At 71.1% G+C, this 55,382-nt stretch carries 55 protein-coding genes and 3 pseudogenes (1 of these 58 cut by a window edge); 29 read left to right on the top strand and 29 right to left on the bottom strand.

The genetic code is table 11. From position 1 onward, the window contains the following. Positions 1-1,200 (top strand): tetratricopeptide repeat protein (locus ACFXOM_RS24035; protein ID WP_385039190.1); only part of this gene is annotated, 1,200 nt, incomplete at its 5' end. A 330-nt stretch (positions 1,201-1,530) separates the two neighbouring features. Here ACFXOM_RS24035 and ACFXOM_RS24040 read toward each other — a convergent pair. Beyond that, on the bottom strand, positions 1,531-2,688 hold the full coding sequence (locus ACFXOM_RS24040; protein WP_385039192.1) for an FAD-dependent monooxygenase: 1,158 nt from the start codon (positions 2,686-2,688) through the stop codon (positions 1,531-1,533). 89 nt (positions 2,689-2,777) lie between these two features. Here ACFXOM_RS24040 and ACFXOM_RS24045 point away from each other — a divergent pair, with 89 nt between their 5' ends. Beyond that, positions 2,778-3,335 carry a TetR/AcrR family transcriptional regulator gene (locus ACFXOM_RS24045; RefSeq protein WP_385039195.1) on the top strand — a complete coding sequence of 186 codons (558 nt, stop codon included), beginning with the start codon at positions 2,778-2,780 and terminating at the stop codon, positions 3,333-3,335. Between the two features lie 255 nt (positions 3,336-3,590). Here the strand turns inward: ACFXOM_RS24045 and ACFXOM_RS24050 are convergent, their stop codons facing one another. After that, a complete protein-coding gene (locus ACFXOM_RS24050) occupies positions 3,591-4,073 on the bottom strand; it encodes an Lrp/AsnC family transcriptional regulator (protein WP_384934839.1) in 483 nt (160 codons plus the stop codon). A 236-nt stretch (positions 4,074-4,309) separates the two neighbouring features. Between ACFXOM_RS24050 and ACFXOM_RS24055 the strand changes: the two genes are divergently transcribed. Both ACFXOM_RS24055 and ACFXOM_RS24060 read left to right on the top strand, forming a co-directional pair. Continuing rightward, on the top strand, positions 4,310-5,818 hold the full coding sequence (locus tag ACFXOM_RS24055; protein ID WP_384934988.1) for an FUSC family protein: 1,509 nt from the start codon (positions 4,310-4,312) through the stop codon (positions 5,816-5,818). Positions 5,819-6,173: 355 nt separating this feature from the next. Further along, positions 6,174-7,334 (top strand): nitric oxide synthase oxygenase, encoded by a 1,161-nt coding sequence (locus tag ACFXOM_RS24060; RefSeq protein WP_384934842.1) that lies wholly within the window; start codon positions 6,174-6,176, stop codon positions 7,332-7,334. A gap of 301 nt (positions 7,335-7,635) precedes the next feature. On the opposite strand, the gene ACFXOM_RS24065 is transcribed toward ACFXOM_RS24060, so the two are convergent. From ACFXOM_RS24065 to ACFXOM_RS24090, 6 genes are all read right to left on the bottom strand, one after another. Next, positions 7,636-8,556: a sirohydrochlorin chelatase gene (locus tag ACFXOM_RS24065; protein ID WP_384934845.1), complete on the bottom strand. Its 921-nt coding sequence runs from the start codon at positions 8,554-8,556 to the stop codon at positions 7,636-7,638. Between the two features lie 122 nt (positions 8,557-8,678). Continuing rightward, the gene (locus ACFXOM_RS24070) at positions 8,679-9,749 is read right to left on the bottom strand and encodes an N-acetylglucosamine kinase (RefSeq protein WP_384945241.1); all 1,071 of its coding nucleotides are present in this window, start codon (positions 9,747-9,749) and stop codon (positions 8,679-8,681) included. Further along, the gene (locus tag ACFXOM_RS24075) at positions 9,746-10,423 is read right to left on the bottom strand and encodes a uracil-DNA glycosylase (RefSeq protein WP_384934851.1); all 678 of its coding nucleotides are present in this window, start codon (positions 10,421-10,423) and stop codon (positions 9,746-9,748) included. Before ACFXOM_RS24075 ends, ACFXOM_RS24070 begins: the two co-directional genes overlap by 4 nt. A gap of 650 nt (positions 10,424-11,073) precedes the next feature. Then, complete coding sequence (locus ACFXOM_RS24080) at positions 11,074-12,159, bottom strand: WD40/YVTN/BNR-like repeat-containing protein (protein WP_384945244.1); 1,086 nt, start codon at positions 12,157-12,159, stop codon at positions 11,074-11,076. A 143-nt stretch (positions 12,160-12,302) separates the two neighbouring features. Beyond that, complete coding sequence (locus tag ACFXOM_RS24085) at positions 12,303-13,382, bottom strand: NADH:flavin oxidoreductase/NADH oxidase (protein ID WP_384934857.1); 1,080 nt, start codon at positions 13,380-13,382, stop codon at positions 12,303-12,305. A gap of 175 nt (positions 13,383-13,557) precedes the next feature. Next, positions 13,558-14,058: a MarR family winged helix-turn-helix transcriptional regulator gene (locus ACFXOM_RS24090; protein ID WP_384934859.1), complete on the bottom strand. Its 501-nt coding sequence runs from the start codon at positions 14,056-14,058 to the stop codon at positions 13,558-13,560. A 100-nt stretch (positions 14,059-14,158) separates the two neighbouring features. On the opposite strand from ACFXOM_RS24090, the gene ACFXOM_RS24095 reads away from it, so the two are divergent. Next, positions 14,159-14,572, top strand: coding sequence for an organic hydroperoxide resistance protein (locus tag ACFXOM_RS24095; RefSeq protein WP_385039197.1), 414 nt, complete (start codon positions 14,159-14,161; stop codon positions 14,570-14,572). A 110-nt stretch (positions 14,573-14,682) separates the two neighbouring features. Further along, positions 14,683-15,051, top strand: coding sequence for an ArsR/SmtB family transcription factor (locus ACFXOM_RS24100; protein ID WP_385039200.1), 369 nt, complete (start codon positions 14,683-14,685; stop codon positions 15,049-15,051). 43 nt (positions 15,052-15,094) lie between these two features. On the opposite strand, the gene ACFXOM_RS24105 is transcribed toward ACFXOM_RS24100, so the two are convergent. The 8 genes from ACFXOM_RS24105 to ACFXOM_RS24140 form a co-directional block, all read right to left on the bottom strand. Then, on the bottom strand, positions 15,095-16,471 hold the full coding sequence (locus ACFXOM_RS24105; RefSeq protein WP_384934867.1) for an FAD-dependent oxidoreductase: 1,377 nt from the start codon (positions 16,469-16,471) through the stop codon (positions 15,095-15,097). A gap of 199 nt (positions 16,472-16,670) precedes the next feature. After that, a complete protein-coding gene (locus ACFXOM_RS24110) occupies positions 16,671-16,955 on the bottom strand; it encodes a DUF305 domain-containing protein (RefSeq protein ID WP_385039202.1) in 285 nt (94 codons plus the stop codon). Between the two features lie 17 nt (positions 16,956-16,972). Further along, on the bottom strand, positions 16,973-17,638 hold the full coding sequence (locus ACFXOM_RS24115; protein ID WP_385039204.1) for a TetR/AcrR family transcriptional regulator: 666 nt from the start codon (positions 17,636-17,638) through the stop codon (positions 16,973-16,975). Positions 17,639-17,886: 248 nt separating this feature from the next. Then, complete coding sequence (locus ACFXOM_RS24120; protein WP_384934873.1) at positions 17,887-18,585, bottom strand: HAD family hydrolase; 699 nt, start codon at positions 18,583-18,585, stop codon at positions 17,887-17,889. Positions 18,586-18,603: 18 nt separating this feature from the next. Beyond that, complete coding sequence (locus ACFXOM_RS24125; protein WP_384934877.1) at positions 18,604-19,284, bottom strand: phosphatase PAP2 family protein; 681 nt, start codon at positions 19,282-19,284, stop codon at positions 18,604-18,606. Positions 19,285-19,317: 33 nt separating this feature from the next. Then, on the bottom strand, positions 19,318-20,253 hold the full coding sequence (locus tag ACFXOM_RS24130) for a M56 family metallopeptidase (protein WP_384934880.1): 936 nt from the start codon (positions 20,251-20,253) through the stop codon (positions 19,318-19,320). 84 nt (positions 20,254-20,337) lie between these two features. Then, a complete protein-coding gene (locus ACFXOM_RS24135; protein ID WP_384934883.1) occupies positions 20,338-20,892 on the bottom strand; it encodes a DUF5134 domain-containing protein in 555 nt (184 codons plus the stop codon). 104 nt (positions 20,893-20,996) lie between these two features. Next, complete coding sequence (locus tag ACFXOM_RS24140; protein WP_384934885.1) at positions 20,997-21,383, bottom strand: VOC family protein; 387 nt, start codon at positions 21,381-21,383, stop codon at positions 20,997-20,999. Between the two features lie 92 nt (positions 21,384-21,475). Between ACFXOM_RS24140 and ACFXOM_RS24145 the strand changes: the two genes are divergently transcribed. After that, positions 21,476-22,033: a GNAT family N-acetyltransferase gene (locus ACFXOM_RS24145; protein WP_384934888.1), complete on the top strand. Its 558-nt coding sequence runs from the start codon at positions 21,476-21,478 to the stop codon at positions 22,031-22,033. A gap of 9 nt (positions 22,034-22,042) precedes the next feature. On the opposite strand, the gene ACFXOM_RS24150 is transcribed toward ACFXOM_RS24145, so the two are convergent. After that, positions 22,043-22,726, bottom strand: coding sequence for a glycerophosphodiester phosphodiesterase (locus ACFXOM_RS24150; protein WP_384934890.1), 684 nt, complete (start codon positions 22,724-22,726; stop codon positions 22,043-22,045). A 775-nt stretch (positions 22,727-23,501) separates the two neighbouring features. On the opposite strand from ACFXOM_RS24150, the gene ACFXOM_RS24155 reads away from it, so the two are divergent. The 4 genes from ACFXOM_RS24155 (at position 23,502) to ACFXOM_RS24170 (ending at position 27,136) form a co-directional block, all read left to right on the top strand. Next, positions 23,502-24,899 carry a DUF6421 family protein gene (locus ACFXOM_RS24155; RefSeq protein ID WP_384934893.1) on the top strand — a complete coding sequence of 466 codons (1,398 nt, stop codon included), beginning with the start codon at positions 23,502-23,504 and terminating at the stop codon, positions 24,897-24,899. Positions 24,900-24,928: 29 nt separating this feature from the next. Then, positions 24,929-25,684, top strand: coding sequence for an SDR family NAD(P)-dependent oxidoreductase (locus tag ACFXOM_RS24160; protein WP_384934991.1), 756 nt, complete (start codon positions 24,929-24,931; stop codon positions 25,682-25,684). Positions 25,685-25,698: 14 nt separating this feature from the next. Continuing rightward, a complete protein-coding gene (locus ACFXOM_RS24165; RefSeq protein WP_384934994.1) occupies positions 25,699-26,760 on the top strand; it encodes a threonine aldolase family protein in 1,062 nt (353 codons plus the stop codon). Between the two features lie 163 nt (positions 26,761-26,923). Beyond that, the gene (locus ACFXOM_RS24170) at positions 26,924-27,136 is read left to right on the top strand and encodes a hypothetical protein (RefSeq protein WP_384934896.1); all 213 of its coding nucleotides are present in this window, start codon (positions 26,924-26,926) and stop codon (positions 27,134-27,136) included. Positions 27,137-27,337: 201 nt separating this feature from the next. Here the strand turns inward: ACFXOM_RS24170 and ACFXOM_RS24175 are convergent, their stop codons facing one another. Next, positions 27,338-28,060: a lysophospholipid acyltransferase family protein gene (locus ACFXOM_RS24175; protein WP_384934899.1), complete on the bottom strand. Its 723-nt coding sequence runs from the start codon at positions 28,058-28,060 to the stop codon at positions 27,338-27,340. Between the two features lie 256 nt (positions 28,061-28,316). On the opposite strand from ACFXOM_RS24175, the gene ACFXOM_RS24180 reads away from it, so the two are divergent. The 5 genes from ACFXOM_RS24180 to ACFXOM_RS24200 all read left to right on the top strand — a co-directional run bounded on the left by ACFXOM_RS24180 (position 28,317) and on the right by ACFXOM_RS24200 (position 32,954). Further along, positions 28,317-28,697 (top strand): TlpA family protein disulfide reductase, encoded by a 381-nt coding sequence (locus tag ACFXOM_RS24180; protein ID WP_384934902.1) that lies wholly within the window; start codon positions 28,317-28,319, stop codon positions 28,695-28,697. 239 nt (positions 28,698-28,936) lie between these two features. Continuing rightward, positions 28,937-29,443, top strand: a complete 507-nt coding sequence (locus tag ACFXOM_RS24185; protein ID WP_384934906.1) for a flavin reductase family protein — start codon at positions 28,937-28,939, stop codon at positions 29,441-29,443. 215 nt (positions 29,444-29,658) lie between these two features. After that, complete coding sequence (locus ACFXOM_RS24190; RefSeq protein ID WP_384934909.1) at positions 29,659-30,444, top strand: electron transfer flavoprotein subunit beta/FixA family protein; 786 nt, start codon at positions 29,659-29,661, stop codon at positions 30,442-30,444. A 57-nt stretch (positions 30,445-30,501) separates the two neighbouring features. After that, positions 30,502-31,464: an electron transfer flavoprotein subunit alpha/FixB family protein gene (locus ACFXOM_RS24195; RefSeq protein ID WP_384934912.1), complete on the top strand. Its 963-nt coding sequence runs from the start codon at positions 30,502-30,504 to the stop codon at positions 31,462-31,464. A gap of 152 nt (positions 31,465-31,616) precedes the next feature. Continuing rightward, positions 31,617-32,954 (top strand): DUF6986 family protein, encoded by a 1,338-nt coding sequence (locus tag ACFXOM_RS24200; protein WP_385039207.1) that lies wholly within the window; start codon positions 31,617-31,619, stop codon positions 32,952-32,954. 455 nt (positions 32,955-33,409) lie between these two features. Here the strand turns inward: ACFXOM_RS24200 and ACFXOM_RS24205 are convergent, their stop codons facing one another. Next, on the bottom strand, positions 33,410-34,390 hold the full coding sequence (locus tag ACFXOM_RS24205) for a LacI family DNA-binding transcriptional regulator (protein ID WP_384945273.1): 981 nt from the start codon (positions 34,388-34,390) through the stop codon (positions 33,410-33,412). Between the two features lie 258 nt (positions 34,391-34,648). Between ACFXOM_RS24205 and ACFXOM_RS24210 the strand changes: the two genes are divergently transcribed. Continuing rightward, on the top strand, positions 34,649-35,608 hold the full coding sequence (locus tag ACFXOM_RS24210; RefSeq protein WP_384945253.1) for an ROK family protein: 960 nt from the start codon (positions 34,649-34,651) through the stop codon (positions 35,606-35,608). Positions 35,609-35,920: 312 nt separating this feature from the next. On the opposite strand, the gene ACFXOM_RS24215 is transcribed toward ACFXOM_RS24210, so the two are convergent. Beyond that, positions 35,921-36,814: a hypothetical protein gene (locus ACFXOM_RS24215; RefSeq protein ID WP_384934920.1), complete on the bottom strand. Its 894-nt coding sequence runs from the start codon at positions 36,812-36,814 to the stop codon at positions 35,921-35,923. A gap of 796 nt (positions 36,815-37,610) precedes the next feature. Between ACFXOM_RS24215 and ACFXOM_RS24220 the strand changes: the two genes are divergently transcribed. Next, on the top strand, positions 37,611-38,528 hold the full coding sequence (locus ACFXOM_RS24220) for an N-acetylmuramoyl-L-alanine amidase (RefSeq protein WP_384945275.1): 918 nt from the start codon (positions 37,611-37,613) through the stop codon (positions 38,526-38,528). 25 nt (positions 38,529-38,553) lie between these two features. Here the strand turns inward: ACFXOM_RS24220 and ACFXOM_RS24225 are convergent, their stop codons facing one another. Beyond that, positions 38,554-38,733: a hypothetical protein gene (locus tag ACFXOM_RS24225; protein WP_385039210.1), complete on the bottom strand. Its 180-nt coding sequence runs from the start codon at positions 38,731-38,733 to the stop codon at positions 38,554-38,556. Between the two features lie 144 nt (positions 38,734-38,877). Here ACFXOM_RS24225 and ACFXOM_RS24230 point away from each other — a divergent pair, with 144 nt between their 5' ends. Continuing rightward, entirely contained in the window at positions 38,878-39,135 is a 258-nt protein-coding gene (locus ACFXOM_RS24230) for a hypothetical protein (protein WP_384945256.1), read from the top strand. A 225-nt stretch (positions 39,136-39,360) separates the two neighbouring features. Here ACFXOM_RS24230 and ACFXOM_RS24235 read toward each other — a convergent pair whose 3' ends face one another. Further along, entirely contained in the window at positions 39,361-39,834 is a 474-nt protein-coding gene (locus ACFXOM_RS24235) for a hypothetical protein (protein WP_384934931.1), read from the bottom strand. 24 nt (positions 39,835-39,858) lie between these two features. Beyond that, entirely contained in the window at positions 39,859-41,343 is a 1,485-nt protein-coding gene (locus ACFXOM_RS24240) for a hypothetical protein (protein WP_384945259.1), read from the bottom strand. 259 nt (positions 41,344-41,602) lie between these two features. Here ACFXOM_RS24240 and ACFXOM_RS24245 point away from each other — a divergent pair, with 259 nt between their 5' ends. Both ACFXOM_RS24245 and ACFXOM_RS24250 read left to right on the top strand, forming a co-directional pair. Continuing rightward, positions 41,603-42,106, top strand: coding sequence for a MarR family winged helix-turn-helix transcriptional regulator (locus tag ACFXOM_RS24245; RefSeq protein WP_385039213.1), 504 nt, complete (start codon positions 41,603-41,605; stop codon positions 42,104-42,106). 145 nt (positions 42,107-42,251) lie between these two features. Continuing rightward, positions 42,252-42,500: pseudogene (locus tag ACFXOM_RS24250) on the top strand (transposase); the annotation flags it as partial. Between the two features lie 42 nt (positions 42,501-42,542). Here ACFXOM_RS24250 and ACFXOM_RS24255 read toward each other — a convergent pair. Together ACFXOM_RS24255 and ACFXOM_RS24260 are read right to left on the bottom strand one after the other, a co-directional pair. Continuing rightward, positions 42,543-43,169 carry a non-ribosomal peptide synthetase gene (locus ACFXOM_RS24255; protein ID WP_385039215.1) on the bottom strand — a complete coding sequence of 209 codons (627 nt, stop codon included), beginning with the start codon at positions 43,167-43,169 and terminating at the stop codon, positions 42,543-42,545. Then, positions 43,166-44,413, bottom strand: a complete 1,248-nt coding sequence (locus ACFXOM_RS24260) for a DNA/RNA non-specific endonuclease (protein WP_385039218.1) — start codon at positions 44,411-44,413, stop codon at positions 43,166-43,168. The genes ACFXOM_RS24255 and ACFXOM_RS24260 overlap by 4 nt, the downstream gene beginning before the upstream one ends. Before the next feature lie 135 nt (positions 44,414-44,548). On the opposite strand from ACFXOM_RS24260, the pseudogene ACFXOM_RS24265 reads away from it, so the two are divergent. Then, a pseudogene (locus tag ACFXOM_RS24265) lies at positions 44,549-44,698 on the top strand (ADP-ribosylglycohydrolase family protein); the annotation flags it as partial. 61 nt (positions 44,699-44,759) lie between these two features. Here ACFXOM_RS24265 and ACFXOM_RS24270 read toward each other — a convergent pair. After that, positions 44,760-45,107: pseudogene (locus tag ACFXOM_RS24270) on the bottom strand (IS5/IS1182 family transposase); the annotation flags it as partial. 39 nt (positions 45,108-45,146) lie between these two features. Here ACFXOM_RS24270 and ACFXOM_RS24275 point away from each other — a divergent pair. From ACFXOM_RS24275 to ACFXOM_RS24285, 3 genes are all read left to right on the top strand, one after another. Next, positions 45,147-45,845 (top strand): hypothetical protein, encoded by a 699-nt coding sequence (locus ACFXOM_RS24275; protein ID WP_385039221.1) that lies wholly within the window; start codon positions 45,147-45,149, stop codon positions 45,843-45,845. Positions 45,846-46,220: 375 nt separating this feature from the next. Beyond that, on the top strand, positions 46,221-47,273 hold the full coding sequence (locus tag ACFXOM_RS24280; protein WP_385039224.1) for a hypothetical protein: 1,053 nt from the start codon (positions 46,221-46,223) through the stop codon (positions 47,271-47,273). Beyond that, complete coding sequence (locus ACFXOM_RS24285) at positions 47,270-48,307, top strand: NUDIX domain-containing protein (RefSeq protein ID WP_384934945.1); 1,038 nt, start codon at positions 47,270-47,272, stop codon at positions 48,305-48,307. Before ACFXOM_RS24280 ends, ACFXOM_RS24285 begins: the two co-directional genes overlap by 4 nt. 84 nt (positions 48,308-48,391) lie before the next feature. Here the strand turns inward: ACFXOM_RS24285 and ACFXOM_RS24290 are convergent, their stop codons facing one another. Both ACFXOM_RS24290 and ACFXOM_RS24295 read right to left on the bottom strand, forming a co-directional pair. After that, on the bottom strand, positions 48,392-49,108 hold the full coding sequence (locus tag ACFXOM_RS24290) for an MBL fold metallo-hydrolase (protein WP_384934948.1): 717 nt from the start codon (positions 49,106-49,108) through the stop codon (positions 48,392-48,394). A gap of 110 nt (positions 49,109-49,218) precedes the next feature. Further along, positions 49,219-50,583 (bottom strand): dipeptidase, encoded by a 1,365-nt coding sequence (locus ACFXOM_RS24295; protein WP_384948328.1) that lies wholly within the window; start codon positions 50,581-50,583, stop codon positions 49,219-49,221. A gap of 137 nt (positions 50,584-50,720) precedes the next feature. On the opposite strand from ACFXOM_RS24295, the gene ACFXOM_RS24300 reads away from it, so the two are divergent. After that, positions 50,721-52,025, top strand: a complete 1,305-nt coding sequence (locus ACFXOM_RS24300; protein ID WP_384934954.1) for a geranylgeranyl reductase family protein — start codon at positions 50,721-50,723, stop codon at positions 52,023-52,025. Here the strand turns inward: ACFXOM_RS24300 and ACFXOM_RS24305 are convergent. Next, the gene (locus tag ACFXOM_RS24305) at positions 52,015-52,470 is read right to left on the bottom strand and encodes a nitroreductase family deazaflavin-dependent oxidoreductase (protein WP_384934957.1); all 456 of its coding nucleotides are present in this window, start codon (positions 52,468-52,470) and stop codon (positions 52,015-52,017) included. The two genes, ACFXOM_RS24300 and ACFXOM_RS24305, sit on opposite strands and share 11 nt — an antisense overlap. Before the next feature lie 178 nt (positions 52,471-52,648). On the opposite strand from ACFXOM_RS24305, the gene ACFXOM_RS24310 reads away from it, so the two are divergent. The 3 genes from ACFXOM_RS24310 to ACFXOM_RS24320 all read left to right on the top strand — a co-directional run. Continuing rightward, the gene (locus ACFXOM_RS24310) at positions 52,649-53,356 is read left to right on the top strand and encodes a TetR/AcrR family transcriptional regulator (protein ID WP_385039227.1); all 708 of its coding nucleotides are present in this window, start codon (positions 52,649-52,651) and stop codon (positions 53,354-53,356) included. 460 nt (positions 53,357-53,816) lie between these two features. Beyond that, entirely contained in the window at positions 53,817-55,058 is a 1,242-nt protein-coding gene (locus tag ACFXOM_RS24315; protein ID WP_385039230.1) for a sensor histidine kinase, read from the top strand. Next, a protein-coding gene (locus ACFXOM_RS24320; protein ID WP_384934966.1) for a response regulator crosses the window boundary here: on the top strand, positions 55,055-55,382 show its 5' portion. The gene runs 338 nt beyond the window's last position; only the first 328 of its 666 coding nucleotides appear in the window; the start codon lies at positions 55,055-55,057; the stop codon falls past the right edge of the window. Before ACFXOM_RS24315 ends, ACFXOM_RS24320 begins: the two co-directional genes overlap by 4 nt.

Raw genomic sequence — 55,382 nt, forward strand, 5'->3', positions numbered from 1 at the left:
TCCGGACACGAGGAGTGGTCGATGGTGGCCCGGATCGACCTCGCCGTGATGCTCGCCGGAGAGGGCGACTTCGAGCGCGCCGCCAGCCATTTGCGGATCGTCGCGGACGCCGGGAATCCCGCCGCCTCCACCTGGGCGGGCGCACTGCTCGGCCTGGTCCTCGTGCACAGTGGGCAGCGAACCGAGGGCCTGGCCAGGCTGCGGGCGGCAGGAGAGGCAGACAGCGCACCCGGCTCCCAGCTGGCACGCTTCCACCTGGCCAAGTGCCTTGTCGAGGACGGGGACGAGGAAGGCGCCGACGAACTGCTCCGGAACGTCATCGCCGACGAGCAGTCGGACGTCACTGCGGTGGCTCGGGCCTACCTCGGCGTGCTCCGGCTGCGCAAGGGAGACAGGGAAGCTGCGGAGGAACTGCTCGTCGGCGCCGAGGAGTCGGCCGACAACGAGGCGGTCGCCGTGGCCTACCTCGGCCGCGGCGAGTACCTCCTGGAGGCGGGCGAGGCGCATGCGGCGGGGGAGCTGCTGCAAGCATCGCTGGCCACGGGCGTCGCGGAGACGGCCCCCCGCGCAGCCGCCCTGCTCGGTGTCGTACGGCGGTCGATGAATGACCTCGAAGAAGCGCGCCGGCTCCTGACGGATGCACTCGGAGCCGGGGACCCGGCGATCGAGCCCATGGCGCGGCGTTACCTCGGCAGCACGCTGTTCCGGCTCGGACTGCTCGACGAAGCGGAGGAGACGCTGCTTCCGTTGGCGCGGTCGGGGGACGTCCAGCACCGGCCCCGGGCCGTGCTGATGCTGGGTCAGGTTCTGGCGACGGTGGGACGAACGGAGGACGCCTTCGCCTGGTTCGAGCAGGCGATCGCCTGCGGAGACCAGGAGACCGAAGCCGAAGCGTGCTACGACTACGCGGAGTTGCTCGTCCGGGCGGGCCACCGGGAGCGGGCCGGGGAGGTGCTCGCCTCCCTGGAAGCCGCCGGCGGACGCACCGACGAAGGCGCGACCGAGCACGGTACGGTGCCCGGGACGGACGGGGGAAGCGGAACCGGGTCCGGGAGCCGCCGACCGCAGCTCACCGCCACGCACCCCTTGCCCGCGCGCGTCCTGACGCTGCTGGGCGACGTCGCGGATGCCGAGGGCGATCCGGTCGAAGCGCGCTACTGGTACGAACTCGCCGCCCTCGCCGCCACGGAGGGCGCGTAGTTCGGGCGCAGGTGCCGTCCCCGCTCCCGCCGACCCCATTTTCGCCAGACCGCCTCCCCCGTGTGGTGCCGGGCGGCACAACCCGCTTGGCACGGGGGTCCCGTTCGGGTCCCGCCGTGCGGAGCGCCTCGTCGATGGCGGACTCGGGGACGTACGGCACGGCGGTGCACGGCGTCCCGTCGGCGTGGGTCGCGGCTGCTGCGGCCGGTGCCGCCCGGGTCGACCGCCGACCGATGGTTCAGGTGTCGAGCCGGTCCGACGGCTGCACGGTGTCGGTGGCAGGCCGTTCGTCCCCCGGGCGTCCTGTGTCCGGCAACGACTTCTGTGCCGTCAGCCCAGACTCGGCGGCGCCCAGTCCGCGTGCCGCAGGACGGCCCGGACGGTCACGGCGGAGGGAGTCAGTCGGAGTCCCGTATTGCGCAGGGCCACGGCCAGCGGGTGGGTGAGTTTCTGACCCATCCGGCCGGCCTGGCGCGCGGCCCTGGCCACGGACTGGCTGCGTGGGCGGCGTTCGGTGTCGTAGCGGGTCAGTGCTGATTCGACCGTGGGCTCCGCAGCGAGCGCGGCGGCGAGGATGGCCGCGTCTTCCAGTGCTTGGCAGGCGCCCTGGCCGAGGTTCGGGGTCATGGCGTGTGCCGCGTCACCGAGCAGCGCGATCTTGCCCGTGGTGAAAGTGGGCAAGGGCGTCACCAGTTCGTGGATGTCGTGGTGCAGGACGGTGCCCGGCCGGGTCGCGTCCAGCAGCGCGGGGATCGGATCGTGCCAGCCGCCGAATCGTCGGCGCAGCGCGGCGAGGACGTCCGCGTGCCGGTTCCCTGGCGGCGAGTTGAGCACCGCGTGCCATTCGGCCCTGCCGTCGGCGAAGGCGATGTGGCCGAACTCGGCGCCCTTGCCCCAGGTCAGTTCGAAGTCGGTGCGCAGCGGCACCGGATGCTCGGTGATGGCACGCAGGACCGTCGATCCGCTGTAGACGGGGCCGGGGTGGTCGGGGATCAACTGACTGCGGAGTCGGCTGTGCACTCCGTCGGCCGCCACGACGAGGTCCGCGCCCAGGACGCCGTCCGCGAGAGGCACGCGCGGCCGTCCGGGGTCCGTGCAGTCGACGGACGTCACCTCGGTTCCGACGACCAGGCATTCGGGGGGCAGCGACTCGCGCAGCAGGCGATGCAGCACGGCTCGGGGGACGCCGACGATCGGCGTGCCCAGTTCGCGCTCCAGTGCGGCTCCGTCCATCCGCGCCAGCCATCCGCCGTCGGGAGTGCGGGTGCCGCCGGTGTACTGGGGGCGGGCGGCCGCGCGCACCGCTTCGCCGACGCCCAGGACATCCAGGGCTCGCACGCCGTTGGCGTGCAGGGAAATGCCCGCGCCCACGTCGGCCAGGACACGAGCGCGTTCCACGACGGTGACCTCCCAGCCGATCCGACGCAGGCCGATCGCGGCGGCCAGTCCGCCGATGCCTCCCCCGACCACCACCGCGCTGCCGCCCATGCCCAGCCCCTCTCCTGCCGCCCAGCCGCACTCTTTCTACAGATGTAGAAAGAGCGTATACCGGCTCTCTACAGGTGTAGAAATGAGGGGTGCCCGACGATCGACGTACCGTCCTTGCCGACACGGCCATCGCAGTGCTCGCCCAGACCGGGATGCGAGGACTGACCCACCGCGCTGTGGACCGGGCGGCCGATCTGCCGTCCGGCACCACCTCCGCCTACTACCGCACCCGAAAGGCGCTGCTCACCGCACTGGTCCGGCGTCTGATCGCCCTCGACCAATCGGAACTCCAGGAGGTCGGGAGCCGTACGTCCGTACCGCAGGGTGCCGAGGAACTGGTGACCGGCATCGCCGCCTTCATCGAGGGGCGACTCACCGGAGAGGGGCGACGACGCTCCCTCGCGAGGTACGCGTGCGCCATCGAGAGCGTCCATCACCCCGAGCTGCGGGAGATCCTCGTGCCGCGCGAGAACGCGGGGCGTCAGGTCGTACACGACTTCCTGGCCGCGCAGGGCGTTCCGGACGCCGAGGCGCGTACCGTCACCCTGCTGACGTGCGTGGACGGGTTGGTCTTCGACCGCCTGGTGAAGGGCGGGAGAGTGTCCGAAGCAGAGATCCGCGGGCTCGTGGCGGCAGCGCTGCGATGAGCCGCCGCGAGGCGGGGAACGACCTACGACAGCGTGGGAACCGGTCTGCGCTCCGAGGCGGACCGGCCGCGGTCGCGGTGTTCGTCGGTGCCGCGACGTCGGCACGCGGTGTGCCGTGCGCGGCCTCCTCCATGGACGCCGGCGTGCCGACGAAGGCGTCCGGGCCGGTGTCGTCGGGCACTCTCGACGGCCGGACGCGAGGAGCCCGACGCCACCGCCACCGGCACGCGGGCGGCGCGGTAGCCCCACCCCCCGTCAGTGCCCGCTGCGTGCAGCCCTGCCGACCGCCTCCACCAGGGGGAGCAGCCGGTGCGGCACGCGCTCGCGCAACACCATTTCCGTACGGGTGCGGACCACGCCCGGCAGGTTGATCAGCCGCTGGATCACGTCCTCGAGATGCCCGTTGTCACGGGCCACCACACGGGTCAGGAGGTCACCACCCCCGGTGATCGAGAACGCCTCCACGATCTCCGGCACCGCCGCCAGATTGTCGCCCACCTCGTCGAGACGACCCTGGGTGACCTCGATGTGCACGAATGCCAGGACCGGATGGCCGAGAGCGGTGGGCGACAGTACCGGACCCGTGCCGGTGATCACGCCGTCCCGTTCGAGACGGGCGATCCGGGCCTGCAGCGTGCCTCGGGCGATGCCGAGGATGCGGGCGTACTCCCGGACGCTGGTGTGTGGCTGCTCGATGAGGAGTCGCAGGATCCGGGTGTCGAGTTCGTCGACTGCCATGGTCCATTGGCCTCCCTCCGGCCGAGGAATTCCCCTGATCACTGTACCAATGGACCACTCACCGATGGCCGAGTTGAGCCACCGTCCCCCCGGATGCTTTCCTGTGGCGAGACGAGGCGCTGCGCAGCGCCGGACGGCAAGGGAGCCGATCCGGACCCGCGGCGCCTTTGCCATGTCTACAGGGGCGTGAACAGCGAGGAGGCGGGACGACCGTCGTGAAGAAGTGCGTGAAGAGGATGTTCGTGGCTCCGGACCCCGGGCGCGTGCGCCTGCGCGTGTCCGCGCGCGCGGTGCTCGGCACCGGGCTCGCGGTCGCCGCCGCCGAGTTGGCCGGGCTCTCCCTCGTCGCCGCCGTCACGGGCGGCCTCGCCGCGCTGCTCGCCCTGTTCACCGTGGCCGACGCGACCGTGCGCCGCCAAGCCGTCACCACCGCGCTGCTGCCGGCCGTCGGCTTCCCCGTCCTCGCCGTCGCGACGGCCCTGCACGCGGCGCCGCTGCTACGGGCCGGGACCTGGCTCGTGGTCGTCTTCCTCGGGGTGTACGCACGGCGCTGGGGGGCGCGCGGACACGCCCTCGGGATCTTCGCGTTCATGATGTTCTTCGCCACGCAGTTCCTCCGTGCGGTGCCCCGCCAACTGCCCGAGCTGTACGCTGCGATCGCGCTCGCACTGGCGGCCTGCGGGACGGTCCGCTTCGGACTGTGGTGCATGGAGCGCCGTACGCCGCCGCCCGCGGTACCCGCCCCGCTGCCCGGCAGGGGACTGGACCGCCTCACCACCAGGCAGGCCTTCCAGACGACGCTCGCCTGCGGCGTCGCACTCGCCGTCGGGCAAGTGCTGTCCCAGGAGCGCTGGTACTGGGCCGTCGGCACCGCGTGGTGGATATTCGTGAACACCGCCTCGCGCGGAGAGACCCTCGTCCGCGGCTTCCGGCGGGTCGTCGGGACCGTCGCCGGGATCGCGGCGGGACTGCTCGTCGCCCTGCCCCTCGACGGCGCCCCGGGGCCGACCGCCGCGCTCGTCGCCGCCTGCGTCTTCGGCATCTTCTACACCGCGCCGCTGTCGTACAGCTGGATGATGTTCTTCGTCACCGTCATGGCGGGTCTGCTGTACGGGCTGCTCGGGGTCCTCCACCCGGGGCTGTTGCTGCTCCGCTTCCAGGAGACCGCCGTCGGCGCCCTGGGAGCCGCACTCGGTGTCGCGCTCGTCCTGCCCGTGACCACGCACGCCGCGACGAACGCGTGGATCCGGCGGGCTGTGCGCAGCGTGCACGAGTGCACGACGGTCGCCATGGTCAGGCTGTCCGGTGACGAGGACGCCGATCCGGCTCCGCACGCCGCCGAACTCGAGGTGCTGCTCGCCCGGGTGCGGACGTCCCTCGCGCCGCTCGTCCACCCACTGAGCCCGCTGCGTGCCCGCAAGGCCCGCGCGAGGCACGTGCTGGCACTGCTCGACGACTGCGCGCGCGAGGTGCGCGGGCTTGCCGCCGTGGCCGCCGACCCGTACGCCTCGCACGACGCCCGGCTGGCTGCGGCCTGTTGGCGCGTGGAGGCCGCCGTGCACGCCCTGGAGGACCCGGCCGCCGGGCCGGTGCGTTCCCCCGACGGGGCGGGTGCCTCCGTACCGGCGCACCACCCCGGCGCTGAGGCGGCGCTCATCCACCTGCACGGGCTGGAGAAGGCTCTGGCGGATCTCGCCGCACCGCTGAGCACCTCGCCGCGAGCGCCGCTCGTCGCGGCGGCCTGAGCCGATGGTCCGGGCGGAGCCGGGACGCTCACTGGACCTCCGCCTGTTACATCGTGTACGAATCCCTTCAGGTCGGACCGTCAGTGATCGTGCAGGCGGCGAAAGTGAACAAGACGCTTGCATTTAGCGCTTACACGGTGGATCAGTCCCCATATGGGGTAGTCCGGTCGGCATCCGTCGTCCAGTCCAGGCCCCGGAGGTGCCCACCATGCGGAAGTTCCTTCGCCGAGCCGTCGCACGCAGCAACCGGCCGTCGCACGGGGAGCACGCGCCCCGGGATGCCCCAGGCGCCCCAGACAGCGCGGGCGCCACGTCGGCTCCGCCGGTCTTGCCGGTCCCGCCGGTCCAGTGCCCCGTGGGACACTCTCTGCCGCAGGGACGTGCCTTATCCGACGGCGCGTCCCGCGGAGCATCCGAACTGCACGGCGAGGCCGAGGAATTCCTGCGGTTGTTCCACCGGGAGCAGCCCGGAGCGGGCGATCCGGAGGCCAGGATCGCCGCAGTCCACGCCGAGATCGACGAGACCGGAAGCTACCGTCACACCGCCGCCGAACTCGCCCACGGCGCCCGCGTCGCCTGGCGCAACAGCAACCGCTGCATAGGCAGGCTCTACTGGCGCTCGCTGCGGGTGCGGGACCGCCGACACGTCGACGACGCCGACACGATCGCAGCCGAGGCCGCCGCGCATCTGCGGGAGGCGACCAACGGAGGTCGCATCAGGCCGACCATCACCGTCTTCGCGCCTGATGCCCCGGGCCGCCCGGGCCCGCGCATCTGGAACGAACAGCTCGTGCGGTACGCGGGCTACAGCGGCGCAGGCGGCGCGTGTACCGGCGACCCGCGCAGCGCGGGCATCACCGACCTGGCACTGGACCTGGGCTGGCCAGGCGGTCCGGGCACCGCCTTCGACGTCCTCCCCCTGGTGGTCCAGGGCCGTGACGACAAACCGCGCTGGTTCTCGCTGCCCGAGGACGCCGTCCTCCACGTCCCGTTGTCCCACCCGGACGGCGACTGGTGCGCCGCGCTCGGACTGCGCTGGCACGCCGTCCCCGCGATCGCCAACATGTGCCTGGAGATCGGTGGGGTCTGCTATCCCGCGGCACCGTTCAACGGCTGGTACATGGGCACCGAGATCGGCGCCCGCAACCTCGCCGACACCGACCGGTACGACCTCCTGCCCGTCGTGGCCGAGCGGCTCGGCCTGGACACCTCAACGGACCGCACACTGTGGAAGGACCGTGCGCTCGTCGAGCTCAACCGGGCCGTACTGCACTCCTTCGACCGGGCCGGGGTGACGCTCGCCGACCACCACACGGAGGCCCGGAGGTTCCTCACCCACCTCGATCAGGAGGAGTCCAGGGGGCGCCGGGTGGGCGCCGATTGGTCCTGGATCGTGCCACCGATCTCCGGAGCGGCCACGCCCGTGTTCCACCGGACGTACGACACGACGCAGTTGCGGCCCCTGTTCGTGCACCACGCGGCGGCCGTGGCCCGAGCCCGTGGGGTGGAGCTGTAGGTGCCCGGCGGTTTCCGGGCGGTGTGGCGGGCCGCGCGTCCGTCGTCAGGCGTCCCCGGTCGGGCACCGTCCGGCGCCCTCCGGGGCCGCTGCGCCGACCTCGACGGGTGCCGTCGGCCACCGCGACGTTCGAGCACGACCGAACCGGGACGTCCGGCGTTCCACGAGGCGGTACTCCCGTCCGGCGACGGGGGCACCTGCGCCCCGGTGAGTGCCGACTCCACCATCGCAGCCTTCGCACGCGCGAGGGCCCGCGCCCCACGGCGCGGGCCCTCTGCGGGTTCCGGATGCGGCGTCCGGGTCAGAGGGTCGACGCGCCCTGCGGCCGAGGCGTGATGCCCAGAGCGGCCGCGTACTGGGAGAGAACCAGCCTCCCGATCGCCGGGTACGCGCCCAGGGGCTCGGCCGCCGCGCAGCCCGCCTCTGCGGCGGCAGCCTCCAGGAGCCCCTCCGGGAGCTCCGGGCCGACCAGGTACGGAGCCACCGCGAGCTGACCGGAGCCGGCGGCGCGCAGCTCCTCGGCGGTGGCGGCGATCGCGCCGTCCTGGTCCAGGGCGGCGGCCATCACCGGCACGGCGAGCCGTGCGGCCAGCAGCATGCCGGTGATCCCGGCGGCCTGGACGGCTTCGTCGCCGCCGACCGTGGCCAGGACGATGCCGTCCGCAGCCGTCGCGACCGTGAACAGCCGCGCGCGGTCGGCGCGGGCCAGACCGGCCTCGGAGAGCCGTACGTGCAGGGCCTCGGCGAGCAGTGGGTGCGGACCGAGCACATCGGTCAGCTCCGCCGTCGCACGGCTCTCCACGACGGCTTGGCGGATGCGGCGGATCAGCGAGCTGTCCGGACCGGCGAGCAGCGGAACGACGACGGACGCCGGCCCGTCGGGTTCGGTGGCCTCACGGCCGGCCGCCTTCGCCAACTCGTAGCGCTCGGTACGCAGCGCGGCGGCCTGGGCGAGCACGCTCCCCAGCGTGGGGTACTCGGCATCGTCGCCGTCGACGTATCCGATGGCGGCGTCGAGGCCGGGCAGTTCGGAGCGGGCGATGCTGATGACTTCCTCAGCGAGGCTGCGTATCGCGGAGGAAGGAGTGCCCGGCACGGCGAGAACGAGCGCGGGCGCGCCCTCGGGAGCCGCCACGGGCTCCGGGCGGCGGTGCCGCCCGGATTGGCGGGGTCGCGGCATTCGTACGGGCAGCCCGGGTGCGGGCCCAGTGGGGGAGCTCATGGCGCCGCATGCTACTGGTTTTGCCGTCCCGGCTGTTCGGGGAGGGGTCGGTCGCGTGCGGTCTGTCCGTTATTTCCGATGGGTGTGGTCGTGGTGGCCCCGTGCCGGTTCTTCCCCCGGTGTCAGGTCGTCACCTGGAGCATCCGAGGGTCCGGCGGCAGGACCAGTGCGTGTGCGGCGAGCGCCGCGGCGAGGGCCACCGCTCCGGACAACGGATCCCCGGCCGCCGGCACCTGTCGGGCCTGTGGCACTCGCCGTGCCAGGGCTTCCCGCAGCGGCCCGAGGAGCGCGTCGCCCATGAGGAACAGGCCCCCGGTCAGGGCGACTTCGCAGCTTCCCACACTCGTCGGGGGAGCGACCGCCGCGGCCGCCGAAGCGATGTGCTCGGCGGCTTCGACGAGGATGCGCCGCGCCACGGGATCGTCCGTGGCGCAGCTCGCCACTTCGGGGGCGAACGAGGCGAGTACCGCGGCCCGGTCGGTCCGCGGGTAGACACGTTCGGGGAGCCCGTCAGCCGGGCCGAAGAGCGCTTCCAGGCGGGCCAGCAGCGCGGGCGAGCCGGCCGTGCGGCCGTCGTGGGCGCGCAGGGCCGCCTCAAGGCCGGCACGGCCGATCCACGCACCACCACCGCAGTCGCCGAGGAGGTGACCCCAGCCGTCGGCGCGGCGCCACGACACCAGGTCCGTGCCGAGCGCCACCATCCCCGTTCCGGCCGCGACCACCACTCCGGGACGCTGTCCGAGCGCCCCGGCGTACGCGGTCACGGCATCGGAGGCGAGCGCCGTGCGCCGCACCCCGAACGCCGCACCCAGCTCACGGGGCAGCTCGGCGCGCAGCCCCTCCCCGAGCGTCGCCATCCCGGCCGCCCCGATCGTGGCGGCGGCCAGTTCCGCGCTCCCGCCCCGATCGGCCGCCGCACCGGGTACGACGCCGGGCGGAGCCTGTTGGGGGGCCTCCCCGGGAGCTGGGAAACCGGTGGTCCGTGCCCGGTCGAGCAGCGCCCGGACCATGGGCACCAACTGCTCCAGGAAGTGGGCGGCGTCGATACCGCGTGCACCGGTGCGCACCGGCGCACGGGACGCGGTCGTGATCGCCTGCGCCGGCGCACCGGCCGGTGCGAGCGCGGCGCGCAGCCCGGAACCACCGGAGTCGACACCGAGCACCCAGCCGGCAGGCCGGGCGACGGACGTCACGGAAGCCGCCAGTCCACCGGCTGGGCTCCCTGGCGGACCAGCATGTCGTTCACCCTGCTGAACGGACGGGAGCCGAAGAACCCGCGGTCCGCGGACATCGGCGACGGATGCGCGGACTCGATCGCCGGGAGGTCGCCGAGCAGCGGTCGCAGATTGCGCGCGTCACGTCCCCACAGCACCGACACGAGCGGCTTGCCCCGCGCCACGAGCGCCCGGATCGCCTGTTCGGTGACTTCCTCCCAGCCCTTGCCGCGGTGCGCGGCAGTCTTGCGGGGAGCGGTGGTCAGCGCCCGGTTGAGCAGCAGCACCCCTTGCTGCGCCCAGGGCGTGAGGTCCCCGTTGGACGGCCTCGGCAGGGCGAGGTCGGTGTGCATCTCGCGGAAGATGTTCTCGAGGCTCGGCGGCAGGGGGCGAACGTCCGGAGCCACGGAGAAGCTCAGCCCCACGGCGTGCCCGGGGGTCGGGTACGGGTCCTGGCCGACGATCAGGACCCGAACTTCGTCGAACGGCTGTTGGAAGGCGCGCAGCACGTGCGCTCCTGCCGGCAGGTACGTCCGTCCCGCGGCGATCTCCGCGCGGAGGAAGTCGCCCATCGCGGCGATCCGTTCGGCCACGGGCCCGAGGGCGTCCGCCCACCCCGCCTCGACGATGTCTTTCAACGGTCGTGCTGCCACGATGTGTCATCCCCAGGTGTTGCTTGTGTGCGAACCAGCGGTCGCAGGTCAAGGCGGCCTCCCACCTGGAGCGGTGGAATGAGGACGGGGAAGGGCAGCTCGGTGGCCGGCTGGTCCGCCAGCCGCTCCATGAGCTCGTCCCATCAGTCCGGACTCGATCCAGCGGTTGAAGGCGGAGGCGACGGCCCGAAGGAACCGTACTCTACCGGCTGGCGGCCGCTTCTCGCCGACCTTCACCGGCCGCGGGGGCCGCGCGAGCGCCGATTCGACGCGTCCATCCGCGCGTCGCCGTCCGCGACTGCCGCGGGGGCAGCGGTTCCGGGGCCCGTCGGCTTCGGTGGCCACGGCCGTGGGGCGGATCGTCGGCAGACGCGCCGAAGCCGGTCTCGCGGTGGAACGAGACCCCTCTCGTGAGAGGTGCGTGGTGCGCTGGGAGCGCGTGGCGCATTCGCCGTTCGCCGGGGGCGTGTTGAGAGTGGGCCAGCGGTGGGCGTGGTGCCGGGGCGCCGGGACCGGGGTCACGCGGCGGCGGAGGTACGCCACCGCGGGCGAGGGTCCCGGCGGACGACCGCGCGCGGTAGGCGAGGTGTCCGCGGGGCACGCACGCGTGCCGCGCGCCGCCGTGCGCCCCGGACGCACCGCCCCGGTCCTCAGCCCACGGTCGCCGCCCTGACGCACAGCACGTCGGGGAGGTGCGAGGCGAGCAGTTGCCAGCTGTCCCCGTCGTCCGAGCTCGCGTACACCTCGCCGTTGCGGTTGCCGAAGTACACGCCTGCCGGGTCGGCGTCGTCGGTGCACATCGCGTCGCGCAGCACGGTGCCGTAGTGGTCGCCCTCGGGAAGGCCGGCGGACAGGGGTTCCCAGCTCCGGCCGGCGTCCTGCGTGCGGTAGACGCGGCAGCGGTGCCCGGCCGGGACCCGGTCCGCGTCGGCGTTGATCGGGAAGACGTAGGCCACGTCCGCCCGGTGCGGGTGGGAGGCGACCGCGAAGCCGAAGTCGGACGGCAGGCCCCCTCCGATGTCGTTCCACGTCGCCCCGGCGTCGTCGCTGCGGTACACACCCCAGTGGTTCTGCAGGTACAGCCGGTCCAGGTCGCCCGCGTCCCGCGCGACCTTGTGGACGCACTGGCCGAACTCGGGGTTCGGATCGGGCAGGAACACCGCCGACACGCCCTGGTTGGAAGGGTTCCAGCTGGAACCGCCGTCGTGGCTGCGGAACACGCCCGCCGCGGACACGGCGACCGTGACGGCGTCCGCGTCGCGCGGATCGGTGAGCACGGTGTGCACGGCCTCACCGCCGCCGCCCGGCATCCACCGGGACCGGGTGGGGTGCTCCCACAGCGGTCGGACCAGCTCGAACGTCATGCCGCCGTCCTCGGAGCGGAACAGAGCGGCGGGCTCCGTCCCGGCGTACACCACGTCCGGTGCGGCTGGTCCTGCGGGATGCAGCTGCCAGACCCGCTCCAACGACGCACCGGTGTCCCGGGGGAACGTCACCGCGGCCTTCTGCGGCTCGGTCCACGTGGCTCCCAGGTCGTCCGAGTGGAAGACCGAAGGGCCCCAGTGCGCGCTGTCGCCGCCGACGAGCAGCCGCGGCACGTCGCGCCGGGTGTCGAGGGCAACCGAATACACGGCCTGCGCGTTGAAGTGAGGGCCTTCGAACTCCCACCGGCCCTCGCGCCTGCGGCCGATGAAGAGCCCCTTGCGGGTGCCCACCGCCAGTAGTACGCCGGTCATTGCCGACACCTCCAGGACGCCGTTGTCGCGGACAGGGGCCAGTCTGCACCCGCTCACTGACAACGGCTCCCGGAGTCGCCCCGCCGCAGGTCGCGGCGGGGAGTCGCACGGCCGACCCCGTCCACCCCCACCGGGGCAGGAGGTCACACGGAGCGGTGGTACTGGTCCGGTACGCGCACCTCGCCGCCGAGCTCGCGGGCTGCATGGCGTGCCCAGGAGGGGTTGCGCAGCAGCTCGCGGCCGAGGAGCACGGCGTCGGCCTCCCCGTTCGACACGATCTTCTCGGCCTGTTCCGCCTCCGTGACCAGTCCGACGGCGGCGACCGGCAGGTCCGTCTCCGCCTTGACGCGGGCGGCGAACGGCACCTGGTACCCCGGGCCGACGGGGATGCGCACCTTCGGAGCGTTGCCCCCGGTGGAGACGTCGAGCAGGTCGACCCCGTGCTCCTGGAGCAGTCGGGCGAGGCGCACCGTGTCGGTGCCGGTCCAGCCGTCGGTGTCGAGCCAGTCGGTGGCCGAGACCCTGAAGAGGACCGGGAGTTCCCGCGGCCAGACCGCGCGGACGGCATCGACGACCTCCAGCGCGAACCGCGTCCGGTTCTCGAAGGAGCCGCCGTAGGCGTCGACGCGGTGGTTGGAGTGCGGCGAGAGGAACTCGCCGATCAGGTACCCGTGCGCGCCGTGCACTTCGACGACTTCGAAGCCCGCGTCCGAGGCGCGTCGCGCCGCGTCCGCGAACTGGTCGACGATCTGCCGGATCTGCTCGACCGTCAGTTCGTCAGGCACCGGGTAGCCGTCGTCGAACGGTACCGGGCTCGGGGCGAGTGGCTGCCAGCCGTGCGCTTCGGGCCCCACCGGGCCGCCGTCCTTCCACGGCTGACCGGTCGAGGCCTTGCGGCCGGCGTGCGCGATCTGGATGCCCGGGATGGTCCCCTGTTCCTTAAGGAAGCGGGTGATCCGACGGAGCGCCGCCACCTGGGTGTCGTTCCAGATGCCGAGGTCGTTCGGGGTGATCCGGCCTTCCGGCGCGACAGCGGTGGCCTCGACCAGGATCAGGCCGGTGCCCCCGGCCGCGCGCGCCGCGTAGTGCGCGAAGTGCCAGTCGTGGGCGACGCCGACGTTCGGACCGAAGGCTTCCGCGCTGTACTGGCACATGGGCGCCATCCAGATGCGGTTGGGCACGGTCAGCGAGCGCAGGGTGTACGGCTCGAACAGGGTGCTCACGGCGGACTCCAATCACGGCGGGACCGAACGAGGTGCTGCGCTCGTACGATAGCTCTCGTAGTACGCACATTGTCAAACTACGATGAAGCTCGTACAAGGCCGTGAGGGAGTCGCGTTGCAGGGGTCGTGTCGGGCGGGGGCTCTCGTGTGTGTCGTGCGGTGGCGTCCGGAGGTCTCAGTCGACGCCGGTGCAGTCCGTCACGGTGCCCCGCTCCAGGTCGGCGCCGTCCAGTTTGGCCGTGAGCGAGGCCAGTCGGGACTGGAGGTCGCCGATCTCCTGGAGGGAGAGCCCGGTGGCTGCGGCGATCCTGCGGGGGACGAGCCGGGCCCGGTCGCGCAGTGCGGCACCCTTGTCCGTCGCGCGCACGGTGACCGATCGCTCGTCCGTATGGCTGCGCCGCCGCTCCACGCACCCCAGTGCCTCCAGTCGTTTGAGGAGCGGGGAGAGGGTGCCCGAATCCAGCCGGAGGCGGGCGCCGATCGTCTTCACGGGCAGCTCGCCGTGTTCCCAGAGCACCAGCATCACGAGGTACTGCGGGTAGGTGAGTCCGAGATCCTTCAGGGCTGCCCGGTAGAGGCCGTTGAAAGCCCGTGACGCCGCGTGCAGTGAGAAGCAGATCTGGTGGTCGAGGCGGAGGAAGTCGTCGTCCTGCGCGCCCTCCGGTGTCGTCGTCATGACCACCAGGGTACCTACCTTTCGAGCCATTTAGTTGTGCACAACTAAATTGTGTGCTGTAGTTGTCGCCGACAGACCCCACGACACAGGGATGGTTCCGATGAACGCGCTGTACACCGCTGTAGCCACCGCCAACGGCCGCGAGGGGCGTGCCGTCAGCTCCGACGGCCGACTGGACCTGGCGCTGGCCGCACCCGCCGCCCTGGGTGGCAGTGGCGAGGGCACCAACCCGGAGCAGCTGTTCGCGGCCGGTTACGCGGCGTGCTTCGCCAGCGCCCTCGGTCTGGTCGGACGCCAGGCGAAGGTCGACACCAGCGAGATCTCGGTGACCGCCGAGGTCGGCATAGGCAAGGACGAGGAAGGGGGCTTCTCCCTCGCCGCCACGGTCCGCGTCGAGCTCCCGGCCTCGCTGGCGGGTGAGACCGGTGAGCTGCTGGTGAAGCAGGCGCACCAGGTCTGCCCCTACTCCAAGGCGACCCGCGGAAACATCCCGGTCGAGCTCGTCGTCGAGTGACCGGGAGCCATCGGGCCGGGGCCGCGGCGCGCACCCGTTGCGCGTCGCGACGCCGGTCGTGCACCGCGGTCATCGGAACTACGATGCCTCTCGTACCATAGAGGCCCCGGATGGAAGTGGAGCCCGACGTGACGACCGCGACCAGCGCCCGCCAGCTCGCCCACCCCGCGCGCGACGAGATCCGCCTGGAGCACGTCCTCCACGCGTTCTCGGACTCGATGAGGCTGCGCGTGGTACGCGAACTCGCGATGGCCGAGCACGAGTTGTCCTGCTCCGACTTCGACCTGCCCGTCACCAAGTCGACCACGACCCACCACTTCCGGGTGCTCCGCGAGAGCGGAGTCATCCGGCAGGCCTACCGCGGCACCGCGAAGATGAACGGATTGCGCCGGGACGACCTGGATGCCCTGTTCCCCGGTCTCCTGGACGGCGTGCTCGCCGCCGCCGGCGCGGAGGCCGCCCGCCTCGGCACCCGCTGACCCGCCCCATGCGGCCGGCAGCTCCGGCACCCGCTGACCCGCCTCACGCGGCCGGCAGCTCCGGTGCCCCCGCGCCCCGCGCCGCCCGAAGGAGCCCTGCCCAGTCGGGGATCTTCACCGAGCGCCGCCCGAGGGAGTGGCCGAGGGCGGTTTCGGCCTGCTCGATCGCCAGCCATCCCTGCCACTCCACGGGACGCTGGCCCGACTCCCGCAGCACCGCGAGGGGTTCGTCGGGCAAGGGCCGGTTCGCCAGGGTGGCGGCGTCTTCCAGCAGCGAGGCCACCGTCTCCTTGGCACAGGGCCTGTTGGTGCCGATCACGCCCGTGGGGCCCCGCTTGATCCATCCCGCCACGTACTCGCCGGGTGAGGGCGTGCCGTCCCGGAGCACCCGACCTGCCTGGTGGGGCACCGTGCCCCGGGCCGCGTCGAACGGCAGTCCGTCCAGCGGGACTCCGCGGTATCCGACCGCCCGCAGCACCAGCTGTGCCTCGATCTCCTCGTAGGTCCCCGTCCCACGCACCCCGCCGGCACCGTCCGGCACGGTCCGCTCGAAGCGGACCCCCGCCACCCGTCCGCCGTCGCCGACCAGTTCCACCGGGCGCAGGAAGAACCGGAGCCTTATCAGGCGTGCCCGTTCGGCGGCCGTGTCCCGGCCGGCAGCGGCCCAGTTCCGCACCACGTCCAGGTTCCGCCGGTTCACCGCCGGCAGCCCGGACGGCTCCGCGTAGCCGGGGTCCAGTGCGAGGTCGGACGGCTCCACCTCGACCCCGGCCTCCGGCAGGGCCCCGAGTTCGCGCAGTTCCTTCGTGGTGAACCTGGCCTGTGAGGGGCCGCGCCTGCCCACCATGTGGACTTCCCGGACCCGGCTGCTCGCGAGGGCGCCGAGCGCCTCCTGCGGCACATCGGTCGGGCGCAGCTCCGCGGCACCGCGCGCGAGGATGCGGGTGACGTCCACGGCGACGTTGCCGACCCCGATGACCACCGCGGACCGGGCGCCGAGCCCGAAGGCCCGGTCCGCCGCGTCCGGGTGCGCGCTGTACCAGGAGACGAATTCGGTGGCCGAATAGCTGCCGTGGAGGTCCTCGCCCGGCACCCCGAGCTTGCGGTCCTGCGCGGCCCCCACGCAGTACACCACCGCGTGGTAGAGCTCCAGCAGTCGTGCGGTCGTCAGTTGGCGGGTGCCGACCTCGACGTTGCCGAAGAAGCAGATCCGTTCGTCCTCCAGGACCGTCCGGAGGTTGTTCTGCAGGGACTTGATCTTCTCGTGGTCGGGCGCGACCCCGTACCGCACCAGCCCGTAGGGGCAGGGGAGTCGGTCCAGGACGTCCACGCGGACGTCGGGAACCACGGACTGCTGGACGAGGGCCTGAGCGGTGTACACCCCGCTCGGGCCCGAACCAACGACGGCGACGCGAAGCACGAGCGCGCTCCTTCCCGCAGGGTCCTTCCAGCATGGCACCGGCGCGCGCGCCGGGGGAGACTCACATCACGCGCATACGGCTGATCTCGGCCGTCTGCCGGGCCATCACATCGTTCGCCACCACCTCGCGGACGTTACGCACGGGACGGCACCCCGGCCGCCGTGGTCAGCCCGCCGTCGTGGTGAGTGATCATCAGCTTCAGGAAGGGCGGCGCGTCGGATGAGGTGCCCCGTGCGAGCCGCAACCAGGCCAGTTGCTCCGCGGTGGCCAGGCCCGGAACCGTTCCGTCGTGGGGTGAGCCGTGTCCCCGGCCGCGCGATGGGCTTCCAGCCGCCCCTGCACGGCACCGGTCTCGGGTGTCCGTGAAGCCGCGACCCGCTCGGCGAGACGCCTCACCCGGTCGCTCCCGGCACGCTGCGGAGCGAGCGCGGTCATCTGCAGGGACTGCCCGTGGTGGGTCTCGACGTGCAGACCCAGCCGCACTGCTGCGACGACATCGACTACTGACCCGGGCGCCGGTCCGCCTCCCCGCCGGGAGGCCCCCCGCCGGGAGGCCCCCCGCCGGGAGGCCCCCCGCCGGGAGGGAAGCCCAGCTCCCAGTCCAGGTCGTAGCGGTGGAACAGCTCCGCCCGCAGTCGCGAGCGCGGCATCGGCGCCCCGGGGAGCGCCACCGCGAACACCGCGCCCATCAGCAGGGCGCGGAGCATCGGATACTCGGCGTCCACGTCCGCTGACCCGTAACGCTCTACCGTGTCCCTCAGGAGGAACGCCAGCCGCTGCTGCTCGGGGCACTGGACGAACCCCTCGGCCTGCAGTATTCCCGCCATGTGCGCCCGCATCAGCAGGGGACGGTCCACCGCCAGCTCCAGGACCGCGTCGATCGCCCGAGCCAGTCGTTCCCTGCCGTCGTCCGTGCGTGGAGCACGCTCCAGGGCCTCGTCCAGGGTCAGGTGCATCAGTCGGTGCACGGCGGACTGGAACAGCTGACGCTTGCCGGGGAAGTAGTACGACACCAGGCCGCGTGCCGACCCCGCCCGGTCGGCGATGTCCGCGAGCGTCGTCGCTTCGTAGCCCCGCTCGCCGACGAGGTCGACGGTCGCCTGCAGCAGCCGCTCCCGGGAGCGCCGGCGGAGCTCTTCATTGACCGATGCGCTCCGCGGGGACATGCTTAACTCCTGCGTTGACTGGCTCTCGGCCAATATACTCAGCGCGTTCCCGCCCCCGGGCCTCTGCGTGCCCGGTCGGCGGGGGTGTCCGGACGGTCCGGGCGACGCGGGGGATCGCCCGGCCCGGACGGCTCAGTCAGCCACTCCCGGACGGGGACGTCTGCATTCCGCAGTCGGCGTCCCGTTGTGGCGGGTCCGCTTCCCATTGTGGCGTCGCCGCCGGATGCGGATCCAGTCGCCGGCAGGTCTCAGGCGTCCAGCAGCCCCAGTACCGGACGCAGGCCGTCGGGCCGCTCGTCGACCGGCAAGTGGTCCACGAAGTGCACCGTGCAACCGAGTCGTGCGGCGCCCCCGTCCGCGTGCCGGTCGTCGCCCACCATCAACACGTCCGCGGGCGCCTGGCCCAGGGCTTCGCAGCCCGCCCGGAACAGCCGTACGTCCGGTTTCTGCACCCCGTGCCGGTACGACAGGACGTAGGCATCGACGAACGGGTCCAGCCCGTGGGCCTTGAAGACCGGGCGCGGGTCCCAGCCGATGTTGCTGACCACCGCAACACCCGCCCCGCGCCGCCGCACCTCGCCCAGCACCTCTGCCGCGTCCGGGTACGGCCGCCACGCGGGCGGCGTCTTGTGCCGTTCGTAGAGCGCGTCGTAGAGCCGGGGATCCGGCAGTGGAACCCTGCGGGCCAGTCCGATGTAGGCGTCGCGGTGCCGCTCGGCGTCCGCATCGCGGGCGGACCACAGCTCCGCAAGGGAGTCCGGGATCCGCTCCGGCGTGGACCCACCGGGCAGGGCCCCGGCCGCATCGAGCTCGCGCGCGTACCGCTCGAACTCCTCGCGGCCGATCGTCACGCCCGTTTCGTCCAGTGCCGCACGGAGCCAGGACGACACCGGCTCGATCCGGAAGAGCGTCCCCGAGAAGTCGAAGAGCACGCCTCGTACCGCCATGGGGTGATCATCGCGGGCTCAAGGCTCCCGGTGCAAGGCCACACGTTCGTACGACAGCACGGCGAGCGCCACCACGCACGCCCCCAGCAGCCACCCCGCCAGCACGTCCGTGAGCCAGTGCACGCCGAGGTAGATCCGGGTGAAGCCCACCCCCAGCACCGAAACGGCTGCCAGCACCACGGCCGCCCACCACACGCGCGGGCCCGGGCCGGCCCTCGCCAGGAGCCAGAGCAGCAGGCCGCAGGTGACCGCGGCCGACATGGCGTGGCCGGAGGGGAAAGCGGCGTAGTGGGCGGAGTCCACCGGGTCGGGCCAGTGCGGGCGGGCCCTGCCTACCAGGGACTTCAGGGCTTGCTGCAGCGCCGTCCCCAGGGCGCTCGCCGCAGCCACCCACAGCGCGAGCAGCCGGGCGCCGTGCCACAGCAGGGTCACGACCGCCGCGAGCAGCAGCGCGCGCATCGTCCACGGATCCCACACCCAGTCGGTGAGGACCCGGTTCACCCGGGTGAACCCCGGTTCCGCCCGGGCGGACGCATGCAGCTCGCCGGCGACGAGACGATCGAGGGAGACCACGGGGGCCCAGCTGACGGCCACCGCCAGGAGCAGCAGCAGAGACAGGGCACCGGTCAGCGCAGCGGTCCGGGACGGTGCGGGAACCGCAGTGCGCGGCCGTGACGGCGGGGGGAGCGGGGAAGGCATGGGACAGATCTTGCCCACCGTGGCCGCGGTGAACTATCCGAGGGCGCTCAGTCCGGGGACGAATGCCACCAGTAGGGGGACGACGGGGACGAGGGCGGCCGCCGCGGTCAGACGTAGCCGGCGCCCCGCGGTGAGCCGGGGGACCGGCGCCAGCAGACGGTCCACTCGCTGTGGCAGCTGCGCGTCCGGGGTGGGGCAGGGCCCGAACACGCCACGGTGCTCGTTGAGTTCGACGAGGGCGAGAGCGATCGTGAGACGCCCGAACCGGCGGGAGGCCACGTCGTCCGCGGCCAGCTCAACGAGCCGGTGCATCTCGTCGCGGAACGCGGCGAACACCGGAACCTGCGGGAAGCCGTTGGCCAGCGCAGTGGAGCAGTGCAGCAGCCAGTCGTGGCGCGCCCGGGCGTGACCCTGCTCATGGGCGAGCACGGCATCGAGTTGACGACCCTTCAGGCGCCGCAGCGCCGCGGTGGTGATGACCAGCTGGGGCGCGGCGCCCGGGAGCCACCAGGCGTCGGGCCGCTCCCCCTCCAGGACGACCAGCGGATCGTCACCCGGATCCTCGCCCGGCAAAACGGGGGAACGGACGAGGAGTTCGACGCGGCGCCGCCGGCGCCGTGCGTGCGCCCGGTAGACCTCCCGGGTCAACATTGCGCCCGTCCACAGCCCGCCGCACGCGAGCACCACCGCCAGAACCGCCGACCACGGTCCGCCCGCCCCCAGGGCGTACGCCTCGACGACCGCCTGCGGCGCGGAAGCGAACACCGGGCCGCGAACCGCCTGCCAGGCCGCCGCCGCGCTGAAGGTCATGGAGAGGGCGAAGCTCAGCAACACGGCCGCCACCACGCACTGCCACACCCACAACGCCACCACCGGCTCGCGCTCCGGCCAGCGCGCCCGCGCCATCAGCCGCGGAGCCACGACGGCGGCCAGTGCGCCGAGCGACAGCAGCGCGAGGGAGACCATCATGGCGCCAGCCTATGAGCGGGGTACTACTTGGGGGTATGGGCCCGCGAGGCAAGTGACGTACGCCACGGCCGGGCGTCCCGCTGCTCACACGGTCAGCAGCATCGCGACCATGGCGACGCCCATCGAGAGACGGCAGGCCAGCACTAACTCGGGGCGGGCGCCCCAGGCCACGGCCGCACCCCCCGCACGGGAGGGAACCGGCACCAAGCGGAGGCCTGCGTGCAGCACGAACGCAGCGAAGTACACCAGCAGCGCGCCCGTCAGCAGGGGTAGCCCACCCGGGCCCGAGTGCCCGGCGTGCGCGCCTCCCGGAGCCATGGTCACCGCCATGTAGACCATGGCCAGCGAGCCGACCAGGTGGTGCAGGCGGTGGATCACGGTCGGGGAGCCGCGGTCCCACCACAGCACGCCCAGCCCCGCGGTGCCGAACACCGCGGCGTACAGCAGCCACGCCCACGGCACCGTCGGCACGACGGCGTCGGGCGCGGCCATCGCGGCCATCCCGAACCCCATCAGCGCTTCGCTGCCCGCGACCCGGCTCTCCGTACCCGTGCAGCTGCGCATCCGCACCAGGCAGTAGGCGCCGGAGGCCGAGCACAGCACCAGGAGCAACCAGCCGGGCGTCGCCGGTCCGTGCACGGTGCACCTCCCCGCTCGACGGCGTCGGGGTGGTGATGCCCGGCCGTGGCGCAGCGCATACGAGCGCACAGGCGTACGCGGGGCGCTCGGGAGGCCCTCGGCCGTCAGGGACGGTGGCGCAGCGGATGGTCCTCGGGGACCTCCACCACGGCGATGCGCACCCCGTCCGGGTCGGTCAACCACATCTCCACGAGTCCCCAGGGCTCGCGCTGCGGCGGCCGCTCCACCGTCGCCCCTTTGGCCAGCAGGTGACCGTAGGCCGCCTTGGCGTCCGAGACCTGGAGCCACAGGCTGATCCCCGGTCCCGGCGGGCTGTCCGAGCGCCCGGAGACCTCGAGGAACCCTCCGCCGAGGAAGTAGACCGTCCCACGGTCGGGCCCGGTGCCGAACTCCCGGTAGATCTGCAGGTCGAGGACGTCCTCGTAGAAGCGTCGCGACCGCTCGGGGTCGGTCGGCCGCAGCAGGATGCGACTGCTCAGCACATGCATCATGCTCATCACGGTAGACGGCGGCCTCGGCGTTAGGCTCGTGCAGATCGCGCATATGAGCGAGTGCGTACGGCGATGAGATCGGAGACCGCACCATGGAGACCGCCCTGCCCCAGGACCCCGCCCGGTTGTCCTTCCGCGACGCGAACGAGGACGACGTGCCCGCGCTCGTACAGCTGGTCGAGTCGGCGTACCGGGGTGACTCCAGCAGGACCGGGTGGACAACGGAGGCGGACATCCTGGAGGGCCAGCGGACGGATCCCGAGGGCGTCCGCGGCGTGATGACCAAGAAGGGCAGCCGGTTGCTCGTCGTGGAGCGGGACGGCGAGCTCATCGCCTGCTGCCAGCTGGAACACCGGGGCGAAGCGGCGTACTTCGGGATGTTCGCGGTCCGCCCCGGATTCCAGGGGGGCGGACTCGGCCGGCAGGTCCTCGCCGAGGCCGAGCAGGTCGCGCACGAGACCTGGGGCGTACGCGAGATGCACATGACCGTCATCTCGGTGCGCGACGAGCTCATCGCCTGGTACGAGCGGCGCGGCTACCGCCGTACGGGTGAGATGACCCCCTTCCCGTACGGTGACGAGCGCTTCGGCATCCCGCAGCGAGAAGACCTCCAGTTCGAGCTGCTGGTGAAGGCCCTGACCGCTCGCTAGAGGCGCGCGTCAGGCGGTGAAGCGACCGGTGCGCCGGATTTCGGGGAAGTCGGTCGTCGCGCCGTCGAGTTCGAGGGCGCGCACCAGCCGGAGGTGCTCCTGGGTGTTGACGACCCAGCCGATCACCTTGAGGCCTTCACCGTGCGCGTGCTCCACGGTCTCCAGGGTCAGCCTGCGGATGTTGAGGGCGAGGGCGGCCGCGCCCACCGCCTGGGCGCGCTCCACGACGTCGCTGCCCCAGCGGCTGGCGATCAGCGCGGTGCGCACGCCCGGCACCAGGGCGACGATCTCCGCGACGGCCGCGTCCTGGAAGGACGTCACCTCGACTCGGTCCACCAGCTCGCGCTTGAGCATCACGTCCGCGAGTACGCGTGCCGCGGCCACGTCCTTGATCTCCGCCTGCAACGGGGCGTCGACCGCATCGAGCACCTCCTCGAAGACGGGGATGCGCTCACCCTCGCCCGCGTCGAGTTCCCGCAGCTCGGCGAGGGTCTTCTCGGCGATCGGCCCCGAGCCGTCGGTCGTCCGGTCCACGTCGGCGTCGTGCATGACGACCAGGGCGCCGTCCTTGCTCAGATGGAGATCCAGCTCGATGGCGTCCATGCCGCAGCGCTGGGCCCGGACGAAGGAACGGAGGGTGTTCTCCGGTTCGACACCCATGACCCCGCGATGACCGATGGTGAGGAAACTCAAGATCTTCTCGCTTCCGTCGTCTTGTCGGGTCGGTCGCCTCCGGGCGGTGGAGCGGCTGCCGGGTGGCCGTGCGGCGGGCCGCGTGTCCCCCACGGCCTCCGCGCGAACTCCCTCCCGCAGTGCGCGGCCCCGGTTCCGGCGGCTCCCGCGCGGGGCCCGATGCCCACGCGGAACGGCCGCAGCCTAACGGCCACCGCCTGCGGGGGACCCGGTCGCGCACCGGGCTTCTGGGCCGGGGGAAAGGGGTGTCGGCGGAGTGTGTCCGGAACTCGCTCACTCGACCGTGGGCGAGTTTCCCCCGCCTTGACGCAAGGGGCGCGTCGCCCGCCCGTGCCGACCGTGTCCGTCCGGTGACGGGGGCCTCGACGTCGGCCGGTGGGGCAGTGGTGACGCTTCTCACGCATCCCCTCCGTCGAAGCCCGGTGACCTGCTGTGCCCGGCCCCCCCGACCGCCCGGCGAGTGTCCGCCGGCGCCGAGTGATCCGAGCGGGGTTTGGCTCGAAAGTCTCCGGGCAGCGGCGGTAGCGGCGACGGAGGTGCACGTCAGCGGGCTGACGAAACGGTGCCGCGCCCCGGTCGTGGAGCATTCGGGCGGCCCCGGCGCGCGTCTCGCCAGCGGTGGCCGAAGCCATCGTCTTGACACTCGCGTGCAACAGGAAAATCTGCGGCGCACAGGGGGGTATCGCAGGATTATTTCCCAAGGTCACCACTTGTGTCGGAGATCTGGGCACGGATACGGTGTCTTGACGCGAGGTTCTCCCGTGAAGGAAGTGACATGACGGAAATTCTTGTGCAGGACGCTGCCGGTATGGATATAGCCACTGCCGCGCGGGTGGTCGAGCACCCGGCCTGGCAGACGCTCAAGGAAGCCGTCGAGGAGATCCGCCCCTGGCAGTCCAAGGACGGCTCGATCGACTTCGACGCCGAGGGCGCCCCGGTGCGTGCGGCGGCCGAGTTCGCGGTCGAGCGCGTGATCGCCGCGGTCAACGAGCTGTCACCGTTGGTCCCGCACGACGCCGAATACCACCGTGCGGTCGTCAAAGACCTGAAGAAGTGGGCCGACGGAGCCTTCGAAGTGCCCGACTTCCTGGACTCGCTCCTCGCCTTCCAGCCTGCCGCGAACCGGCTGGACGGCCTGCAGCACCTGGTCGTCTTCCCCATGTACACCCAGAACGGCAACCCGGACCGCAACCTCGAAGCGGTCGTGCTGCGCATGGTCTGGCCGGAGTGGCTCGCGGAGCTGGAGGCGACCCGCTACGACAACCCGCTCTTCTGCGGCATCACCTTCGAGGACTTCACCGCCGGGTACGACACCAACTCGGCCGTGCTCTTCCCCGAGACCATCGCAGTGCGCGAGGCGCCCGAGCGGTTCACCTGGGGCGGCATCTTCTGCGACCGGGAGGCCGCGCGCTTCCGCCGGGTGACGGACGCCGCGGTCGACATCCTCGGCATGGAGCTGCCCGAGGACATCGCCGAGATGGTCCACGACCAGGACCGTTGCGAGAAGGCGTTCGTCCTGTGGGACATGGTCCACGACCGCACCCACAGCCACGGCGACCTGCCGTTCGACCCGTTCATGATCAAGCAGCGTCAGCCGTTCTGGATGTACGGACTCGAGGAGCTCCGCTGCGACCTCACCGCCTTCAAGGAGGCCGTGAAGCTGGAGGCCGAGGGCAACGCCCACGGTCGTGACGTGCAGTACGCCGTGCTCTTCGACCGGATGTTCCGCTTCCCGGTCAGCGGCGACCGCGTGCGCAACTACGACGGCCTCGGTGGCCAGCTGCTCTTCGCCTACCTCCACAGGCACGACGTCGTGCGCTGGACGGACAACAAGCTGAAGATCGACTGGGATCGGGCCCCGCAGGTCACCAACGAGCTCTGCGCCGAGATCGAGAAGCTCTACCGCGACGGCATCGACCGCCCGAAGCTCGTCCACTGGTTCAAGGCCTACGAGCTGGTCTCCACCTACCTCGCGCCGCACCCCGGCTCCCGCTGGGCCAAGGGCCCGGACGCCCTGGACCTCAGCCAGCCGCCGCGCAAGCTCGTGGACGACGTGCTTCCGGACGAGTTTCCGCTCAGCATGTTCTATGAGGCCCTTGCCAAGAAGCTCAAGGACGTGATCGCCTCCACCAAGGGCATCACCGCACAGGCTTCCGAGCGGGCTGCCGCGTGAGCTCTCGTACCGAGGAGAAGACCACCACCATGAACTCGAACGGCAACGGAATCCTGGACGGTGCCGTGATCGCGGTAGCCGGAGCCGGAGGCCCGGCGGGCCGCGCCGCCCTGCACCGCCTCGCCGAGGCCGGGGCCATCGTCGTGGCGTCGGACGCGGACACGGCCCGTCTCGCGGAAGCGGTCGACGACGCCCGATACGCCCACGGTGGTGCGACCGTCATCGGCGACACGGTCGACCTGCTTGACGCCAACGCGACGCGTGAGTGGGCGGAGCAGACCGAGAAGGAGTTCGGCCGGATCGACGGCCTCGTCCACCTGGTGGGCGGCTGGCGTGGCAGTGCGACGTTCGCCGAGACGAACCTCTCGGACTGGAATCTCCTGGAGAAGCTGCTGATCCGCACGGTCCAGCACACCTCCCTCGCGTTCCACGAGCCGCTCAAGCGCAGCGACCGGGGTCGCTACGTGCTGGTCAGCCAGTCCGGCGCCGCCAAGCCGACCGAAGGCAACGCCTCCTACGCCGCCGCCAAGGCGGCGGCCGAGGCGTGGACCCTGGCGCTCGCCGACTCGTTCCGCAAGGCAGGGGGTGACGAGGGCCCGCGCGCCGCGGCTGCCATCCTGATCATCAAGGCTCTCGTGCACGACGCCATGCGCGCCGAGCGCCCGAACGCGAAGTTCGCGGGCTTCACGGACGTCGAGGAACTGGCCGAGGCCATTGCCGGAGTCTGGGACCGGCCCGCCCCGGAAGTGAATGGACAGCGCCTGTGGCTGACCCCCAAGCCGTGATTCCCACGAAGAACGTGACGACGGACGCACGCCGGCACCACGACCCCCATGTCCGGGGGTTCGCCAGCGACAACTACGCCGGCGCTCACCCGGAGGTGCTCGCTGCCCTCGCCGTCGCCAACGGGGGCCACCAGGTCGCCTACGGCGAGGACGACTACACCGATCACCTCCAGCGGATCATGCACAGCCACTTCGGCTCAGCCGCCGAGGCATTCCCCGTCTTCAACGGCACCGGGGCCAACGTCGTGGCGCTCCAGGCGCTCACCGACCGCTGGGGCGCGGTGGTCTGTGCCGAGACGGCCCACATCAACGTGGACGAGGGGGGTGCACCCGAGCGGATGGGCGGCCTCAAGCTGCTGACCGTCCCCACGCCCGACGGCAAGCTCACCCCGGAGCTGATCGATCGTCAGGCATGGGGCTGGGAGGACGAGCACCGAGCCATGCCGCAGGTCGTCTCGATCACCCAGAACACCGAGCTGGGCACGGTCTACACCGTGGACGAGATCCGGGCGATCGTCGACCATGCTCATGGCCTGGGGATGAAGGTCCACCTCGACGGCGCCCGGATAGCCAATGCGGCGGCGTCGCTGGACGTGCCGATGCGTGCGTTCACCAACGCCGTCGGCGTGGACGTCATCTCGTACGGCGGCACCAAGAACGGGATGCTCTTCGGTGAGGCCGTCGTCGTCCTGAACCCGGACGCCGTCCGGCAGATGAAGCACCTGCGCAAGATGAGCATGCAGCTCGCCTCGAAGATGCGTTTCGTCTCGGTGCAGCTCGAAGCGCTGCTCGCCAGGGACCTGTGGCTGCGCAACGCCCGGCACTCCAACGCCATGGCACAGCGCCTCGCCGAGGGCGTACGAGCGGTGGACGGGGTCGAGATCCTCTACCCGGTGCAGGCCAACGCGGTCTTCGCCCGTCTTCCGCAGGAAGTGAGCCGACGGCTGCAGAAGCGTTTCCGCTTCTACTTCTGGGACGAGGCGGCCGGTGACGTCCGGTGGATGTGTTCCTTCGACACCACCGAGGACGACGTGGATGCCTTCCTGCTGGCGCTCAAGGAGGAGATGGCTCGGTAGTACCGGGCGACTCCGTTGGCACGTCTGTGCAGTCGATCGCAAGGTCATTGACTTGCGGTCGACTGCATTCTCCCGTTCCCGGCATGGAGCTCATCCCCGCAGACCCCTCCGACTCCCGAGGTTTGTCGCGGCTGATGAGGTCGTCGATCACGAGCCTCCGCTGGTGCGCGCGACCGTGGCCCGGCTGGAGTCCGAGGCGGACGGTGCATGGGCACGCGCCGACTGGACCTATGGGGTCGTGCGGGACGAGACCGACCGCCCACTCGGGCGACCTGCGGTGACGTGGCGCGCCTCAGGCGCACGTGAGCAGGCTCACGGCATCCGCCAGGCTCACGGCATCCGCTGTGCGAAGGCGCACGCCCTCCGGCGCTGCTGAGACCTGCCGGACACATGCGGCTCTGCGCCGGTGGCCCGCACGGGTTGCGGGACTCCTCGGTCAGCCGGGTGCGGGTGCCGTCACCCGTCGCCGGCGGGCGGCGGACCCAGAACTCCGTGCGGCGGGCGCGGAGCCCGCCGAGTCGCCGGAGGAGCGGATTCCCGGGGCGCGGATCACCGTCCGCACCCCGGAATGGCGGGTTCAGCGCGACTCGCGGACCTCGGCCGGAGTCGGGGCCGTACCCCCGAGGTGCGCCGGCACCCACCAAGTGTCGTCGGCGTCCTTGGGCCGTACGGGATAGGCGCGCTGGGCGGCCTCCAGCAGCTCCTGTACCCGCTCGCGCAGCCGCCGGGTGATCGCACCCGCGTACTGGTCCCTGGGCGCTTCCACCGGCTCCCCGACCCTGATGGTCACCGGGATGTGGCTGCGCTTCAGGTTCTTCGGACGCCCCTTGGTCCACAGCCGCTGCGTACCCCACAGCGCCATCGGGACGAGCGGCACCCCGGCCTCCTGGGCGAGTCGCGCCGCGCCGGACTTGAAGCCCTTCAGCGTGAACGACTGGGAGATGGTCGCCTCAGGGAAGACCCCGATGACCTCGCCCGCCCGCAGCGAGTCCAGTGCGTGTGCGTAAGCGGCCTCGCCCTGCCTGCGGTCCACCGGGATGTGCTTCATTCCGCGCATCAGCGGACCCGAGACCCGATGCCGGAACACCGACTCCTTGGCCATGAAGCGCACCAGCCGCTTCTGCGGAAGGGCGGCGAGGCCGGTGAAGATGAAGTCGAGGTAGCTGATGTGATTGCTCACCAGCACCGCACCGCCGGAGCGCGGAATGTTCTCCGAGCCCTGCGTGTCGATCTTCAGGTCCAGCGCCTTGAACATCGTCAGGGCGGCGCCGATGACCGGCCGGTACACGAGCTCTGCCATCAGGGAGGAGACCCTTTCCTTCTGTGGTCCGGGGATGGTTCTCCCGGTGGAAGTTACGCAGCCGTAGGTTTTCGGCAATGCGCCGATCGTGCCCCATGGGCGGGTATTCGGCCAGTCCTGGGGACGTCATACGGCGAGATTCTCGTCACGTCGCGTCACTTGACGGGAATCCTTGCGGTCCAGTGGGCGCTGTACGGGCACGATGAACGGAAACACCAGGACGTCCGAGAAATCCGAGAGGCACGCGAGGCCCGACATGTCTCAGAAGTCGGAGGAGCCGCGACACTCCGCGGGCGCGGACGAACCCGCGGAGGTCACCGGCGTCGGCACGCGGCGGCTCGGCGCGGGGGAGCTGGGGGTCGGGCTGGGCGCGCGGGCGACGCTCGTGCAGTTCTCCAGCGCCTTCTGCCAGCCGTGCCGGGCGACCAGGCGCACCCTGGCCGAGGTGGCGCGCATGGTCGAGGGGGTCGTCCACGTCGAGCTGGATGCGGAGGATCGGTTGGCGTTGGTGCGGGCCCTCGGCATCACCAGGACCCCGACGGTCCTGGTGCTCGACTCCGGAGGGCGCATCATCCGCAGGGCATCGGGGCAGCCCCGTAGGGCGGATGTGATCGCGGCCCTGGGTGCGGCGCTGTGAGGTGGACGGTCCGTGACCACCGGCGCCCGCTGCCCGGCGCGCCCGAGCCGTGACCCTGCTCCCATATCCCGGATCCCACTTGACTGCACCCACCACGAATCGACAGTCTGGCGCCGTGCCACCACAACTCCTTCTCAACGGCCGGGCCCACGGGGCCCCGTCCCGCGACGCGAGCGCGTGCTGTCCGGGTGACTGAGCGCCCCAGGAACCGTTCGCACCTCCCGGAGAAGGACAACTCCATGACGGCTTCGCCCGACCTCGGCACCTCCCAACTCGCCACTCCCGACCTGCTGCGCTCCGTCTTCCGCCGGCACGCGGCCGGTGTCGCGGTCATCACCGCGCACGGGAGCCGCCCCGTCGGCTTCACCGCGACCTCGCTCAACTCCGTCGCCGCCGAACCCCCATTGGTTTCGTTCGGCGTCGGCACCTCCTCGTCCAGCTGGCCCACCGTCTCCGCGGCCACGCACGTCGGGATCCACATACTCGGCGAGCACCAGAGCGAACTCGCCGCCACCTTCGCGCGCAGCGGCGCCGACCGCTTCGCTCCGCCCACCCGATGGCGTACCGGTCCCGAAGGAGTCCCGGTCCTCGACGGGGTGCTCGCCTGGCTGGTATGCCGTGTGGTCGCCCGGATCCCGGCGGGGGACCACCGCATCGTCGTCGCCGAGGTCGTCGGGGGCGATCCCGCCGGGGCCGGTCGCCCACTGCTTTACCACCAGGGGCGCTTCAACGCGCTCAGGGACTGAGAGATCCCGATTACGCAGCGTTGTCAACGTCACAGTTCCAAGCGCTTGCTCACGGGGAAGGGAGCAGGTGTACTGGCGAGTAATATTTCGTTCGGTGCGCCGGTCGCCCCGACCGGAAACCCCGCCTTCAGGCGCCTATGCTGCCTGCACAAGGCAGTGCCCCGGCTTCGGTGCGGGGGACCCACAGAAATGACGGATGCAGTAGGAGAGCCGGCGTGAGCTTGAGGATCGTTGTCTGTGTGAAGTACGTGCCCGACGCCACCGGCGACCGGCACTTCGCCGATGACCTGACCGTCGACCGCGAGGACGTCGACGGCCTGCTGTCGGAGCTGGACGAGTACGCGGTCGAGCAGGCGCTGCAGATCGCCGACGAGGCGGACGACGCGGAGATCACCGTGCTGACCGTCGGCCCGGAGGACGCCAAGGACGCGCTGCGCAAGGCGCTTTCCATGGGCGCCGACAAGGCCGTCCACGTCGAGGACGACGATCTGCACGGCACCGACGTGATGGGCACCTCCCTGGTGCTCGCCAAGGCGATCGAGAAGACCGGGTACGACCTTGTCGTCTGCGGCATGGCGTCGACCGACGGCACCATGGGCGTGCTCCCCGCGATCCTCGCCGAGCGTCTGGGCGTTCCGCAGGTCACCCTGCTCTCCGACGTGTCGGTCGAGGGCGGCACCGTCAAGGGCCGTCGCGACGGTGACACCGCCAGCGAGCAGCTGGAGGCGTCCCTGCCGGCCGTCGTGTCCGTGACGGACCAGTCGGGCGAGGCCCGCTACCCGTCCTTCAAGGGCATCATGGCCGCCAAGAAGAAGCCGGTGGAGTCGCTGGACCTGTCCGACCTCGACATCGAGGCGGAGGAGGTCGGCCTCGGGGGTGCTTGGACCGCGGTCGACTCCGCGGCGGAGCGTCCGGCCCGTACCGCCGGCACGATCGTCAAGGACGAGGGCGAGGGCGGCAAGCAGCTCGCGGAGTTCCTCGCGAGCCAGAAGTTCATCTGAGCTTCGGTCAACACCCCAACCGCCCCGCATACTTCGCAAGCAGGAGATTGAAGTCCCATGGCTGAAGTTCTCGTCTACGTCGACCACGTGGACGGCGCCGTCCGCAAGCCCACCCTGGAGCTGCTGACGCTGGCCCGCCGTATCGGCGAGCCCGTCGCCGTCGCCCTCGGTGCCGGTGCCGAGGCCACCGCCGCCACCCTCGCCGAGCACGGTGCCGTGAAGGTCCTCACCGCCGACGTCCCGGAGTTCGCCGACTACCTGGTCGTCCCGAAGGTGGACGCGCTGCAGGCCGCCTACGAGGCCGTGTCGCCCGCCGCGGTGCTCGTGCCGTCCTCCGCCGAGGGCAAGGAGATCGCTGGTCGCCTTGCGGTCCGCATCGGCTCCGGCATCATCACGGACGCCGTCGACCTGGAGGCCGGCGACGAGGGCCCGGTGGCCACGCAGTCCGTGTTCGCCGCTTCCTTCACCACCAAGTCCCGTGTCTCCAAGGGCACCCCGGTCATCACCGTGAAGCCGAACTCGGCAGCGGTCGAGGCCGCTCCGGCCGCCGGCACGGTCGAGGCGCTGTCCGTCACCTTCGGTGACAAGGCCACCGGCACCAAGGTGGTCTCCCGTACCCCGCGCGAGTCGACCGGACGTCCCGAGCTCACCGAGGCCGCGATCGTGGTCTCCGGTGGCCGTGGCGTCAACGGCGCCGAGAACTTCTCGGTGATCGAGGCGCTGGCGGACTCCCTCGGTGCCGCCGTCGGCGCCTCCCGCGCCGCCGTCGACGCCGGCTGGTACCCGCACTCCAACCAGGTCGGTCAGACCGGTAAGTCCGTCTCCCCGCAGCTGTACATCGCCTCCGGCATCTCCGGCGCGATCCAGCACCGGGCCGGCATGCAGACCTCGAAGACCATCGTGGCCATCAACAAGGACGCCGAGGCTCCGATCTTCGAGCTGGTCGACTACGGCGTGGTCGGCGACCTCTTCGAGGTCGTCCCGCAGCTGACCGACGAGGTCAAGGCCCGCAAGGGCTGACCTCGACGAGGCATCCGTCCGGGGCCGCGCGGTGAACCCCACCGCGCGGCCCCGCGCCGTTCCGGCGACCATTGACGCAGACCAGTCACCCGACTAACTTCACCATGCGGATTGTTTATTCCGTCCAGTGGAAATCGGGAGGGTGTGTAGCGATGGGCCAGCAGGAGACGCCGGCAACGAGCCTCGCCGGCGCAGTCAGCGAGGGCATCAGCGCCTCCCTGGCGCGGGTGGACGCGGAACTCGCCCGCCGCTACCCGGGAGACCCCGGCACCCGCCAGCCCGTCCACACCGTCTACGTGCCGGGGGACGCCTATCGGGCCGGTACCGTCCGCTCGTGGGGCGACCAGGCCCTCGCCGCCCTCGACGAGCACGCACCGGACGCCGCCGCCCTCGCCGGCGCCCTGGACCTCCCCGGCGACCTCGCGGAGGCCGTGTACCCGCGCGTCAGGGCCAAGCTGGAGCGCGAGCCCGTCGAGGACCTCCGCATCGACTTCGAGGACGGCTACCACGGGCACGACGAGGACGCCGACGCCGCCCGTGCCGCCCGGCTGGTCTCGGAGGCGCACCGGGGCGGCAGCACCTCCCCGGGGCACGACGGGGAGGGAACCACCGCCCCGTACACGGGCATCCGGATGAAGTGCATGGAGGCTGCAGTGCGCGGGCGCGGCATCCGCACCACGGACGTCTTCCTCACCGGGCTGGTGGAAGGCGGCGGTCTGCCCGACGGCCTCGTCCTCACACTGCCCAAAGTGACCTACCCGGAGCAGGTCACCGCTTTCGCCCGACTCCTCGGGGCCTTCGAGGAAGCCCACGGCCTCACCGCCGGACGGATCGGCTTCGAGATCCAGATAGAGACGAGCCAGGCCATCCTCGCCGCCGACGGAACCGCCACCGTCGCCCGGATGATAGACGCCGCAGGGGGCCGTGCCACCGGACTGCACTACGGCACCTTCGACTACAGCGCCTGCCTCGGCGTCAGCGCCGCCTACCAGGCCAGCGACCACCCGGCAGCGGACCACGCCAAGGCGGTCATGCAGGTCGCCGCCGCCGGCACCGGCGTCCGCGTCTCGGACGGCTCCACCAACGTCCTCCCGGTCGGCACCACCGAGCAGGTGCACCGAGCTTGGAAACTCCACTACGGGCTGACGCGCCGCGCGCTCGCCCGCGCGTACTACCAGGGCTGGGACATGCACCCCGGACACCTACCGACCCGCTACGCCGCCGTCTTCGCCTTCTACCGCGAGGGCTTCGAGGCCGCCGCGGCGCGCCTTGCCGCCTACGTCGCGAGGCGGGAGGGCGACGTCATGGACGAGCCGGCCACGGCGAAGGCGCTCAGTGGCTACCTGCTGCGCGGCCTGGAGTGCGGAGCACTCGACGACGACGAGGTGGCACGGCACACCGGCCTCACTCGTGCCCAGTTGGACGCGTTCGCGCGGCCCCGCCGCGGTGACCTCACGGCAACGGCAGCACACGAACGACCGGGTGCCTGACGGCGCGTCCCGTGCCGCGAAGCGGCCACGACGTGCCCGGCTGTTCCGGCACTGCGGCGGCGGGTCGACCCCGCCCATGACGTCCGGTCGGCGCGGCGCCCACACGCGGGACGCCCCAGGTGTGGGCGCCACCGTCGCCGCGCCGGGGCGTCGGTGCCCAAAACCACGCCCCGTCCCGTCGGAGCTCCTGTCGCACCGGAGGAGCCCCTGAGCCGGAGCCGACCCATCGCGCTGCGCCCCCACCGCGATTCCGCCGCGTCACGGGACCCGGGTGCGGCCCGGCCTTCCCTGCCGCCCTCCGCCTCCCGTCCCGCAAGGGAGTCCCGGTGAAGGGTCGGGGAAGGGTCGGGGACCGCCTCCCCGTCAGGTGCGGCACGCCGTCCGTACGGGAACCGGGGCGACGGGCCCACCGTGAGCCGCGCCGTCGCCCTCCGTCGAGCCGCGGGCCACGGGCGCTATCGGGACGGTGCGACCTCGCCCGATCCCCGTGCGAGGAGCCTGGTCGTCAGCTCCACGCGCTCCGGTGCCCCGGCGGCCCCCTCCAGGCGGCGGAAGAGCCGCTCGGCAGCGGTGCGCCCGAGTGCCGCCGCGTCCTGGGCGATGACGGTGATCCCCAACAGGTCGGCGAGTTCGATGTCGTCGAACCCGACCAGGGCGACGGGCGATGCGCGTCCCGCCAGCAGTCGCACCGCCGTCACCGTCACCCGGTTGTTTCCCGCGAAGACCGCGGTGACGGGGGCGGGGCCGGACAACATCGCCCCCACCGCGGCCGTGACCCGCTCCGGAGCGGTCGAGCCGAGAGACACCCAGCGCTCGTCCACCGGCAGTCCGGCGTCCTCCATCGCCGCCCGGTAGCCACGCAGGCGTTCCGTCGCGGTGTGGATGGTCGGCTGGTCACCGATGAATCCGATCCTGCGGTGCCCGTGTGCGATCAGGTGGGCCACACCCTCCCGCGCGCCCCCGAAGCTGTCGGAGAGCACCACGTCCGCCTCGATCCGCCCGGCGGGCCGGTCCACGAACACGGTCGAGACGCCCGCCTTGATCTCCGGCTCCAGGTAGCGGTGGTCATGGCCGGCGGGGATCACGATCAGGCCGTCCACCCGGCGGGCGCAGAGTGCGAGCACGAGTTCCTGCTCCCGGTCGGGGTCCTCGGCACTCGATCCGTTGATCAGCAGGGCGCCGTGTGCGCGGGCGACCTCCTCGACCGCTCGGCTCAGCGGGCCGTAGAACGGGTCGGCGAGGTCCTCGAGGACGAGCCCGATCGAAGCCGTGCGGCCCTTGCGCAGGACGCGCGCGCTGTCGTTGCGCCGGAAGCCCAGGGCCTCGATGGCCTCCTGCACCCGGCGCTCGGTGTCGGGGGTCACCCCCGGCTCGCCGTTGACCACCCGGGAGACCGTCTTGAGTCCGACTCCGGCGCGGGTGGCCACGTCCTTCATCGTGGGCCGGTTGCCGTAGCGGGCGTCTGTGCGGCGGGCGAACTCGGCCACGATGCGCTGTCCTGTCGTCGTCGGTGCACCCGTTCAGCCATGTACCGGGTACGCCGTACGGGCACTTGGGTGCTGTGCAAGGCTGTGGCGTCGAGCATAGGCCCTGGACAACGTTGTCAGCGCCGTGGAAACTATGGTCTGAAGCAGCAGGCATCCCCTGCGCCCCGGGGCGTGGCGGGACCCCAGCCACCGGGAGATCCCACACCGATGCATATCGACCTCGTCGCCGCACTCGACATCGGCGGTACCAAGATCGCTGGTGCATTGGTGGACGCGGAGGGCCGGATCCTCGTCCGCGCCCAGGCGCCCACGCCGGCGCGCGAGGACGGCGAGACGGTCATGCGCGCGGTCTCCTCGGTCCTCGGCGAACTGGCCTCCTCGCCGCTGTGGCTGCACGCGACGGCCGTGGGCATCGGCAGCGCCGGCCCCGTGGACGCCGCCGCGGGTACCGTCAGTCCCGTCAACGTGCCCGGCTGGCGCGGCTTTCCGCTCGTCGACCGGGTCCGGGCTGTCACCGGAGGGCTTCCCGTCGAACTCGTCGGCGACGGTGTCGCCATGACCGCGGCCGAGCACTGGCTCGGAGCCGCGCGGGGTTACGACAACGCCCTGTGCATGGTGGTCTCCACCGGCGTCGGGGGCGGGCTCGTCCTGGACGGAAGGCTGCACACGGGGCCCACCGGCAATGCGGGCCACATCGGGCACATCAGCGTGGACCTCGACGGCGACCGTTGTCCGTGCGGCGCCCGCGGGTGCGTGGAGCGGATCGCCAGCGGTCCGAACATCGCACGCCGCGCACTCGCGGACGGCTGGCGGCCGGGGCCGGACGGTGACGCCTCGGCCGCCGCCGTGGCCGCCGCCGCAGCGGCCGGCGACCCCGTCGCCGCGGCGTCCTACCGGCGGGCGGCCCAGGCGCTGGCCGCCGGGATCGCCGCGACCGCCACCCTCGTGGAGATCGGGATCGCCGTCATCGGCGGGGGAGTGGCGGGGGCCGGCGACGTCCTCTTCACCCCGCTGCGGAGGGCGCTGCGCGACTACGCCGCACTCTCCTTCGTCCAGGGGCTGGTCGTCGCGCCCGCCCTGACCGGTACGGACGCGGGCCTCCTCGGAGCGGCCGCCGCGGCCTCGCGCGGCCTGCGGGGCGAGGAGGCGGCGAGCGTCACCGGATGACCGATCCACGAGTCGCCCGTGCGTCCCGGGGACGGGAGCCACTCGACGCGGCGTTGCGTTGATGCCGCCCAGGTGCGGGGGCGGGCCCGCACGCTGGAGCCCATCAGCCGGGGGAGCACGTCACGGCCAGGCGTTCAGCCGGGCAGTGCGGCGGTCCGGCCGCCGTCGGTGACGGCGGGCCATCCGCGCGGCGGCCCGGGGCAGCGCGGTCGATGACCACAGCGACCCGCACACCGCGACGGGGGTCGTCGCGCCGGCGGTCCCATCGCCGCCGGTGCCCTCCGTGACGACGACCCGTGGCTCACCTTCCGATCAGGGCTGGTCCTGGAGCTCGGGTGCGGGCGTGGCCGGCAGCGGGGTGCTGCGCGCCCGCACGATGCGGCAGTAGCGCTCGCCGGTGTCCCGCAGGGTCCACTCGTAACGCAGGCGGGCGGCCATGAGGTCGCCGGCCCGGGCCGTTCCGTGCCAGTCGAAGTCCATGCCGATGGTGTACAGGTCGTCCCTGGCGGATGCGACACGGAAGTTCTCGACGCCGTGCCGGCTGGTGCCCGCGGCCACGCGCTGGGACGACTCGCGCAGCCATTGGGCCAGCTCCCGCCGGTCGCGGACCTCCCTGAAGGCGAGTACGAGGTCGAGTTCCCCGTCGGGTGCGAGGATCTCGTCGAAGCCGTAGGCACCCAGTTCCGGCGCGTCGACCAGGCAGAGGAAGCGGTGGACGACGGACAGCGACCGGTTGGCCGGGTAGGCGTCGGTGAACTCGGCGTCCCTGGTGCGCTCCCCCTCCGTCATCGTCAGCCGGGTGAACAGGGGCTCGAAGTCAACCGAGCCGATCAGTTCGCCCTCGTACCTGACCTGCGCGCTCGTCGTCGAACCGGACGTGTCGACGCGCTGGTGCGTGGCCTCGGCCGCCAGCTTCAGCCGGTCGGTGCCCAGTTCGGTGACCGTCACGCGGTTGACGTGGTGGGTGTGGCGCTCGCCGGGACGCCGAGCAGCGGTGACGTCGCGATAGGCGTCGCGCGTAGTGATCGCGCGCCCGTCGGCGGTAACGATCTCGAACCGGTCGGCGAAGATCTGGAGCTGGCGCTCGACCGGGTCGACGGGCGACGGCTGCTCGTTGTGCCGCTCGTACCGTTGGAACCAGCGGTAGAACTGCGCCTTCGCCGCGTGGGCGCGGCGCGACGAGCGGTAGGGATCCGACTGGCTCACGAGGTCACTCCTCTGCAGGGTCGTCGAACGTGGGCGGTGCGCTTCGGTGGGGCCGCTGACGCAGCGTCACGGTCGACAAGGGGGCGAACGGCTGGTGGCACGGAAGCGGGAGCCCGTGGGCACGCGTGATCACTTCAGTCCTTGTCGTAGAACGATCATGCGGGATCCACGGGGTGTTGTCACGTTCGCTGACGGCACGTCCGGTGCCGACGGGCGATCGAGGACCGTCTCGCCGGCACCGGCTTGGCCCTGGGGAAGGGGCAGCCCGCACCGGCGCACGCCTGGACTGCCGGGGAGCTGTCCAACCTGGGACCAGGGACCGCCACGATCAACGGAGACACGGCCTGAGCCCCGGCATCCCCGTGCAGCGGCCGGCATCACGTTTTCCCGTGCAGCAGCCGCAGCTGCCGTACCGGTGTACCGCGCCGGCGACGGTCGCCCCCTTTCATGACGTCAGGACAATGCACCGTCCGCCAGGACGGTGTGAGCCTTCCCCGGAAGTTTGCACCTGCCTCCCCGTTAACTCGACCACCGGTCATCACGCGGTTCAATTCCACGCCTGGCGAGCGCGGTTGGCGCGAATCGTTTGATCGCCTTCCGTCGGCAATGCTTGGTTTCTCCATCGCAGGCATTCAGGAAAGCCACTGCATGCACCCTGAACGAGGGGGGAGATCGTCAAGTAGTGCTGTTTCTCCGGTAAAAGAGACGCGTTCTGGGTTTCCCGGGCGCGGCTCTGCGGCATAGGAGTATCGGCACGTCGGAAGGGGATGCAGCAATGGCCTGGTATCCGGGAGCCATGAAATTAGAGTTGCAGCCGGAGTCGGACAGTCAACCCGCCATTAGACCCACTCAGTTCATCATGCACAGTATCGCCGCGCCCTGGACGGCGCGGCGGATCTACGAATACTGGCGCGACAGTACCAGCCTCGAATCCCATTTCGGACTCGGTTATGCAGGTGACCTCGGTCAGTACATCGGCACCGAAACCCGTGCCGACGCCAACTACTTGGCGAACCGTAGGCCCGACGGTACGGGCGCGGTCAGCATAGAAACCGCGTCGAACCTGGAGCACACCGATCCGTGGACCTCCCAGCAGATCGAGAAGCTCGTTTCCGTCGGTGCCTGGCTGCATCGATGTCACGGAATTCCGCTGCGGGTGTGCAGGACGGCGGCCGATCCCGGCTACGGGTACCACCGTTTGCACGCCGACTGGTCCGTGTCCGGTACCGCCTGTCCTGGTGATGCCCGCATCCGCCAGTTCAAGAACCTCGTCTTTCCCGGAATCGTCGCCCGAGTCACCGGGCCGCGTCCCGTCCCGCCGCAGGAGGACCCCGACATGCCCTCGATGTTGAATGAGTCGAACGCCCTGGACGTCGAACTCGGTTCCGGTAAGTGGGTGAAGCTGGCGTTCGCCGACGCCGTGCTGCATTCCGGCCCACGCCGCCACCAGACGCTCGTGCACCTGCTGTTCGCGGACGTTACCCACAAGGACGCACGGATCGAGGGCCGTTTCTACCTCACGGACACCCTCGGGAAGAACCCGTCCGGCTACCTCGTGGTTGCCAAGAAGGGGCCCGGCGGACACCAGTTCCTGTGCACCGCGGATGTCCCGAGAGGACGCCACCTGCGCTTCGAGGTGCGTGCCACCACTCCGGACGGTTCACCGGTGATGCTGCTCCACCGCAACGTCTCCGGGCCGTACTGGGCCCTGTGACGACACCGGGGTCCGTGACGTTCGGTCAGCGGGATCGGGAATCGGACGTCTGCATCGGGATCACCACCAGGAAGGCGTCCGACTCCAGGTCCATCACGACCTCGGCCTGTACGCCCTCGCCCCGTCGCGCCCGGGCGAACTCCTCCGCCGGCCAACTGCCCCGCGGGCCCCCTGCGGGAAAACTCTCCAGCACCGTACGGCGCACGCCCGCCCCCTTGCTCGTCGTTTCACCAACGAGAAGCCGCCCGACGTGTTACGGCCGCGGTGCTCCGGAAGGGCCCGGGTGGACGTTTCCGTGGCAAGGTGTTGCGGGCAGTCCACTGAGGGCTACGGAGGAGGGGGAACCGTGATGTCTGGATCAACGGTGCAACCCGGCAAGTCGCTGGTCAGCGGCAGGGACTACGAGCGCTACGCCGGGCATCGTGTCTGGGAAGGCGCCCGCGGCACGATCGGCGTGACGTTCCCGTTCTGGCAGCGCTACCGCTACACCCGCTCCCAGACCTTCCCGCGGCTGCACGTCGTCCTGGTGGGTAAGGCGGAGCACCTGCTCGACAACCGCCTTCAGGCGCTCGCCGACGACGTGAGGGGCATCGCCGTCGCGGTGTGAGTGAACACCCTGCCCCGGCTTCAGCGGGGCGAGCCCTGGTAGAAATCGGCGTCGATGGCCCGGACCGGTGCCGCCGGTGCTACCCCGAGCTTGCCGGGCGTTGAAGGGGGAGAGCCGGTCCGCCGGAGACGGTGACGCTCCTCACCGCAGCAGCCGCAGGGGGAGCGCCGTTCTATGGGCGACCAGGGCCCCGCCCGCCTTCTTGGGTTCAAGGGGCCTTCGCTGTCAGCCGGCCACGCTGTCGTGTAGTTCCCGTAGCGCGCGCTCACGGTGGTGCTGTGCGGGGATCGCTTCGTACAGGTCCAGGGCGCGGCGGCGGACCAGGCCGGTGCGGTAGTCGGCGGGCAGCGCGGTGAGGGCGGCGATCGTGCGGCGGCACGCCTGCTCGGTGTCGCCGTCGTGGTGGGAGCAGGTGGCGGCGTCGATGGTCAGCAGGGTGCGCGTCATGGTGCTGGTCGGCGCGGACAGCTCCAGGGCGCACTGCTGGCTCTCGCAGGCCCGGTGGGTGTCCCCGAGAGCGGTGAAGGCGTGGCTGAGGTGGGCGTGGTGCTTCTGCTCGCTGTAGGTGAGCTCCGAGTCCGACCGCTCGGACTCGGGGAGCCGGTTCATGAGGGTGTCGGCGGTGGTGAGTGCGGCGCGGGCCTGCTCGCTCTGGTGGTTGAGGGCGTAGGCGCGGGCGGCGACGGCGGCAGCCAGCACCGCGGCGGCGGTCGGCCGATCGGCTCAAGGTTTTTCGGCCTGTTGGCGGAGGAGGGCGACGGGCTGGTCGAGGCCTTGCTCCAGGGTTTTCATTCCGTAGGGTTCTTGCTGCTCGTCGCTGAGCCTCTCTTGACTGTTTGGGTCGCGGGCGATGTGGACCTGCATATAGGGGTCTCCCGGCGAGTACCACCCCTGACGCGATCGGGGGATCACCCACCACATGGCTGCCCAGTCCGGGTGCTGAGTCATGTTCATGACTGTGCTGGTGCGGTAGATCCTGGATCGGTATCGGAAAAAGTCGTCACCCTTCTCTGCCAGCCAACTCGGCGCATCCCACTGATGTTCCTTGGCGGCTGAGCGAGTGTTCCAGGAGTACTCGAGGGAGTCTTTGTAGCTGTTGGCGAGCTTGCCCCGGTCGGCTCGGATGAACGAGATGCTCGCGAAGACATAGAGACGACCGTCTCCGGCCTTGAGGGGTACTTCGATGATCACGCTCTTGGAGAAGTCGTCTCCCGGGTCGAGGCGACTGCCTGGCGAGCTGATCTGTCCTGCCGCAAGCATGCGGGAAGGACTCTGGAGGCTTTCGTGGCGGTGGGTGTCCCAGCCATCGCCTAACTCGTTCCTCAATGTCTCGACATTCGTGCCCTTCTCCGTGAAGGTGGAGGGCCACATGGTGGCCTTCCATAGCGTTCCGATGACGGAGATGCTGACCGATCCCTCGTTTCGGAAGGTGAACCGGGCCGGCACGTAGAGGGTCGAGTGCGCGGCGTTCAGGGTCGGTTTCCCGAAGGAGACACCGAAAGGCACCGTGGGCGGGGCGACGTAGGGGCTGTACATCGAGGAGTAGGCCATACTTGCCGCGCCGACGAGAGCCGACAGGGCGAGTCCGGCCGCGAAGCTCCTGGGGTGGGGAACACCCTGCCATGCCTTCTGCCGGGTGAGCTCGCACACCGCCCACCCGGACCAGACCACCAGGGCGATCCACAGCCAGAACCAGCCGTGGAGGTAGCCCGCTTCCCATTGCAGGATCAGGAGCATCGCGCTGGTCACAGCAGCGATGACGACGCCCAGCACCACGCACGGGCCGGAGTACCTGACCGTCCTCTTGCCCCAGTAGTCGACGACCGCCACGGCGGCGGCCGCCTCCAGCAGCGCTCCGGCCAGGAACACCACGCCCATGACGCGCCCGCCGAAGGTCAGCGCCCGCAGAGTGTCCGACAATCCCACTCGGAACAGCACAGTCGCGGAGGTCACGATCCCGAGAGCCATGAGGCAGGCGGTGGCGCGCCGTTGCCACGTGCGGTCCGGCCAGAGAGCCGCGTCCGCCCGCCATCGGACCTTCGCCGGATGCTGGAGTTCGGTGTCGGCCGGGAATCCGGCTCGCCGTAGTACGCGCCGAAGCTCCCGTATCGACCAGGCACTTCCGATGCTCACCCCGCCGACATCGACTTCCCGTAGCCCCCGTCCGTCGGGGGCATGGACGACGACCTGCGGCTGACTCCTTGTCATGTCGACAGCATCGGCGTAGCTGCTGCGGTACTTGAGATGGGGCCTCACGCCGCCAGTACTCCAGTGCGGTTTCGTGATCTATCCGCCGGTCTCGTCGGCTGACCGTCGTCGGCGCAGGTCGCAGTGGGCTTCTGCATGACGGCGCGGGCCGCGACGGACTCGAGAAGCACGGCGGCCGACGGTTCCGATACGTACCCGCGAGTTGCAGTAGATGTCGCATTCCGATGGTTCGGCGCCGGAGGATTGTAGCGTTGCGATCATGGAATTACTGACTGGATCCACCACCGACCAGGCGCCGGCGAACCCGGCCGCCACCGATGACATGTTGGCCACTCAGCCGGTCGGCTACTGGTGCGGCCTGACCCAGGCGGCTGTCACCCGGCACCTGCGTGACGCCATGGCCAGGATCGACGTCACGCAGCCGCAGTACTGGGTTCTCAACCGTGTGAACGGCGGCCCCGCGGCGCCGAGCCGCGAGGAGGTCGTCGCGCAGCTGACGCACCTTGCCGACGGGCCGCACGAGATAGCCAGGGTTGTCGACCAGTTGCTCCACCGTGAATGGCTCCGGATCGACGACGGGCAGCGGCTGCACCTCACGGATGCCGGGGAGGCGGCCAGAGTACGGCTCCGTGAGTTGGCGACCAAGGTGCGTGCCGTGGTCCACCAGGGCATCAGCGACGAGGAGTACGTGGCCGCGCTCAAGGTGCTGCGCAGGATGGTGGCCAATGTCGGGGGCGACGGGGCTCCTGGTAATCCGTTCTGATTGCCTGACCTTGTGATGGGCCCGGCTGGGAACAGGTACGGCCACCGCGTGATCATCGGTTGGTGTGTGGACAAACGAAGATCGTTCGGTGGCCGCGGGCCATGGCGTAGACCCTGCTCGCTGGCGGGTGATGTTCGACCAGGTCATGGCCCGGATCGCGGGTCGTTTCAGCCGAGTTGAGCCGAGGACGAGTGCCCGTACTTATCTGCTCGGGCTGCTGTCGCGTGTCGAGCGGAAGAACTGCTGGCAGCTGGCCGAACAGGCCGGTCACGTCCGGCCGGGGCCGATGCAGCGGCTGCTGCGGTACTCCCGCTGGGACGCCGATGCCGTCCGCGACGACCTGCGCGCCTACGCCGTCGATCACCTCGGCACCGACGGTGGTGTGCTGATCGTGGACGAGACCGGCTTCCTGAAGAAGGGCCGGGCCTCGGCGGGATTACTGGGCCAGTTCGATATGGGGGTGATCCGGGGAGGACGGGCAGGCGTGGAGCTGGAGGCTGGAGCCGCGGGCGATCCCGATCAGGGTGAAGTTCGTGGGCGGAGTGCCGAGGAGGAGTGGAGTCGGGTTGGTCCGCTCCTCCTCAGGGGCCCAGCTGTCGCTGTCGGCGTCCCATTCGAGGGTGGCGATGGTGAGGAGCGGGAGCGCCTCGGTGCTGCACTCCGGGCAGCGGCGGGGTATGGGGTCGGACAGGCCCCAGCGGGACCAGCCGCCGGTCTTCCAGCCGGGGGAAGTGGACAGCTCGCTCTCGTAGAACTCCCGCGGAGTGGCGGGGCAGGAGCCGCCCCACCGGCTCGGGTTGCCCAGCTCCTGCCGCAGCTCCTCGTCCAGCTCCATGAAGGCGGGGTACTCCGTGACCCGCTCCGGTGCCAGCAGGGACGGCTTCGGGAGGTGGCCCTGGGACTTGAGCGCGGGTGGTTCGGGCGGCGCGTCGAGGACGTCGGTGACGGTGCTGGCGGAGCGCCAGAAGACCGCGGTGCGGGGGTGGCTCGGGTGGTCGAAGGGGCACCACAGGACCTGGAGGAGGTCGGCCCCGGGCGGGCTGAAGGGGAGTGGGACAGTCACGGGCGTACAGTTGGGCGACAGGGAGCAGGGGAACCGGGTCCTCGGGCCAGGGGCGGCCCTGGAGGATCCGCTTCTCGGTGGCCAGCTCCTCGGGCGTGGGCCGGGCTGCCGAGGTGCCGCCGGCTTGCTACCGCCGCCTGGACACGGCGGAGGAGCCGGATGTCGTCCGGCGACAGAACCCTGCGCGTCGCACCCCTCTCGTGCGGTCCTCCGCAGTGCGGCCACGGCTCGTCGGCGGGCCACAGCAGCGCGCCGCCGACGGAACTGTCGTGCACCGTCGGCGAGCCCGGCCGCGGATGCAGCCGGGTCGTCGTGCGCGCCAGCGGGGCCAGTTGAGGGAAGAGCGCGGTCACGTCGAGCGGCCGCGGTGGGGTGGTGAAACTCATGCTGGCTCCCGAGGGCACGGACAAGGTGTGGGGAGAGATCAGTTGCCGAGGTTGTGCGCTCCGCCGGTCTGGGTGTTGGGGATACAGACGCTTTGGAACATTGGTTCGACCGACACCGTCCTCGCGCTCGATCTTGGCGCTCAGGGTAACGCCCACCGGAATCGTGCTGTCGGCGCTCAGATAGGTGGGAGTCACCTCGTAGAGGATCGTGTCGTCCTCGCTGAACGATGCCAGCCGCACCTCGTCCCGGACCCGCTCCTCGTACTCCCACATGCTGCCTGCACCGGTGTTCATCCCGACCTGCCAGCAGGGCACGAGGTTTCTCGATATCCGCCCGCCGAGAATGCTGGCGATCAGGTGACACCGGGCGAGTTGGTCGCTGAGGTTGTGCGCGGAAGCGTATTCGGCCGCGTCCAGCCAACCGGTGATCTCTCCGCCGGCTTCACTACCGGGGCCGGGCTGCTTGCCCAGGCAGGCGGTAGCCCTGGTCGCCCGGTGGCCGGCCGTGCTCGTCTGATCGTTCTTCCTGACGTGCGGGACCGGTTCGGCGGTGTCCAGGATCCAGCCGTTGCCGGCCGGGCGCGCGCCCTCCGGCGAGATCCCCAGGCACTCCGCGTGCGAACCGTCGAGCGCCGCCGTGAGCGTCAGCTTGAACTGGTCGGCGTCGATGACCCGCTGGCCCGCGAAGCCGTCGGTGAACTGGCCGGCCGCGAACTGCTTGTCGACAGCGGCGACGTGGGCGCGCACACATCGCTGGGAGGTGGCGAGGCTCGAACCGCCGTTGAGCTCGCGGATGACCCATCCGCCGTTGCCGTAGTACGGAATAAGCTCGGCGCACCAAGCAGATGAGGCCGACAACCGAGGATCGGTCGTCGCCCCCTTCAGAACTCAGAGTTCCGACACGTCGCTTGTGTGGGCGGCGATCCGGTTCGGGGAGCCGAAGTAGGAAATAGGGCCGCGCGGCCGCTGGCGCAACGCAGATAACCTGCGCGAATGAAGCGGATTCAGCGGGCCGCTGGCGCGGTCGTCGGCTCAGCGGTGGGTGACGCTCTGGGCGGCCCCTTCGAGTTCGGTCCCCAGGGAGCGTTCTCCGCGCGGTTTCCCGCGCCTGGTGCTGGTGGCGAGATGAGCGGAGGCGGTGGCTGAGACCCCGGCGAGGCCACTGACGACACGCAGATGGCCGTAGGCAGATACTCGTCCATATTTACAGCGTCCGCCAGTAGGCGGGATATCGGATGCGGAGGTTGGTGGGACGGGTGGTCCAGCGGTGGGTGCACCAGGCGCGGCGGATGAGGCTGCGGACGGTGATGATGGTGGTGGCGAGGTCGAGGTAGAACTCGGTACATGCGCGGCGTCGTTCGGTGTTGCGTCGGAGTTTTCCGAATTTGTTCATCCATGGGTTGGTGCGCTCTACGACCCAGCGGCCGTCGGTCTGGATCGGAGTCTTCGTGTCGCGTTCGCTGATGCGCGGAGTGATGCCACGTTCGGCCAGGTCGGTGCGGACGGGCTGGTAGTCGTACCCGGCGTCCGGGCTCAGGGCCGGGTGGCGCGGAGCGCCGGCTACGTCCTCGCGGTCGCCTGCTCGACGCGGGTGCGGATCAACCACGGTCGCACCGCCGTCCGCGCGCACACGGTCACCGACCGTCTACCCGCCACCGCCTGGCAGCGGTACAGCGCAGGCCCCGGTGCGAAGGGCCCGCGCCGCTACGACTGGCCCTGGATCCGCATCGGCACCGACAGCCACCGCCACCTGCTCATCCGCCGCAACCGCACCACCAGGGAACTCGCCTTCTGCCTGTGCTGGTCCCCCACCGAAGTGCCCCTGGCCGTCCGCGTCGCTGGGGTCTGCTGGAGCGTCGAGGAGTGCTTCCAGGCCGCCAAGAGCCAGGTCGGACTCGACCACTACCTGGTCCGCAACTGGACCTTATGGCACCGGCACATCACCCTCGTCATGCTCGCACTGGCCTTCCTGACCGCCCTCGCCGCCGACGCGGCACCGCAACGGCCCGTCGATCGACTCCACCCCACCCGCGGCAGCCACCCGATCACGTTGACCGTCCCCGAGATCCGCCACCTACTCGTCGTCGCCTTCATCCCACCGGTCGTGACAGCGGCCAGAATGCTGCACTGGTCCCACCGGCGCCGACGCCACCAGGCAACAGCCCAACGCAGCCACTGCCGACGACGATCCGCCGGCGAACCTGCTGGATGGATCACGAAACCGCACTGGAGTACTAGCCATTGCCGCATTAGGATATTTCGGGCTGAGGATTCTTCACATTCCCTCTGACGCGGGCTCGTTCGGCGTGCCACCCTGACCGGGGCCCCTGGGGAGGCCTCCGTACGGGAGCTAGGGGGACCGGTGAGAAGCGTCATCAGACTGGAACAGGGCCCGAAGGAGAGCCCAAGTAGCAGGAGAGGCGGTGTGTGTCCTGCCTCCGAAATTGCCCAAGATCGCAGTCTCCAGGAGCGCGTGAGAGGGTTCATGAAGGCGCAGGGACTTGGCTGCTCGTCATGTCGCACTTGCCTCATTGGGCATACGCCATAGGGCAGGCAGTGGAAGGTGTCAGCGGAGGGGATGCTCGCCGGCACCCCGCGCACCGCTCATCAATCATCGATGGGATGACAGGTGCCCTACATAGAACTGCGCGGGAACAGTATCCGCGTGAAGTGGTGGAGCGGCGAGTACAAGCTCGACGCTGAGGGTAATCCGACGAAGAAGAAGCGGTACGATTTCGCCAGCGGCCCCGAGCCCGGCGTAACGTTCCAGGACGAGAGTGAGGCGTACACCTACGGCCTCGACCGGGAGTCCGACGTCCGCAACAAGCGCAACCGCCGCAAGGCGGTTGACTCTATGAACATGGCGGTCTACATCGACCGTTGGTTCAAGGGCACCGACCTGCGGGCCAACTCGAACAAGACCAATGCGTCGCGGTTGAACGCGGTGATCAAGCTGTACTGGGCGCAGGCGTACATCTGGACGGTGGCTTTCACCGGTGCCCGCCCGCCCGGCGAGATGTTCGGCCTTCAGCGTGGCTTCTCGTCACCCTACTGGCCTGCCTCTGAGCCTGACGGCGAATTACGCGAGGAAGCTGAGCAGCGGTACAAGGCGATGCACGCCATGCGGGTGCAGTATCAGACGTACGTTGCGGACAAACGGCACGTGCTGGCAGCTCCGAAGTACGACTCATGGAGAACACTGGTGATACCACCCTTCCTCCATGAGATCCATGAGGCTCTGCTGGCGTCTCACGACAAGCCGTGGACGTTCCTGTCTGTCACGGCGAAGCCGCTTCTGGTGACGTCTTTTGATAGGGGCTACTGGTACGCGATCCGGGACGGAGCTGAGAGACGGGACTCCGGGCCGCGGTATGCACGGTGGGTGCGGCCCGCGATGCCGGCGGTCTCGGAGATGGCCGGGCAGGACATCTACCGGTTGCGGCACTGGCACAAAGCGAAGCCGGATGAGCCGGGTGACATTCCGCGCGTGGCGGTGGAGGCCCGAATGGGGCATGAGCTTCCGGGTGTGGAGGGTGTGTACAGCGAGGTGACGGTTGCGATGGAGGAGAGGATCGGGGAGTACCTTCAGCGCGTATGGGAGAAAGAAGTACTGGGTGCGGGGTTGTGGACGCCTCCTTCTCCCATGCCGCTCCCAGATCACCTGCGCAATGCTACTCCGTCCCTGTTCAGTGGCCTTCCTGTTTTGGAGTGCGGATGATCGTCTGGATCAACGGTGCTTTCAGCGCGGGCAAGACGACAACGGCTCGCGAACTGATCGATCTGATCCCGCACAGCACCTTGTACGACCCGGAACTGACCGGTGCCGCGATGCGGTACCTGCTTCCACGGAAGCGCCTCGCCGAGGTGACCGACTACCAGGACCTCCCGATCTGGCGCAGGTTGGTCGTGGACACCGCGGCCGCGCTGCTCACCGAGGTCGGCGGCGTCCTCGTGGTGCCGATGACCGTGCTGCGGCAGGAGTACCGCGACGAGATGTTCGGGGGGCTGGCGGCCCGCCGCATCCCGGTACGGCATGTGCTCCTCCATTCGGAGGAAACGATCCTGCGCAAGCGGATCGCCGAGCGGGACGAACCGGACGTCCCCGACGCGGAGCAGCACGTGCGGCAATGGGCGTACGACCACATAGAGCCCTACCGTGCAGCCCTCGACTGGCTCACCACCGACGCCCACGTCGTCGACAGCTCGTACCTCACACCGCGCGAGACCGCGGAGGCCGTCGCCGAGGCCGTGTGCACCGGAGCCGCCGCGGTCTGCGAGATCGTGCAGACTCCCGAGCCGACCTCCGAGACCCTCGCCGCCGGGGTGCTCCTCTTCGACGAGGCGGACCGGGTGCTCCTCGTCGACCCCACCTACAAGCCGGGGTGGGAGTTCCCCGGAGGGGTGGTGGAACCCGGCGAGGCGCCCGCGCGCGCGGGAATGCGCGAGGTCGCGGAGGAGATCGGCATCGAGCTCGACGCCGTTCCACGGCTGCTGGTGGTCGACTGGGAGCCGCCGCGACCCCCCGGCTACGGTGGCCTGCGCCTGCTCTTCGACGGCGGAAGGCTCACCGGCGACGACGCCGAGGCCCGCGTCCTGCTGCCGGGGAGGGAACTGCGCGGGTGGCGGTTCGTCACCGAGGACCAGGCCGCGGCGCTCCTCCCGCCGGTCCGCTTCGAACGGCTGCGTTGGGCCCTGCGGGCACGCGAACGCGGCACCGTGATCAACCTGGAGGCAGGGGTCCCGGTCGGCTGAGCGAGTCAGGTGCCCGTGGGCGAGCACGTCGGGGCACCGGCTGGGAGCGCTGCCCGGTACCGGCTGACGCGGACCGCGCCCGGGTCACTCCCCGGCGAGGGCCGTGCCGTCCGCAGTCGTCCCGGCGGCCGCCGCACCCAGCAACCGGGCCGCGTCCACCGTGACCGGGTCCCCGTGCCCGAAGCAGAGCACCGACGGTTCGAGTGCGGCCAGCCGGTGCATCGACGCAACTGCGCGCGCCCGGTCCGTGTTGAAGACGCCCAGCATCACCCGTCCCACCCCCGCGACCGCGTCGCCGGTCAACAGCACGCCGTGCCCGGGGACGTGCACCGCGATGGAACCGTCGGTGTGACCCGGGACGTGCACCACCCGGGCCCCGCCCCCGAACCCCAGTGCGTCGCCGTCCTCCAGCTCCCGGTCCACCCGGGTCGGCGGGGCCTCGGGCACCGTGAGCCCGACCTCGTACAACGGGACCTCCCAGTCGAACAGCACCGGGTCGGGCACCGGTGCCTCGCCGCGGATCACCGGGGCGTCCAACCGGTGTGCCCACACCTCGGCGCCGTAGCGGTCCGCGAGCTCCTGTGCCGCACCCACGTGGTCGCGATGGCCGTGGGTGAGCACGATCCGCCGCAAACCCGCCGGATCTGCGCCGACGCCGCGCACCGCCTCCTCGATGTCGGCCGCCGCGCCCGCGTGTCCGGCGTCGACCAAGGTGAGCTCCGTACCGTCCTGCCAGACGTACGCCTGACCGATCGGGAAACGGAGCATGTGCAGCATCGGCAAGACCGCGATGACGTCCATGCGGCGAACGTACGCCACGGCCCGGGCCCGCCGGACGGTTCTACGCCGAGCGCGATTCCGCCGAAAGCTCAACCCCCCCCCGGGACGGGCTCCCGTACCTGGGGGCGACCTCAAGCCCCCTTCGAGCGCGCGTAGTTCACGAGGAACAGTGCCTCGGCCACCGACAGCCGCTCCAACTCCTCCGGCGACACGCTCTCGTTCACCGCGTGGATCCGGGCCTCCGGCTCGCTCAGGCCGATCAACAGGATCTCGGCCGACGGGTAGAGCGTCGCGAGGGTGCTGCACAGCGGGATCGAGCCGCCCATGCCCGCTGTCTGCATCTCCTCGCCCGGGTACGCGACCCGCATGGCCTCGGCCATCGCGGAGTACGCAGGGCTGTTCACGTCCGCGTGGAACGCCTGGCCCTGACCCACCTGCTCCAGGGTGACCCGCGCGTTCCACGGAACGTGCTTCTCGATGTGTGCGAACAGCAGCCTGGTCGCCTCGGCCGCGTCCTGCCCGGGCGGCACCCGAAGGCTGATCTGGGCGCGGGCGCTCGCCGGGACGGAGGGGGTGGCGCCGGCCACCGGGGAGCAGTCGATGCCCACCACCGTGACCGACGGGCGCGCCCAGATGCGGTCGGCGACCGTGCCGTGCCCGATCAGGTCCACGCCGTCCAGGACCTTCGCGTCCTGTCGGAAGTCACCGTCGGAGTACTGCAGCCCCTCCCAGACCGGGTCCGAAGCAAGCCCGTCCACGACCGTCGAACCGTCCTCCGCGCGGAGCGAGTCCAGGACGCGGATCAGCGCGGCGAGCGCGTCGGGTGCGGCCCCGCCGAACTGCCCTGAGTGCAGGTTCCCTTCGAGGGTGTCGATCCGTACGCGGATCATCGTCATTCCGCGCAGCGTCGCCGTCACGGTGGGCAGGCCCGCGCGGAAGTTGCCCGCGTCGCCGATCACGATCGCGTCGGACGCGAGGAGGCCGGGGTGGGCTTCCGCGTAGCGTTCGAGACCGCCGGTGCCCTGCTCCTCCGAGCCCTCGACGATCACCTTCACCGACACCGGTACGCCGTCGTTCGCCTTGAGTGCGCGCAATGCGAGTAGGTGCATGATGAAGCCGCCCTTGCAGTCGGCGGCTCCCCGGCCGTACCACCGGCCGTTCCGTTCGGTCAGCTGGAAGGGAGGGGTCACCCAGGCCGACTCGTCGAGCTTGGGCTGCACGTCGTAGTGCGCGTAGAGCAGGACCGTCGGCGCGTTCGGGGGACCCGGCAGGAAGCCGTACACCGACTGCGTACCGTCCGGGGTGTCGAGCAGGGCCACGTCCTGGAAGCCTTCGGCGCGCAGTGCGTCGGCCACCCAGTTCGCGGCGCCCTCGCATTCGCTCCTGGGCGCGACCTCCGGATCCGCGACCGATTCGAACGCCACCAGCTCCGTGAGCTCCGCCTTCGCGCGGGGCATCAGGGCGGCGACGGTCTCTGCGATCGGATCCGCGGTCATGGGCACGCTCCTTGTGGGTGCGACGTTGTGTGTACTGCGAAGGTACGGCGATCCTGCCACACGGGTGGTTCGTGACCTGCGCCGTAGGATTCCCCTCGGAGCATGACCATGAGTCGGATCAGGAGCAGAAGCACATCGTGAGCAGCGAGAACGCAGAGGACGTGGGTGTGCACGGCGAACCGGTGTGGGATGTCGTCGTGGTCGGCGCCGGACCGGCAGGAGCGTCGGCGGCCTACGCCGCCGCGGTCGCGGGCCGTAGGGTGCTGCTGCTGGAGAAGGCGGAGCTGCCCCGCTACAAGACCTGCGGCGGAGGAATCATCGGCCTGTCCCGGGACGCACTGCCGCCCGGTTTCGAGCTGCCGCTCCAGGACCGCGTGCACGCCGTCACGTTCTCGCTGAACGGCAGGCTGACCCGCACACGGCGATCACGGCGGATGCTCTTCGGGCTCGTCAACCGACCCGAGTTCGACGCTGGGCTGGTGGAGCAGGCGACGAAGGCGGGCGCCGTGCTGCGTACCGGCGTCACCGTTGCCCGTGTGGAGCAGCACGGACCCGCGGTACCGGACCGCCGCACCGTGGCGGTCGTCCTGTCCGGTGGGGAGACCGTGCTCGCCCGTGCCGTCGTGGGAGCGGACGGCAGCGCCAGCCGCATAGGGGCGCACGTCGGGGTCAAGACCGAACAGGTGGACCTCGGACTGGAGGCGGAGATCCCGGTGCCGGCGACGGTCGCGGAGGACTGGCGCGGGCGGGTCCTCATCGACTGGGGTCCGATGCCGGGGAGTTACGGATGGGTGTTCCCCAAGGGGGATGTGCTCACCGTCGGCGTGATCTCCACGCGCGGCGAGGGCGCGGCGACCAAACGGTATCTGGAGGATTTCATCGCGCGGCTGGGGCTCGCCGGTTTCGAGCCGTCCGTGTCGTCGGGGCACCTGACCCGCTGCCGCAGTGACGACTCGCCGCTGTCGCGCGGACGCGTACTGGTCTGCGGTGACGCGGCGGGACTGTTGGAACCGTGGACGCGCGAGGGAATCTCGTTCGCGCTGCGTTCCGGCCGGCTCGCGGGGGAGTGGGCCGTCCGGATCGCGGAGGCGGGCGACGCCGTCGACGCCCGCCGGCAGGCGCTCAACTACGCCTTCGCCATCAAGGCCGGCCTCGGGGCGGAAATGGGCGTTGGGCGGCGGATGGTCGCCATCTTCGAACGGCGCCCCGGTCTGCTCCACGCGGCGCTCACCGGGTTCCGGCCGGCCTGGAAGGTGTTCGCCGACATCACGCGTGGCTCGACGTCGCTGGCGGGCGTCGTGCGCACCCGCCCGATCGCGCGCCGCGCCCTCGAGGCGCTGGACCGCCGTCGGCCCAGCGGTGCGGTGGACGGCAGCGCGGAGGCCGGGGAACCGGGAGGAACGGGCGAGCGGACGTCCGACGGTGCCGGCATCAGTCCCTGACGCCGATCCGGAACACCGGATGGTCGGGGCAGGCCGCCAGGATCTCCGCGTCGGAGGACCTGGCGGTCACGCCCGCGAAGTACTGATTGACCTCCCAGCCCCACTTCTCCAGGTAGGCGCGGAGGATGCGGGCCTTCTGCGCGTCGTCCGGGATCTCGGTGGCGGTGAACGTCCGGACCCGCCGTCCCACCCGTAGATCGCCGCCCCCGGCGGCGCGCATATTGCGCACCCACTGGGAGTGGCCGCGGGCCGAGACGAGGTACTGCACGCCGTCGTGGGTGTGCGGGTTGACGGGGATGCGCTGCATCCGGCCGCTCTTGCGGCCGCGGACGGACAACTCGGCGGTGCCGAGCAGGCTGACGCCGTGTCGGGCGAGCCAGCCCACGAGCCGGTTGAGGCGGACCGCGAAGGCTCCGGCCTTGAGGTAGTACGGCGATGACGACATGGTGTCTCCGGGGGTGAGGCGGGCCGGCAGGGGTGGGCGCCTGTCCGTGGACGAGAGCACCGCTCTCGGATAAGAGCAGTGTGCACCAGTCTGGTGATCCATATCAAGAGCACTGCTCTCGTTGTGGTGCGTCGCTCCAGAACGTGACAGACTGTCTCGTATGAGGAGTGCGGGTGTCATGCGAGGAGCCAGAGAACGGGCCCGGAGCGAGATCGCCGCGGCCATCAAGGACGAAGCGCGACGGCAGCTCGCTGCCGACGGTGCCGCGAAGCTCTCGCTCCGCGCGGTCGCGCGCGAGCTGGGCATGGTGTCCTCGGCGCTCTACCGGTACTTCCCCAGCAGGGACGAACTGCTCACCGCACTCATCGTCGACGCGTACGACGCCGTGGGCGCCGCTGCGGAGACCGCCGCCGACACCGCAGCCTCCGCCCGGCGGACAGACCCCGTGGCCCGTTGGTCCGCGGTCTGCGCAGCCGTGCGCACCTGGGCGCTCGACCATCCCCACGAGTACGCCCTGATCTACGGTTCCCCGGTGCCGGGCTACGCGGCCCCGCGCACCACCGTGCAACCCGCCTCCCGCGTGGGGCTCAGCCTCATCGCCATCGCCCGTGACGCCCACCGCGGTCGCGGTGTCGCGCCCCCTCCGGTCGCCGCCGAGCTGCGCTCCGAGGCCGAGCGCATGGCTGCCGAACTCGCCCCTGACCTGCCACCGGACCTGGTGGTCGCGTTGATCGCGGCCTGGGCGCAGGTGTTCGGACTGATCTCCTTCGAGTTGTTCGGCCAGTTCAACCGGGTCGTGGAGGACCGGGACGTCTTCTTCACCCAGTCCGTCGCCCGTCTCGGGCGGGAAGCGGGACTCGTCCCGTCCGGTTCCGCGCGGCGCTGAGACGGCTCCCGCCAGGGGCGGTCCGTCCAGCGGGCGGGCGCCGAGATCGGGATCGCCCCGGGGCGCACCGCGTCCGTGCGCCTGTTCCTTCCCGACGCTCACGTTCCCCGGGTGTGGAGCGTCCACACCGCTGCCCCGGTGTCCGGAGCGTCGCTCTCCCCTTGACGCCCTCCACGGCGGGCGGTTCGGCCGCCGCCGGGTCCGTACCGCCGCCCGGACTGGCGCACCGCTGTCCCGGGCGGCGGCCCGGGACTCCCCGCCGCGTCTCCGGGTGTCGGGTCTCCGGGGCCTGCGTATGGGGGTGTCGCGGACGAGCTGTTTGCCGGGGTGCGTCGCACCGTCCACCGGAGGGCCCGCTGGCACCAGGGAGTGCCGTGCAACGGCGTACTGCCGCGGGAGTACGCGTGATCGCCACGCTCGGCTGACGCCTGCGCGGGTCCGCCGGGTCTAGCGTGGCCGTATGGAGGAGCAGCGCAGCGCCGGAATGCCGTCGGCGCCCAGCGGCACGCCCTGGGCCCGGGGCGTTCCGCCGTGGTGGCGGGACCGATCCGAGCACGACGGTAGTCCCGGCCTGCCGTGGCGTTCGACGTTGCTGCTCGCCGTGTTCGTCGTGGTCGGGACGGGCTTCGCCGCCAGCAACCAACAGGACCGCGAGCCGCTCGACGCGTTCGCCCGGGTCCTCCTGCTGGCCGGGCCGGCGTTCCTGCTGATGCGCCGAAGACATCCGGTGGCCGCCCTCTACGCCACGACCCTGGTCACCCTCGGCTATCTCGCCGCCGGGTACCCCTACGGGCCCGTGTTGCTCCCGGTTGCCGTCGGAGTCTTCGCGGCCGTCGTCTCCGGACACCGCTACGCGGCGTGGGGAGCCGTCGTCCTGCTCTGGGCAGGGCACGTACTGGTGGGCCACTGGCTCTACCGGTACCTGCCGCCCGGTGGTGACGGGGCCGTGCCGTGGGGCGAGGAACTGGCCGCTGCGGCACTGGTCGTCGCGGTGCTCGCACTGGCCGAACTCGCCCGTGTGCGCAGGGAGCAGTGGGCTCGTGAGCGGGCCGAGAGGGAGGCCGCCGAGAAGCGACGCGCAGACGAGGAGAGACTCCGCATCGCCCGGGAGCTCCATGACGTCCTGGCCCATTCCATCTCCGTGATCCACGTGCAGGCGGGGGTCGGTCTGGCGCTGCTCGACTCCGATCCCGAGCAGGCACGCGCCGCCCTCACCACCATCAAGTCGGCCAGCAAGGAGGCACTCGGAGAGGTCCGCCAGGTGCTTGACACCCTCAGGACTCCCGGTGATGCCCCGCGCACCCCCGCGCCCGGGCTCGACCGGCTCCCCGAGCTGGTCGAACAAGCGGCCAGGGCCGGGCTCACCGTGGACGTGACGACCGAGGGGAAGCAGGTCCGGCTGCCGCCCGGCGCGGATCTCGCCGCGTTCCGGATCGTGCAGGAGGCTCTGACCAACGTCGTGCGGCATTCCGGTTCCCGGACGGCGCGGGTCGGGATCGGTTACCGACCGCTGCGTCTCGACCTGCGGATCGACGACGACGGGCCCGCCACCGGCGGCGATCAGGGCGGTGGTGGCCGTGGACTGGTCGGCATGCGGGAGCGGGCGGCCGCCCTCGGCGGCACCATCGAGGCGGGCCCGCGGTCGGACGGCGGCTTCCGCGTCCGCGTCGGGCTGCCGATCGAGCCGAGGGAGACACCGTGATCCGGGTCCTGCTCGCCGATGACCAACTGCTGGTCCGGGCCGGCTTCAGGGCGCTGCTCGACGCCCAGCCCGACATCGCGGTGACGGGCGAGGCGGCGGACGGCGCAGAGGCGGTCCGCATGGTCGCCGAACTCGCCCCCGACGTGGTGCTGATGGACATCCGCATGCCGCTGCTCGACGGACTCGTCGCCACTCGCAGGATCACCGGGGACGCCTCGCTGGCCGATGTGAAGGTCATCATGCTGACCACCTTCGAACTGGACGAGTACGTATTCGAGGCGATCCGTGCCGGCGCGTCGGGGTTTCTGGTCAAGGACACCGAGC

Origin of the sequence: Streptomyces sp. NPDC059169 (genome assembly GCF_042755225.1) — a bacterium.
Classification (GTDB): domain Bacteria; phylum Actinomycetota; class Actinomycetes; order Streptomycetales; family Streptomycetaceae; genus Streptomyces.

Excerpts from the sequence above, each read along its gene's own strand:
- ACFXOM_RS24040 (WP_385039192.1), bottom strand. The coding sequence starts at position 2,688 with ATGGGCGGCAGCGCGGTGGTGGTCGGGGGAGGCATCGGCGGACTGGCC.
- ACFXOM_RS24095 (WP_385039197.1), top strand. The coding sequence starts at position 14,159 with ATGAACGCGCTGTACACCGCTGTAGCCACCGCCAACGGCCGCGAGGGG.
- ACFXOM_RS24315 (WP_385039230.1), top strand. The coding sequence starts at position 53,817 with ATGGAGGAGCAGCGCAGCGCCGGAATGCCGTCGGCGCCCAGCGGCACG.
- ACFXOM_RS24115 (WP_385039204.1), bottom strand. The coding sequence starts at position 17,638 with ATGTCCCCGCGGAGCGCATCGGTCAATGAAGAGCTCCGCCGGCGCTCC.
- ACFXOM_RS24065 (WP_384934845.1), bottom strand. The coding sequence starts at position 8,556 with ATGAGCTCCCCCACTGGGCCCGCACCCGGGCTGCCCGTACGAATGCCG.
- ACFXOM_RS24050 (WP_384934839.1), bottom strand. The coding sequence starts at position 4,073 with ATGGCAGTCGACGAACTCGACACCCGGATCCTGCGACTCCTCATCGAG.
- ACFXOM_RS24305 (WP_384934957.1), bottom strand. The coding sequence starts at position 52,470 with ATGTCGTCATCGCCGTACTACCTCAAGGCCGGAGCCTTCGCGGTCCGC.
- ACFXOM_RS24220 (WP_384945275.1), top strand. The coding sequence starts at position 37,611 with ATGAAATTAGAGTTGCAGCCGGAGTCGGACAGTCAACCCGCCATTAGA.
- ACFXOM_RS24145 (WP_384934888.1), top strand. The coding sequence starts at position 21,476 with ATGGAGACCGCCCTGCCCCAGGACCCCGCCCGGTTGTCCTTCCGCGAC.
- ACFXOM_RS24200 (WP_385039207.1), top strand. The coding sequence starts at position 31,617 with ATGGGCCAGCAGGAGACGCCGGCAACGAGCCTCGCCGGCGCAGTCAGC.
- ACFXOM_RS24175 (WP_384934899.1), bottom strand. The coding sequence starts at position 28,060 with ATGGCAGAGCTCGTGTACCGGCCGGTCATCGGCGCCGCCCTGACGATG.
- ACFXOM_RS24155 (WP_384934893.1), top strand. The coding sequence starts at position 23,502 with ATGACGGAAATTCTTGTGCAGGACGCTGCCGGTATGGATATAGCCACT.
- ACFXOM_RS24055 (WP_384934988.1), top strand. The coding sequence starts at position 4,310 with ATGTTCGTGGCTCCGGACCCCGGGCGCGTGCGCCTGCGCGTGTCCGCG.
- ACFXOM_RS24240 (WP_384945259.1), bottom strand. The coding sequence starts at position 41,343 with ATGACAAGGAGTCAGCCGCAGGTCGTCGTCCATGCCCCCGACGGACGG.
- ACFXOM_RS24125 (WP_384934877.1), bottom strand. The coding sequence starts at position 19,284 with ATGCCTTCCCCGCTCCCCCCGCCGTCACGGCCGCGCACTGCGGTTCCC.
- ACFXOM_RS24130 (WP_384934880.1), bottom strand. The coding sequence starts at position 20,253 with ATGATGGTCTCCCTCGCGCTGCTGTCGCTCGGCGCACTGGCCGCCGTC.
- ACFXOM_RS24285 (WP_384934945.1), top strand. The coding sequence starts at position 47,270 with ATGATCGTCTGGATCAACGGTGCTTTCAGCGCGGGCAAGACGACAACG.
- ACFXOM_RS24290 (WP_384934948.1), bottom strand. The coding sequence starts at position 49,108 with ATGGACGTCATCGCGGTCTTGCCGATGCTGCACATGCTCCGTTTCCCG.
- ACFXOM_RS24210 (WP_384945253.1), top strand. The coding sequence starts at position 34,649 with ATGCATATCGACCTCGTCGCCGCACTCGACATCGGCGGTACCAAGATC.
- ACFXOM_RS24180 (WP_384934902.1), top strand. The coding sequence starts at position 28,317 with ATGTCTCAGAAGTCGGAGGAGCCGCGACACTCCGCGGGCGCGGACGAA.
- ACFXOM_RS24205 (WP_384945273.1), bottom strand. The coding sequence starts at position 34,390 with ATGAAGGACGTGGCCACCCGCGCCGGAGTCGGACTCAAGACGGTCTCC.
- ACFXOM_RS24245 (WP_385039213.1), top strand. The coding sequence starts at position 41,603 with ATGGAATTACTGACTGGATCCACCACCGACCAGGCGCCGGCGAACCCG.
- ACFXOM_RS24185 (WP_384934906.1), top strand. The coding sequence starts at position 28,937 with ATGACGGCTTCGCCCGACCTCGGCACCTCCCAACTCGCCACTCCCGAC.
- ACFXOM_RS24140 (WP_384934885.1), bottom strand. The coding sequence starts at position 21,383 with ATGATGCATGTGCTGAGCAGTCGCATCCTGCTGCGGCCGACCGACCCC.
- ACFXOM_RS24090 (WP_384934859.1), bottom strand. The coding sequence starts at position 14,058 with ATGACGACGACACCGGAGGGCGCGCAGGACGACGACTTCCTCCGCCTC.
- ACFXOM_RS24195 (WP_384934912.1), top strand. The coding sequence starts at position 30,502 with ATGGCTGAAGTTCTCGTCTACGTCGACCACGTGGACGGCGCCGTCCGC.
- ACFXOM_RS24310 (WP_385039227.1), top strand. The coding sequence starts at position 52,649 with ATGCGAGGAGCCAGAGAACGGGCCCGGAGCGAGATCGCCGCGGCCATC.
- ACFXOM_RS24120 (WP_384934873.1), bottom strand. The coding sequence starts at position 18,585 with ATGGCGGTACGAGGCGTGCTCTTCGACTTCTCGGGGACGCTCTTCCGG.
- ACFXOM_RS24160 (WP_384934991.1), top strand. The coding sequence starts at position 24,929 with ATGAACTCGAACGGCAACGGAATCCTGGACGGTGCCGTGATCGCGGTA.
- ACFXOM_RS24080 (WP_384945244.1), bottom strand. The coding sequence starts at position 12,159 with ATGACCGGCGTACTACTGGCGGTGGGCACCCGCAAGGGGCTCTTCATC.
- ACFXOM_RS24295 (WP_384948328.1), bottom strand. The coding sequence starts at position 50,583 with ATGACCGCGGATCCGATCGCAGAGACCGTCGCCGCCCTGATGCCCCGC.
- ACFXOM_RS24100 (WP_385039200.1), top strand. The coding sequence starts at position 14,683 with ATGGAAGTGGAGCCCGACGTGACGACCGCGACCAGCGCCCGCCAGCTC.
- ACFXOM_RS24230 (WP_384945256.1), top strand. The coding sequence starts at position 38,878 with ATGTCTGGATCAACGGTGCAACCCGGCAAGTCGCTGGTCAGCGGCAGG.